This is a genomic window from Amycolatopsis sp. CB00013 (assembly GCF_001905755.1).
In the GTDB taxonomy this organism is placed as follows: domain Bacteria; phylum Actinomycetota; class Actinomycetes; order Mycobacteriales; family Pseudonocardiaceae; genus Amycolatopsis; species Amycolatopsis japonica.
The window spans coordinates 1-57098 of the sequence record NZ_LIWC01000009.1 but is presented as its reverse complement, the minus strand read 5'-3'; the positions used below and the strand labels follow the sequence as shown (position 1 = coordinate 57098).

Here is a 57098-nt window from a genome sequence, read left to right as displayed (position 1 = left end):
GCCCGAGGCGGCGCCCGCCCCGGTCGTCGGCGAACGCGTGGACGCGGCCACCGCGGCCGGCGTCCAGGTCACCGGAGTGGTGCAACGTCAGCTGCACGGGCCGGACGACGTCCCCCTGCTGTGGTCGGCCGCCGACGTGCGACAGCTGTTCCCGTTCATCGGGAACACCGGCACCGAGGGCATGGACGTGCTCCTGCGCGCGTGGCGGACGTGGATGGACGCCGAATCCCCCGGCGAGGACTCGTCCTGCGTGGTCAACTGGCCGAGCCGGGACGCCGAGGCGATCCGCGCGTTCCTCGACCACGGGCTGGTGCCGATGTCCGCACTCGCGGTGCGCACCGGCGGTCATCGTGACGCCCCGGACGCCGAGGGCGTCGCCGTCCGCCGGGCCCGGCGCGACGACTTCGACACCGTGCTCGCGATGGCCGTGTCGACCCACGACTACATCGGCCAGGTCGCCACCCGGCACCGCCCGAACGCCGCCGAACTGCTCGCCCCGGCGCTGGAACGCGCGCTCGACAAGGATCTCCCGCTGCTGTGGCTGGCCGAACGGGACGCCCGCATCGCGGCGTTCGCGCACGGCGCGTGGATCACCTCCTCGCCCGGCTCGGCCGAGGCCGAACTGCTCCCCCACGGCCGCTGGGGCTACGTCAACAACGTCGTCACCCTGCCCGGGCTGCGCGGAAGCGGACTCGGCCGCACACTGATGTCGGTGGTGCACAAGGAGTTCGCCGCCGACGGCGCGGACGGCACCTACCTCTATTACAACCCGACCAACCCGCTTTCCTCGGTGTTCTGGCACCGGCAGGGTTATCGTCCACTGTGGACGTCCTGGGAGGTCCATCCGGCGTCGGCCCTGCGTTAGTCGTCCGGTTTGCGGAGGTTTCGTCACTCTAGTGTGTGACGTGAGCCCCCCAAGGTTGTGCACCTCCCAGGTCAGGGCTAACTTTTGAACTGACCAGTCAGTTTAAAAGTTCCGCGAGTCACCGACCTGGGAGTTCTTCGTGCGGGTTCAAGCCGACAGGGTGTCCGTGACCGGACCCCACGGCACGTTGCTGTCGCCCACTTCGCTCACCGTTTCGGGTGGTGAGCTGGCGATAGTGCACGGCGAGCCGGGAGTCGGCGTCACCGCCTTCGGGCTGGCGCTGGCAGGCAGGCTGAAGCCCGCCACCGGGACGGTGACCGTCGAGGGCGGCGACCCGCACAAGGTCGTGGCGATCGTCGACTCCCCCGGCGTGAGCGAGCCGGACGGCGCGTTGTCGCTGCAGGTCGTCGTCGGGGAGGAACTCGAACTCGCGAAGCGCCCGGCGAACAAGGCCGCCGTCGCGAGCTGGCTGGCCGAGCACGGCGCCGCCGCCTTCGCCACCACCCGCTTCGAGAACATCGAACCGGTGACGCGCACCCGGCTGCTCACCGCGCTCGCCGCGAACCGTGAGGGCGTCGGCGTCCTCGTGCTCGACACCCCGGACCGGCACACCAGCGACGTCGACAGCTGGGCGCGGCTCGCCCGCGAGCACGCCGAGCGCGGCCTCGCCGTCATCGTGCTGACCGCCACCACCCCGGTTTCGGCCCTGCCGGAGAAGCCCGCGCTCTGCGGCGCCCTCGAGCAGCCCGACCCCGTGCGCTGCGCGCCGGTCGAAACCGCTGAGATCGAAGAGACTTCAGGAGACCAGGAATGAATCCCGTCCGGATCGCCGCCAACGAGCTGCGCCGGCTGAGCAGTGGCACCCTGCCGAAGCTCGCCATGGCCGCGCTCGTCCTGGTGCCGCTGCTCTACGCGTCCTTCTACCTCTACGCGAACTACGACCCGTACTCGCGCCTGGACAAGCTGCCCGCCGCCGTCTTCACCTCCGACACCGGCGCGAAGGACTCGGCCGGCGTGGAACGCAACGTCGGCCGTGAGGTCACCGACGAACTGGTCAAATCCGGCACGTTCCAATGGCACGAGGTGTCCCAGGACGAGGCCGCGAAGGGCGTCCGCGACGACAAGTACTCGTTCGCGATCGGCATCCCGCGCGACTTCTCCACGGCGCTGCTGTCGTCGGGCAACTTCCAGCCCCAGCAGGCGACGATCACGCTGACCACCAACGACGCGAACAACTATCTGTCCGGCACCATCGCGAAACAGGTCGCCGAGCAGGTCCGCAAGACGATCGCGGAGAAGGTCGGCAGCGAGGCGGCGGACAAGTTCCTGGTCGGCTTCTCCACGATCTACGGCAAGATCCAGGAGGCCTCGACGGGTGCTTCGCAGCTCGCCGACGGTGCCGGCAAGCTCAAGACCGGACAGCAGCAGCTGGCCGACGGCGCCAACCAGCTCGCGTCAGGCAGCTCCCAGCTGGCGACCGGCCTCGGCACCCTGAAATCCAGTACCGCCCAGCTCCCCGCGCAGACCCAGAAGCTCGCCGACGGCGCCGGTCAGGTCGCCGACGGGAACCAGAAGGTCGCTGACGCCGCCTCGCTCGCGGCGACGGCTTCCGGCGACATCCAGGCCAAACTCGACGGTTACCGCACCCAGCTCGCGCAGGACCTGCGTGCCGCCGAAGTCCCCGAGGCGAAGGTGCAGGAGATCCTGAGCCGTCTCGACACCCTCCGGTCTCCGGTCGACCAGGCGAACACGAAGATCCAGGGCGCGAACAGCCAGCTGATCCAGCTCGCGTCCGGTGCCCGGCAAGTGTCCGACGGCGCGCACCAGCTGGCCTCGGCCACCCCGCAGCTCACCAGCGGCATCGCGCAAGCGGCCGACGCGTCGGCGCAGATCCGCGACGGCGCGGCGAAGCTGAACGACGGCGAGAAGACCGCGGTCAACGGCACGAACCAGCTCGCCGACGGCGCGGTGCAGCTGCGCGACGGGCTCGCGGCCGGGCTCAAGGAGATCCCGAACCCGGACGACCCCACCCGGGCGGCGACCGCCAACACCATCGCGGACCCGGTGGCGGTCAACTCCTCCGGCGTCGCCTCGGCCGGGACCTACGGCGCGGGTCTCGCCCCGTTCTTCATCTCGCTCGCGACCTGGATCGGCGCGTTCGTGCTGTTCCTGTTGCTGCGCCCGCTCTCGACCCGCGCGCTGACCGCCGGCGCGTCACCGTTCAAGGTCGCGCTCGGCGGCTGGCTGTCCTCGGCGCTGCTCGGGATCGCGCAGGTGATCGTGCTGTTCGGCGCGGTGACCTGGCTGGTCGGCATCGACGTCGCGCATCCGCTCGGCGCGATCGGGTTCGCGGTGCTGGTGTCGCTGACCTTCACGTCGGTGGTGCACGCGCTCAACGCGTTCTTCGGCGCCGTCGGGAAGTTCCTCGGCCTGGTGCTGCTGGTGCTCCAGCTGGTGAGCGCGGGCGGCACGTTCCCCTGGCAGACGATCCCGGACGCGTTGTACCCGTTGCACATCGTGCTGCCGATGGGTTACGCGATCGACGGGTTCCGGCACCTGCTCTACAGTGGCGCCTCGATGGAGATCCTCGGTGACATCGGTGTCCTTGTCGCGTATCTCGTCGGCGGGATCCTGGTCTCGACACTGGCGGCGCGGAAACGGCGCACCTGGACGGTTTCGGCGCTGAAACCCGAGCTGGCGTTGTGAGTCCCCGGGGTGAGGCGACGAAGCAGAAGCTGTTCGAAGCGACGCTGCGGCTGTCCGCCAGCCGTGGCCTCGTGGGGCTGACGGTGGACGACATCGCGGCCGAGGCGAAGGTCGCGAAGGGCACCGTCTACTACAACTTCGGCAGCAAGGACGGTCTTGTCGACGCACTGCTGCGCTACGGCGTCGGCGTGCTCGCGGACCGCCTGCGCGCGGCGACCGGCGACGGCGACCCGATGGACGTCATCGAGTCGCAAGTGGACGGTGCGCTGGAGTTCATCGCCGAATACCCCGGTTTCTCGCAGATCCTGGTGAGCGAGATGTGGCGTACGCCCGGCACCTGGCACGAAACGCTGACGCTGCTGCGCGAGGAGATCATTTCGATCGTGCGCGAACAACTCCACCGGCTGGACGCCGCCGGGCGGCTGCCCGACGGCGTCCAGATCCAGACCGCCGCGGCGGGGTTGTTCGGCACGATGCTGGTGGTCGCGCTCGACTGGCAGGTCTTCCAGCCGAAACGGACCAGGGCCGACGTGCGGGAATCGGTGATGGTGTTGATCCGGGGCCTCGGGCGTTAATCGAAGGACGCGTTCCCCTGGGCGATTTCGTCACTGTCGTGCATGGGCTGAAGGCTCCCTTCACCGCATCCGATGCGACGAAAGGAGCCTTCGCCCCCGGCCGGATACGGGGAGCGGCGATAGCCACAGCCGTCACAGTGTCGCGCGTTAAGGGCCCCTTCCCTCGGATCAGCCGAGGAAACTCGACCTTGCCAAGTACATGAAGGCCCCCTTCCTTGCGCCTAGGTACAGGAAGGGGGCCTTCATGTACTTCAGCTTCATGTACGTCAAGTGCCCAACGCGGATCGTGGGTGGCGAAACATCCTTCAGCTGCCTGTCTCCCGGACCCACTTCAGTTTGACCTCGAAGTTCCCCTCCAGTCCCGTTTTCGCGATGACGGCGCCCGCTTGCGCGGTCAGCTTGACGCCGAACTTGAGTTCGACCTCGTCCGGTCCCCTGGTCATCGACCGGAAGGCGTCCAGCGCCGCCGCGGCCGCGTCCTTGACGTTCGCGAGTGCCGCTTCGAAGGACCCCTTGGTGTCCTCGATCAGGTCGTCCCGCCGGGAGACCCGGGCGGTGCCGGGGACCGGGTCGATCTCGACGATCACCGAACCACCGCCTTCGAGCGGGAATCGTGCCAGGTCGTTCACCGATGCTCCTCACTGTCCACAGGGGATTTCGAACCATTCGCCCTGCTGGATGCTTTCTCGGACGTCGTCGAGTTGTTTCAGCAGGATGTCCAGCCGGTCCCGGTTGCTCAGGTATTCCAGAACGGCCCGGTGGAACGCGCCGGTCATCGTCGCGGGCATCAGGTCCGAGGCGTCGAAGCACAGCGCGGACGCCGAAGTGATCGTGTCCGCGACCCTCCGGCTCACCTGATCCGGATAAACGTCGAGCCCGAGCTTCCGGTTGGCGGAAAAGGCGTTCGCGCGCGGGATCGACGGCCAGATCCGCTGTGCCTTCTCCGAAGCGAGGAACTCCATCAGCTTGCGCGCCTGCGGGGTGTCCTGGAACATCCCGGCGAGGTCGGCCGCGACCTCGGAGACGTCGCGGCCGGGGAAGGTGAGGAAGTCGAAATCGCTGCCCGGCTTGGGAAAGGTCCCGTCGGGGCGTTTGAAGTTCTGGTAGCGGCTCATGATGAACGACGCCTGGTGTTCGAGCGCGCAGCCCGGCGGATCGGTGAACATCGCCTTGCCCGCGTCGCCGAAATCGGTCAGCAGCGCGGCCGCGGTACCGCCGCGGATCGCGGTGGGTTCGAGCACGGAACCCCAGTCCAGCCAAGCCTGTTTGACCTCGGGCGAGGTCCACGGCAACCCGCCGGACGCCCACTGCCGGTACTTCTCCGGCCCCGCCGAATGCAGCAGGATGTCTTCGATCCAGTCGGTTCCCGGCCAGCCCGAGGTGGGCGGGGCACCCATCCCGACACACCACGGCGTGCCGCCGGCCGCTGTCAGCCCTGCCGAGTATTCGCGGAGCGCGGCGAACGTCGTCGGGCGGATCCCGGTCATCCGGGCCGGGTCGTACCAGATCAGGCTCTTGAGATCGGCCTTCACCGCGACCGCGTACAGCTTCTCGGTGCCGATTTTCTGCAGGGTGACCCACTGCGAGCTGAAAGACCGCGTCACGGCGGCGGAAAGGTCGTCGTCGAGCGGCAGCAGGTCGCCCGACTTCCGGTATTTCGCCAGCACTCCGGCGTTGGGCAGGACGGCCACATCCGGCGGGGTGCCGCGCTGGACGTCCGAAGCGAGCACCTGGTCGACGGCCCGGGTGCCTTCGTAGAGGTAACCGATCCCGGTGTCGGCCTTGAACGCGTCCAGCACCTGGCGGAAGGCCGTTTCCTCGCCGCCGGTCCAGGACGCGAGGACGACGACCGGTTCGTCCTCCGCCGACGCCGAACAGCCGCCCGCGACCAGTGACAGCGCCGTCAGCACGGCGATCAGGCGCTTCACGGGCGATACCGGTATTCGTCGATCCGGGCGTGCAGCCCGAGCAGGACGAGTCCGCCCGCGAGCAGGGTGCCCGCCGGGATCAGGAACTCCCGTCCGCCGGATTCGGCCGCGGCGGAGGCGTCGGCCGCAACCGCCTTCGCGCCCGCCGTGGCCACCCGGGTGTTGTCCGTCGCCACCGTCGTGGACTGCCGTGCCCGCACGCGGAACTCGTCGACGGTCACTCCGCATCCCTGCCTCTCGTCGCAGTACTCGGTCAGCAGGTCGGCGAGCTGCCGCTGACCGGCGTCGTCGGCCGCCTTGAGCTGCTGAGATCGCGCGGCGGCGACACCGTCGAGCCGCTCCCCGACCGAATCCAGCCGGTCGCGACTGATCAGTGTGAGCACCAGGGCGACGCCGATGGCGGCGATCAGCACGGTCGCCGCGAGCAGCGGGAGGTTCGCCACGCGCCGGAAACGCTTCCGCAGGTACAGCTGGGTGAAGACCAGCAGCACCAGCAGGGCCAGCACCGGCAGCAGCCAGAGCGGGAGCATCGCGAGGCTCATCCCGGTGTCCGACAGCTGCCGGTCCAGCGCCTCACGTTGCCTGCCCTGCAACACTTCCAGCTCTTCCAGGACCCCGCCCGAAGCGTGCAGCAGCCGCGAGGCGTGCCAGAGATCGACCGCGCCCAGCACGGCGGCGTCCGGCTGGCGGAAGTGCACGTCGGCCTGTCCGATGGAGCCCGAGTAAGCCGCGACCTGGCTTTCGATCACCTGCAGCGCGTTGCCGCCCGCTTCACCCGCCTGGTTGAACTCCGCGACCCGCGCGAGGCTCTGGCTCGCCAGCGCCAACTGGTTCGCGTACTCCTGCCCCGGCCCGGCGAGTTTCGCCTCACCGGAGGCGAAACTCGCGATCGCGGCGGCGTCGGCGGCCACCAGCGCGGCCCGCGCGGCGGTCACTTCGAGCACCGCCTGCGCCGTGCGGTCGCGGACGGTCTCCGCCGTGTTCTGGACGTTCTGGAACGCCCACAGCGAGACCACCAGCACCGCGAGGGTGAGCGCCAGCAACGCGGTACGGAGCCGGACCAGCCGCACCCGGGTGGCCGTCACGAAACGACCTCGCCGAACGGTCTTCCGCAGCCGACGCAGAAGTTCGCCCCGGCGGGTGAGAGCGCGGGGCAGGCCGGGCAGGCGACCGGTGTTCCGTCGGGCATCGGCCGATCTTCCTGCGGAAGGGCGATTTCCGAAACCCTCGATGGGATGACGACGTGCAACGCGTGGCTGCGGGTCGCGTCGGGGCGCAGCCGCACCACGCCTTTCTCCGCGTCGAGGATCTCCACGACCCCGGAGAGACGGCTGAGGGTCTCATCGTCGCCCGCGGCGGTGGCCAGGGCGACCGCGCGCCCCCAGTCCCGTTCGGCTCCGGCCCGGTCGCCCGCCGCGTAGGCGTCGCCGCCCGCGGTCAGCGCCTCGCCGAGGTCGGCCTGCGCGGCGTACTTCGAGACCATCGGGTGAATCAGCGTCGGCGGGATCGGATCACGCGTCCACCGCCCCGCGATGGCCAGCGCGTCCTCCTCGACCGCGGCTCCCGGCACCGGGACGAGTTCCGTCCACGCAAGCTGGCGGTCCTGCCCGTGGCTGGGTTCGAGGTCCGGGTCGAGATCCAGGATCAGCTGGTAGTCCCGTGTCTCGTCGCTCGCGAACGAACCGAGCGACAACTCCTGCTCACGGACGCCGACCTCCCGGCACCGGTCGGTGAGGTCGTACTCGTCGGGGAACACCTGCTTGATCGACCGCAGCCTGCTGAACGGCATGGTGCCGATCCGCAGCCGGACCTCGGGCAGCACCTTCGTCATCGCGCTCTCGACCAGCTGCCGGAAGTCGTCGGCCAGTTTGTCGTCCTCGACGACGGAATCGACGTTCCCGCGCAGGACCCGGCCGATCTGGGTGAGTTCGGCGGGCTCCCAGCCGTCGCCGATCCCCCTGGCGTCACAGACGAACCGGCCTTCGCAGCTGTTCAGCACGGTCATCAGATCGGCCCTGGTCTGGGAGTCGTTGCGGCCGTCGGTAAGGAGGATCGCGTGGCGGACGGCGTCGGGCACGCCGTCGAAGAGGTCGCGCGCCTTGGCCAGCCAGGCACCCATCGCGGTACCACCGACGGCCGCGAGATGCTCGACGGCGGCGCGCGCCTCCGCCCTGGTCCGGCCGGAAGCGGTCACCAGGCCGTCCTCGGCCGGGTAGATCATCTTCGCGCGGTCGGTGCCCTGGATGACGGCGAACCGCACGCCGTCGGGGAGGACGTCGATGGCCGCCGCGGCCGCGCGCCGGGCCTCGCCGATCTTGGTGCTGGGAAAGCGCATCGAACTGGAGCAGTCGATCATCAGGACCTCGGCGGCCGTCCTGGCCGCGGACGCTTCACCGCCGCGCGAGACGACCCGGACGATCGCGGTCATCGCCCGGTCCCCCTCGGCCAGGAACTTGTTCTGGTGCACTTCGAGGCCCAGACCCGGCTCCCCGCTCATTTCTCCCCTTTCACACCAAGGTCACCGGTCTCACCGAATTCGCGAGATCGATCAGCACGTCGTGCGCCTCCGGCGAGGGCGCGTGATGGGCGAGCCGCCGGTACGACCTGTCCAGCACGGTGCGGGCACCCGTCTCGTCCGCGCGCAGGATCTCGCCGTCGGTGATCCCGTCCTGCCCGAGCAGCACGCCCGCCAGCCCGGTCTCCCGCACCGCCGTCACGAGCCTGTCGAGTGCGTCGCCGTCGAGGTCCAACGCGGTCAGCCGGACGACGGCGTCGTCGAGTTCCGCGGACGCCGGGAGGTCACCCGTCTCCGGCATCGGCGCGGACAGCACCCGCACGCCCGCGATCCGCGCCGCCTCGTCGTAGCGCGAAAATTCCGGGACCTGGTCGAGAATCCCGACGGCGGCGGCACGGTCGCCTCGTGCCAAGCGGACCCGCGCGAGCCCGAACGCCGCACTGACCTGCGCCCGGTCCCGCACCCACAAGGCGTCGTAGTACCGCTCGGCGGCGGCCGCGCCGTTGAGGTGCTCCTCGCAGAGCCCCAGTGCTAGTTTCGGCGGCTCCTCGCCGGGGATGTCGCGGTACACGGCGGTGAACTTCTCCTTGGCCGCGGCGAAATCGCCCTCGCCGAGCGCGAGCAGACCTCGATGCCACGCCACCCGCCAGTCGTGGGCGGCGCGCTCCCCGAGCAGCCGTTCGGCCTCCGCCACCGCCAGCGTGCCTTCGATGACGGCCCCGAGTTCCAGCTGCGCCCGGCACCGGCGGAATCCGACCTCCGGCGAACCGGTCACCTTGTCGAGTTTCTTCAGCAGCCGCGCCGCGTCGGGCGCGCGGACGGCACGGAGGAAGTTCGCCTGCGGATCGTCCGGATCCTCACGCGGCACCGGCAGCCCGAGGGCGATCTCCACGGCGGACGGCCGCGCGCCGAGCGAGACGGGCGTCCCGCGCGTCCAGTGCTCCAGCGGCGGCGCCTGACCGAGGCCCGCGTCGAGCAGCACCGCCCCTTCGGCGAACAACGTCGATGCGCCGGGCCGGTACTGCTTGTCCCGCAAGGAAAGGATCTCGTCGAGTACGCCGTCGAGCTGGACCAGCATTTCGCGCGCGGTCGCGAATCGCTGTTCGAACGGCGCGGTCGCCCGGTCGAGGACGCGGAGGAACGACTCGATGCCGAACCGGACACCGCGCGCGTCGGTGGTGACCGACCAGCCGTCGCTCGCCTGGAAGAGTTCCCGCAACGTCACGCCGACGGTGTGGATGTCGGACCGGACGGTGAGACCGTGGGTCGCCCGTTCCTTCGGGGTCACCTGATAGTGCTCGGTGCCGACGATCGGGCTTTCGTCGTCGTCGATCTTGCGGATGGCGCCGAAATCGATGAGCTTGATCCGCTTCTCGCCGTGGATCACGTTGTCCGGCTTCATGTCGCAGTACAGCAGGCCTTCGCCGTGCAGGTAGTCGAGCGCGGTCAGGATCTCGCGCCCGTACCCCACGACGTGCTCGACCAGCAGCCGTCCCTCACCGGAGTCCAGCCCGGCCCGGCGGCGGTTCTTGACCTCCCGCAGGGAAAGACCGTCGACGAACTCCATCACGATGTAGCGGAAGTCGTCGTGCTTGACGACGTCGAGGATCCGGACGATGTTCGGATGATCCAGCGCGGTGAGCACCTGGCTCTCGGTCTCCGCGATCCGGACGGCGGCGGTGTTGTTCGTGTTGATCAGGCCCTTGAGCGCGACGTACCGGTCGCCGAGCCCGGAATCCGTTGCCAGATAGACGAATCCGAGCCCGCCGCGGGCGACACAGCCGAGCACGTGGTAGCGGCCGTCGACCACGTCACCCGCCGAGAGCTTGGGCGAGAAGGAGAACGGCGTCCGGCAGACCGGGCAGAACCCTTCGGCGGGCGCCGGCCCGCCACCGACCGAGCGGCCGACCGGGGTGGCCGTGCACCCGTGCTTGCCGCAGAACCGTTCCTCCTCCGGGACATGCGGCTCGGTGAGCAGGCGGCTCGCGACCTCCGGGAGTTCGACGACGGGCAGCGGGGCCCGATCGTCCGTGCCGGCGTGGCCCGCGATCTGCTGGGCACGGGTGGCCACCGTGCTGGTGATCCTCGTCGGCGCCTCACCGGGGCCGGGGATCACCAGGGTCGGTTTCCCCGGTGACTCTTCCGGAGTGCCGGGCGGCAATCCGCAGATCTTGCAGAAGCCGGTCTTGCCCAGCACACCCGGGCAGCCGTCCTGTCCGCAGGCCGTCATCCGTCGATCCGTTTCCGTACGGTGTCCGCGTAGCGCTCGACCGCGGCCGCCGCGGCCGTGAGGTCGCACTGTCCTTCGAAGAGCATCCGCCACGCGGGGGCGTAGGCGGCATCCAGTTCGACGTCTTCGACGAGCCCGCCGTTACGGGCCATCTCCCCGTACGCGTCGAGCCGGGCGCGCAGTTCCGCGCGCCGGGCAAGGTTTTCGCCGAGGAGGCGGCGCAGGTCGCGAGCCCGATCGACGGTCTTGGCCACGGCACGCTCACAGACCGGAAGCTGCCGTTTCACCCAATCCGTGTCACCGTCCCGCTCCGCCGAACGCAATTGCGTCAGCGCGCCGCGCAGCCGCCGCTCCTTCGGGTGAACGTGCGGGGCGTCGGAGAAGCGGGGCGCGTCGCTCGCATTGTCCTTCTCCAGCTTGGCGAGTTCACCCAACCGGGTTTCCAGGAGGGCGAGCCTGCCCTCGATGTCGTCCTCGTCCGCGGGCAGCACGTCCGTGCTCGACCGGACCACGCTCACTCCCGGCGAAGTCGCCTCGCGGAACGCCAGCGCGAGCCGCAGCCCGAGTTCGTGCGCGCGCTGGGCCAGCGGCACGAGCACCTCACCGACGAGCTCGTCGGGTTCGGCGGCCTCGTCGATCCCGTAGACGACGACGGTACGGGCGGAACCGTGCCTGCCGGCGGGCGAATCCGCGGCGACGTCGAGCCGGTCGGAGATGCGGCGGCGCACCTCGTCGGCGGTCTTGCCGATCGCGTCGACGGCGAGCACGACACTGCCCACCGGCGGCACCGTCGGCCCTGTCGCGGTCCGGCCGGCGCCACGTTCGCGATCGGCGAGGACGACGGCGCGCCGCAAGGAGGCGGCGACGGCGGAATCGTCCTGCCCCATGATGATCACCCGGACGTCGGCCCGGCCGTGCCCGCCGAGCCAGCGGGCGAATTCACGCGCGAACCGTGGGTCGAGCGCGGGCGGCTCCGGGTACTGCACGAAAGTCGGGTCGATCGCAGGGCTGCCTTCGGCCCAGCGGCGCAGTTCCGGCAGGTAACCGAGCATGGTCTCGACCGGGATCATCCAGGAGACACGGGCGGCCTCGGTCGCGTACCGGGTCGCGACCATGCCGACGACGTGGCCCGTCTTGTCGGCGATCACCGCGGAACCGCTGAAGCCGTGGGTGATCGGCTCGGCGTCGGGATCGCGGTGCAGCTGGACGCGTTCGAGACCGTGCCCGCCGTCGCCGACGACTGTCGCCAGCGACCACATGCCGTCCGAACCGCACGGGAAGCCGTACGCCCGGACGCGCTGGTCGTCTTCGAGGGCGGTCCGGTGGAGCGGGGCGCCGGAGATCTGTTCCTCGGGTTCACGCAACCGGAGCAGCGCGATGTCCCCGCCGTCGTCGCCGATGGGCGCCGCCTGCGCGACGATCGTGGCGATTCCGGGCTCCACACCGGGAAGCGCCACGAAATCCACCGTGACACCGTCGAGGCCTTCGATCACGTGAGCGCAGGTGAGGAGGTGTTCGCCGTCGAGCATGGTCCCGGCGCCCAGGATCCGCCCACGATGATCGCGCAGCCGCACCCGCCAGCGTCTGCGCTCGGAAGTCACGCGAAAGACCCTACCGATCGTGAGTGGTGATGACGGTCGGAACCGTCATTACCACTCACGAGGCGTAACGCTAATGCGCGGCGTCGTTCCAGGACCGCCCGTACCCGACGGAGACCTCGAGCGGGACCGCCAGCTCGTAGGCCGAACCCATTCCCTGGCGCACCAACGCTTCCAGCTGATCGCGTTCGCCTTCGGCGACCTCGAGAACGAGCTCGTCGTGGACCTGCAGCAGCACGCGGCTCTTCAATTTCGCCTCGGTCAGCGCCTTGTGCACGTTGAGCATGGCGACCTTGATGATGTCGGCCGCGCTGCCCTGGATGGGCGCGTTGAGCGCCATCCGCTCGGCCATTTCCCGGCGCTGCCGGTTGTCGCTGTTGAGGTCGGGCAGATAGCGGCGGCGGCCGAAGATAGTCTCGGTGTAGCCGACCTTCGCCGCGTCGCCCACGACCGAATGGAGGTAATCGCGCACGCCGCCGAAGCGGGAGAAGTACGCCTCCATCTGCTCTTTGGCTTCTTCGGTGGAGATCCGCAACTGCTGCGAAAGGCCGTACGCCGAAAGCCCGTACGCCAGGCCGTACGACATCGCCTTGACCCGGAACCGCAGCTCCGGCGTGATCTCCTCCGGCGGCAGCGAGAACGCGCGCGACGCCACGAAAGTGTGCAGATCCTCGCCGCTGTTGAAGGCCTGGATCAGGCCCTCGTCCTGCGAAAGGTGCGCCATGATCCGCATTTCGATCTGGCTGTAGTCCGCCGTCATCAGCTCGGCGTACCCGTCGCCGACGACGAACGCGTCGCGGATGCGGCGGCCTTCTTCGGTGCGGATCGGGATGTTCTGGAGGTTCGGGTCGACCGACGAGAGCCGTCCGGTGGCGGCGATCGTCTGCAGCAGCGTGGTGTGGATGCGGCCGTCGTCGGCGACCGACTTGATCAGACCCTCGACCGTGGTGCGCAGGCGGGTCGCGTCCCGATGCTCCAGCAGATGCTGCAGGAACGGGTGCTCGGTCTTCTCGAACAGGCTCTGCAGCGCCTCGGCGTCGGTGGTGTAGCCGGTCTTGGTGCGCTTGGTCTTCGGCATGCCGAGCTCGTCGAACAGGATGACCTGCAGCTGCTTCGGCGAACCGAGGTTGACCTGCTTGCCGATGACCGCGTACGCCTCCTCCGCGGCCTGCGTCACCCGGCTGAGGTAATGCGCTTCCAGGTCGGTCAGGTGCTCGATGTCGACCGCGATACCCGCCGCTTCCAGCCCGGTGATCACCTGCAGCAACGGCAGTTCGAGCTCGGCGAGCAGCTGCGCGCCGCCCAGTTCTTCGAGCTCCTTGGTCAGCGCGCCGGCGAGCTCGGCGACCGCGCGGGCCTTGACCAGCTCGGCCTGGATCTCCTTCTGCTCCATGTCCTCGGCGCCGCCGTCGAGCAGCGAAAGCTGCCCGTCCCCGGTGTCGGCCTCGGACCGGAGCTCACGGTGCAGGTACCTCAGGGCGAGGTCGTCGAGTTCGAAGGTGCGCTGGCCGGGACGGACCAGATACGCCGCGAGCACGGTGTCCATGACGAGCCCGGCGAACGTCCAGCCTCGTGCCTTGACGGCGTGCAGGGGGGCCTTGAGCTCGTGACCGATCTTCTGGATCTTCTCGTCGGCGAGCCAGGCCGTGAGCGCCTTGTCGTCCTCGGCGTCCATCGCGGTGACATCGACGTACGCGCCTTCGCCGTCCGCGGCCGCGAAGGTGATGGCCTTCAGGTCCGAGCGGACCGAGGCACCGGTGGTCCGGAACGCCAGGCCGACCGGCTTGTCCGTGCCGGTGTGCGCGGACAGCCATTCGGTGAGGGCGCCCGGCGCGAGCTTCGAACCGCTGACCTCGAAACCCTCCTCGGCCTCGGGCTCGGCGCTCTGCAGGGTGGCGAAGAGCCGGTCTCGCAGGACGCGGAACTCGAGCTCGTCGAACAGCGCGTGGACGGCCTCGCGGTCCCACGGGCGCAGCTCGAGCATCGTCGGGCCGAGCTCCAGCTCGACGTCGCGGATCAGCTCGGTGAGCTGGCGGTTCAGCATCACCGCGCCGAGATGCTCGCGCAGCGCGTCGCCGACCTTGCCCTTGACCTCGTCGACCCGGTCGATCAGCTCGTTGAAGGAGCCGAACTGCCGGATCCACTTCGCGGCCGTCTTCTCCCCCACGCCGGGGATGCTGGGCAGGTTGTCCGAGGGGTCGCCACGCAGCGCGGCGAAGTCCGGGTACTGCGCCGGCGTGAGGCCGTACTTCTCCTCGACCGCCGCCGGGGTGAACCGGGTCATCTCAGACACACCGCGCTTCGGGTACAGCACGGTGACCTGGTCGGTCACCAGCTGGAGCGCGTCACGGTCGCCCGTACAGATGAGGACGTCGAAACCTTCGGCGGTCGCCTGTGTCGTGAGCGTGGCGATGATGTCGTCGGCTTCGTAGTTCTCCTTGGTCAGCGCCGGGATGCCGAGGACCCTGAGCACGTCCTCGACCAGCCCGACCTGGCCCTTGAACTCGTCCGGGGTGCTGCTGCGGTTGGCCTTGTACTCCGCGAACGTCTCCGACCGGAACGTCTTGCGGGAGAGGTCGAACGCCACCGCCAGATGGGTCGGCGCCTCGTCGCGCAGCAGGTTGATGAGCATCGAGGTGAACCCGAAGACCGCGTTCGTCGTCTGCCCGGTCTTCGTCTTGAAGTTCTCCGCGGGCAGCGCGAAGAAGGCGCGATACGCCATCGAATGGCCGTCGATCAGCAGCAGTTTGGGCCGCTCGGCCTGTGCGGTGGCGGGTGTGGCGTTGGCAACGGTCGTGTTCTCACTCGGGCTCACGGGAGCGAGTCTAGGGTGAGGGTCTGACAGTCCTACCTGTCGTGTCGTTTAAGGAGCTCTGCGTGACCGAACAAGCCCTCGAATCCTTCGCCGGGATCGACCCGGCCTTCGCCGGACAGCAGCTCAACGACAAACTCGGGCTCGAGATCAGCGAATTCGGTCCGGAACGCGTCGTGGGCAGCATCCCGGTAGAGGGCAACCTCCAGCCCTACGGCCTCCTCCACGGCGGCGCGAACGCCGTCGTCGCGGAAGCGCTCGGTTCGATGGTCTGCGCGCTCAACGCCGGCACCGACAAGGCGACGATGGGGCTCGAGCTTTCGTGCACGCACCACCGGGCGGTCCGGTCCGGGCGGGTGACCGGTGTCGCGACGCCGGTGCACGTCGGACGCGGGACCGTGACCGCCGAGATCGTGCTGACCGACGACCAGGGGCGCCGGTCGTGCACGGCGCGGCTGACCTGCGTGGTGCGGGAGCGGCCGCCGGGCGCCTGAGCCGTCCCGAAGTACGTGAAGGCCCCCTTCATTGCGCCTAGGTACATGAAGGGGGCCTTCACGTACTTTGACAGACGTGGATCTCGACACTGCCCAGGTGCGCGCGTTCGTCGCGACCGCCGACCACGGCCATTTCGGTCGCGCGGCAGAATCCCTGTTCCTCACCCAGCAAGCGCTGTCGAAGCGGGTCCGGAAGCTCGAGGACGCCCTGTCCGTCCAGCTCTTCCGCCGCACCAACCGGTCCGTCGAGCTCACCGCCGACGGCGACCGTTTCCTCCCGCACGCGCGCGAGCTGATCCGTGCGGCCGACGCCGCCGTCGCCGCGATGGGCCTTCAGGACCGCCCGCCCCGCCTCGACGTCATCGATCCACGTCTCTCCCCGATGTACATGTTGCGCCGCATCGCCCAGCGGGATCCGGCGCTGGCGGTCGAGCGCGTCGCCGGACGGGGGCTGGCCAACGCCCTCGACCCGCTGGTCCGCGGCGAGATCGACCTCGCGTTCGGCCGCGTCGCGGACCTCGGCCGCGAAGTGCCCGCCGAACTCGAACACCGGCTCGTCCGGCTCGAACCGTTGGTCGCCCTTCTCGCGCCGGAACACCCGCTCGCGGACAACGATGTCCTGAAATTGTCCGATCTCCGGCACGAGGGCATCTGGATTCCGCAATTGGGCGGCCCGGTCGAATGGCTTTCTTATTTGCAACGCCTATGCAAAGAATTCGACGTCCCGATCGACGACTCCGGGGTCAGCTACGACCTCCGGCACACACTGGAACAGACGCGCTACGGAAAGCAGCGGGTCACTCTCGCCGGCGCCGACATGGACCTCGCGTCCGACCTCAATCTGCGAGTCCTGCCGTTCGAGCCGTCGCCACTGTTCCCGTGGTCGGTGGTGTGGCGCCGCGGCGAAGGCCCGGCCCTGCGGCGCCTGCTGGCGCTCGCGGGCCGGACCAGCCACGAAGAAGGTTGGTGCGCCTACGATCCCGGCCGATCGTGGCTGCCGGACGACGACCTCAAACAGCTAGGTGCCGGGCGAACCAGCGCGTGAGCTCGGCGTCGACCAGCTTCGCGTATTCGGTCTGCGGAGCGGGTTCGAGGCCAGGGGCCTCGGCGAATTCGTGCGCCATCCCCGGGATCGTGACGAGCTCGGATCGCCGCTCCCCCAGCGCCTTGTGCAGGGCTTCGGCCGGTTCGGTGATCGAGACGTCGTCCTCCTCGCCGATGACGAGCAGGACCGGCGCGATCAGTTCGTCCGCCCGCCGCACGTAGTCGTACTCGTTCGCGACCGCGCGGGACCGGTCGGACCAGGGATAGGTGACGTCGTAGACCCGCTCGTTCGCCGCGATCACCGGCGCCAGCTGGGTCACCGGGTTCACCAGCGCGGCGGCCGCCACGTCGATCTCGGCGTGGGTCAGCATCTGCAGCGCGACCCCGCCGCCCTGCGAACCGCCGACCAGCCCGACCGGACCGTCCTCAATGGACAAGCGGGAGCGCAGTTCCGCCACCGCCGCCGGGAACTCCGCCTCGACCTGCCTGGTGAGCGGTTCGACGACGTTGAGCACGTTGTCCTCGCTCGCCAGCCGGAAGAAGCCCTCGAAACCGCCTTCGGGGAACCGTTTCCCGGTCAGCGGCAACCCGAGGTGCACCCGCCACGCGTGCAGGTCCCGCATCGGCAGCGCCGCCGCCATGGCCGCCTCGCTGAACGGCGCGCCCAGCAGATGCCAGGTCAGCACCAACGGTGCCGGACGCCCACCGTCCGACGGCGGCAACGCCACGAACGGAACTCCTGCTGCCACGCCTTCGATCGCTTCGGTACTCATCGTCATGGGAACAGCTAATCGCGAGGTCAGGGCCGAGATCCAACAGCCGTTCGGACCGCCGTGACAACCATCGGTTGTCATGGCGCCGAAGGAAGAGGGGGCACCGTTGACGCCCTTTGGGGCAGCATTGCTACGACGAACGGCCGCCCTCGAAGGAGCTGAAAAAGCGCAAGATACGCGGCCGAAACACGATCATTACCCACGAGCATGATCGACGTGGTAGCGGTGAATCCCCAGCGTGACCAGCGAAGACTCGCCAACCGGCAACATTCGCCTTTTCGTGCAATTCGTTCTGGTTTCGACCGTCACGATGTGGACACAGAGTGATGGGCGTCTGGGCAGATCATGGCGTAGGGGGATATCTTCCTGCCCTAACCTAGCCCCTGTGTCGGGGGCAACGCCTACCGGCGGCTGGTTGGTCATGGGAGGTAGTCGGTGTCAGGAGTGCGTTTTGGACGGGTTTTCGCCGTCGCGGCGGCTGCGTCGCTGGCGCTGGCGGGCTGTGCCGGCGGCAGCAGCTCGTCCGGCAGCGGTGACAGCAGCACGCTGAAGATCGGGTTCATGGGTGACCTCACCGGTGAGAACTCCGGGATCGTGATCCCGCCCCGCAACGGCGCCAAGCTCGCTATCGACGAGTACAACAAGACGAACCCGGCGACGAAGCTGGAGCTCAAGGAATACGACAGCCAGGGCAAGCCCGAGCAGGCGACGTCGCTGATCGCGACCGCCGTCGGCCAGGACAAGATCACCGCCCTGATCGGCCCGGCCTTCTCCGGTGAGTCGAAGGCCATCGGTGGTCAGCTGGAGCAGAACAAGATCCCGAGTGTCTCGCCCTCGGCGACGGGCCCGGGCCTGGCGGCCAACGGCTGGAAGTACTGGCACCGCGTCGTCGCGAACGACAACGACCAGGGCCCGGCCATCGCCAACTTCCTCATCACGGCGAAGTCGCCGAAGAAGGCCTACGTCATCTCGGACGACCAGGAATACAGCGTCGGCCTCGCGGACGCCTTCGAGAAGACCTTCAAGGAGAAGAACGTCCCGGTCGACCGCGACAAGTTCGCCAAGGACGCGTCGGACTACTCCTCGACCGTGCAGAAGGTCAAGGCCGCGAACCCGGACGTCATCCTCTTCGGTGGCTACTACGCCCAGGGCAGCCGTCTGCTCAAGCAGCTGCGTGACAGCCAGGTTTCCGCCACCTTCGCCACCGGCGACGGTTCGCTCGACGCCCAGCTCGTGAGCGGCGCGGGTGCCGCGGCCGCGGAGAAGGCCGTCATCGGCTGCCCCTGCAACATCAAGGACGCCGGTACGGGCGACGAGTTCGTCACCAAGTACAAGGCCGCGTACAACGTCGACCCGGCGATCTACGCGACCGAGGGCTACGACGCGGCGACCGCCATCATCAACGCGGTCAAGGCGGGCAACACCACCTCGGAGAAGATCAACGAGTTCCTGAAGACGATCGACTTCAAGGGTGTCTCGAAGCAGATCAAGTTCAAGGAGAACGGCGAGCCGCAGACGAACGCGATCTACGTCTACCAGGTCACCGGTGGCGTCATCAAGAACCTCGGCGCCTCGACCGAAGCCAAGCTCAACGGCTGACGGAGCAGGTACGAACACCTAACGGAAGCGGGGGCGCTGTGCGAGCACAGCACCCCCGCTTCCCGCAAATGTGGCGAAAGAATCCGCCCCGTCCCGTAAGGCATCCACGTCATGCTTCAAGATCTGCAAGCCCAGTTCCTCGGTAGCACCATCGGCGGACTGGTCGCCGGAAGCATCTACGCCCTCATCGCCCTCGGCTACACAATGGTCTACGGCGTGCTCCGGCTCATCAACTTCGCACATTCCGAGATCTTCATGATCGGGACGATCACGTCCCTGTTCGTCCTGATCAGCATCGCGGGCGGCACCGCCCCGATCACGCTCGGCGTGTTCGGGATGATCGCCGTACTGCTGCTGATCATCATCGCTTCGGCCGCCGTATCGGGCGGCGCGGCGGTGTTGCTGGAGCAGGTGGCGTATCGGCCACTCCGCAAGAAGGGCGCGACCCGGCTCGCCGCCCTGATCTCCGCCATCGGCGCCTCGCTGTTCCTCCAGGAGCTGTTCGGCCTGGAGATCATCGAATGGATCACGGGCAAATCCGGCCGTGTGCAACAGAACGCGCCGCGGTTCATCCCGCACGAGGAGCTCTTCCACATCGGCAACGGCGTGGTCCGCACGGACCACGTGTTCGTCATCGTCGGCGCCGTGATCATGATGATCGCCCTCGACCAGCTGGTCAGCCGCACCCGCATCGGCCGCGGTATCCGTGCCACGGCACAGGATCCCGAAGCCGCCGTGCTGATGGGTGTCAGCATCGACAAGATCGTGCGCCTCACCTTCCTGCTCGGTGGCGCGATGGCCGGTGTCGCGGCCGCGCTGTACGTCATGGAGTACGAGAACACCGATTACCGCATCGGGTTCCTCCTCGGTATCAAGGCGTTCACCGCCGCCGTGCTCGGCGGTATCGGCAACCTGCGCGGCGCGCTGCTCGGTGGCATCGTGCTCGGCTTGGTGGAGAACTGGAGTTCCATCTTCTTCGGTTCACAATGGAAGGACGTCACCGCCTTCGTGGTGCTGGTGCTGGTCCTGATGTTCCGTCCCACCGGCATCCTCGGTGAATCGCTGCAGCGGGCACGCGCATGAAGGGCAACGAACAAGTGGCTGAAAAGTCCTCAGAGAACGGAAAGCCCGCGCGCGCCGGGTTCCACCCCGTCGACGGTCTGCGGGATTGGTGGGCCGGTGCTCCGCATTGGCAACGTTATGGCGTGTACCTCGCCCTGATCATCGGCGCGCTGATCCTGCCGGCGCCGGCGATCGGTTCGTTCATGTCGCCGGAATCGGACTGGACCACGGTCCTGATCTTCCCGGTCGGGACGTACATCCTGCTGGCGATCGGCCTGAACATCGTCGTCGGCCACGCGGGCATGCTCGACCTCGGTTTCGTCGCGTTCTTCGCGATCGGCGCCTACACCCTCGCCGTGATGGGCACCAAATACGGCTGGAGTTTCTGGGGAAGCCTCGTCCTCGGCATCTTCCTGGCGGCGATGTCCGGGGTGATCCTCGGCGCTCCGACACTCCGGCTACGCGGTGACTATCTGGCCATCGTGACACTCGGGTTCGGTGAGATCGTCCGCATCACCGCGACGAACACCGACGGCATCGGCGGTGCCCGCGGCATCACCAACGTCCCGCACCCGGAGCCGATGTTCGGGACCGAGTTCCTGCTCGACCCGGCGCCGTACTACTACCTGATCGTGGCGGCGATCGTGATCGCGATCGTCTTCTCGGTGCGGTTGCACCGAAGCCGGGTCGGCCGGGCGTGGGCGGCGATCCGCGAAGACGAGGACGCCGCCGAGCTGATGGGTGTCCCGACGTTCAAGTTCAAGCTGCTGGCGTTCGCCATCGGCGCCATGCTCGGCGGAATGGCCGGTGTGGTCTACGCCAGCAAGGCCGTCTTCATCGAACCGAACAACTTCCCGTTCATCCTGTCCGCGACCATCCTCGCGGCCGTGGTGCTCGGTGGTGCGGGCAACCTGCCGGGCGTCATCCTCGGTGCCTTCCTGGTCGCCTGGCTCCCGGAGCGGTTCCGGTTCCTGTCCGAGTACCGCATCCTGATCTTCGGTGGCGTGCTGGTGCTGATGATGGCGCTGCGGCCGGAGGGTCTGCTGCCGTCGCGGCAGCGCAAGGCGGAACTACGAGAAGGAACGGGCGGGATGGGTGCCATGGGCGCCGAAGTCGCGGGTCCGGATTCCGAGGCTTCGGCGGAGGTGACGAAATGAGCGCACTGCTCACATTCGACAACGTGACGATGCGCTTCGGCGGTGTCACGGCCTTGAAGGAAGTCAACCTCACCATCGACCAGGGTGAGATCTTCGCGCTCATCGGCCCGAACGGCGCCGGGAAGACCACGGTCTTCAACGTGATCACCGGTGTCTACAAGCCGACCGAAGGCCAGGTGCGCTTCGGCGACACCCGGGTCGACGGGATGAAGCGGTTCAAGATCAACCAGGCCGGGATCGCCAGGACGTTCCAGAACATCCGGCTGTTCCACAACATGTCGGCACTCGAGAACGTGATGGTCGGTGCGGACTCGCACCACAAGACCGGCGCGATCTCGGCGACGCTGGGCCTGCCCGTCCACCGCAAGGAGGAGAAGCGGGGCCGCGAGCTGGCGAGGGAACTGCTGGACTTCGTCGGCATCGGCCGGGTGGAGCACCACACCGCGAAGAACCTCTCCTACGGCGATCAGCGCCGTCTGGAGATCGCGCGTGCGCTCGCGACCGACCCGAAGCTGCTGCTGCTCGACGAGCCCGCCGCCGGCATGAACCCGGCGGAGAAGAACTCGCTGCAGCAACTGATCCGCAAGATCCGCGACGACGGCCGCACCGTACTGCTCATCGAGCACGACATGGGCCTGGTCATGCAGATCGCCGACCGGCTGGCCGTGCTCGACTTCGGCCAGAAGATCGCAGAAGGGCTCCCCCACGAGGTGCAGAACAACCAGAAGGTGATCGAGGCTTACCTGGGGGTGGCGGAAGATGCTTCTTGAGGTTCAGGACATCAACGTCCACTACGGGAAGATCGCCGCGCTCAAGGGAATGAGCATCGAGGTCGGCGAGGGCGAGATCGTTTCGCTCATCGGGGCCAACGGTGCCGGCAAGACCACGACGCTGAAGACGATCTCGGGGCTGCGTCCGCTGACCAGCGGCCGGATCCTCTTCGACGGCAAGGACATCTCGAAGACGCCCGGCCACAAACGGGTCGAGCTCGGGATCGGCCAGTCACCGGAAGGCCGGGGTGTGTTCCCCGGCATGACGGTGCAGGAGAACCTCCTGATGGGTGCCTACACCCGCAAGGACGACCTGAAGGCCGACCTCGCCGAGGTCTACGAGCTGTTCCCGCGGCTGAACGAACGCAAGACCCAGTTCGGCGGCACGATGTCCGGTGGCGAGCAGCAGATGATCGCCATCGGCCGCGCGCTGATGACCAAGCCCAAGGTGCTGCTGCTCGACGAGCCGTCCATGGGCCTGGCGCCGATGCTGATCGCGCAGATCTTCGACATCATCCGTGAGATCAACAAGCGCGGGACCACGGTCCTGCTGGTGGAGCAGAACGCGCAGCAGGCGCTGAAGCTCTCCGACCGCGCGTACGTGCTGGAGACCGGCGAAGTGGTCAAGAGCGCCCGCGGTGCCGAGCTGCTGGACGACCCGCAGGTGCGGGCCGCCTACCTCGGTGGCGACCTGGGCGTCTGACGCCTTTTCGAGGAGGGCCCCGTCGCTTCCGCGGCGGGGCCCTTTTCATGCCAGCTTGATGTCGGTGCCCGTGAGGTTCTTCATGTCGGTCAGCGTCGGACCGCCGAAAGCCCGCAGCAGCACGGGTTTCGCTTCCTTGGGAAGATCGAAGTAGAGATCGAACTCGACCCGCACGCCGCGTCCCAGCTCGAACTTGTCCGGCTGCCGTTTGATCGTCATCGCCTGGTTGTCGACCGCGATCACCGCGCCGGCATCGGTGATCAGCTGCTGGCGCCGGGTGTCGAAGAGGATGCCGGACAGACCCTTGCCCGTGACCACCAGCCGGAGCCGGACGAACTGTCCCTTCGCCTCGAATTCGGCGTGGCTGCCGGTGAGGCTGGGCAGCCCGGCGGCCAGCCCGATGAGGGAGAACTCGGTCTCCCCGTTGAGCGCGGGCGGCAGGTGCAGCGCGGTCTCGTCCGGCCGGACCTCCCGCGCGGGGAGGTCGTAGACGGGTTTGGCGGGCGGCTGCTCCTGCTCGGCGGAGCACCCGGCGAGCAGGACCAGGAGCGAAGCGGCCAGTGTCAGGCGCTTTCTCATCGGACTACCTCCACGCTCAGGTGAGGCCAGTCGCCGGCCTCCGGCAGTCGCAGGGGGCCGATCTCCTGCCCTGGCAGGAAACGCACCGTCGTGCCGGTCGTACCGTCGTCGGCGATCGGCGACAGGTCGGTGACCGGGACGCCGCGTTCGTAACGCTGGGTCCAGGAACCGTTGCGACGCCGGTTGGTGTGCACGAGCCAGTCGCTCAGCGCGGCCACGACCGACACACCACGGCGCGGATGACCGTCCGGGAGCCGTTGCACCTCGGGAAAATCGAAGAAACGCAGATCCTTGGTCGACATGACCGGCTTCTTCACGAAGCCGCCGTGGCCGTCGGCGCGGGTGTCGGTGCCCCGCCCGTCGTCCGCCACGGAGATCGAGCCGTCGGAATGGACCGTGACGACGGCATGCCCGCCGCCGGTGCTTTCGGCCTCCTCCGCTGCATAGGCGAGCACTTCGAGGACGAGGTGGGGAACGCCCCCAGGAGCGAACTCCCCAGGGTTCCGGCGGATGCGCGCCAGATGGTCGAGATCCACGGAACCGGCCCAGTCGTGCGTGGTGTTGCGCCATTCACTCACCCCGTCGATTCTGCCCGGTCCGGGGCTAATGTGCGGCTGTGGAGTTACGACGTCTTCGATATCTGTGCGCCGTGGTGGAGGAAGGGCATCTGACCCGCGCGGCGGAGCGCCTCGGCATCCGGGCGTCGTCGCTCAGCCAGCAGATCATCGCGTTGGAACGGGAACTGGACGCGACACTGTTCGTCCGCACCCAGGCCGGGATGACACCCACCGCCGCCGCGCTGGCGCTGCTCCCCCACGCCCGGCGGATGCTGGAGGAGGCCGACCTCGGCGCGCGGGCCGTCCGCGACAGCGTGGGCCGGCCGCTCCGCATCGGCGTGACGCCGGGCGCGCCGGCGGCCGTGCTTTCCGCGCTGTACGCGGAGGCGGTGGAGATCGGCGACCTCTCCGCGGCACGGCAGCTCGAACTCCTCCGCCGCGGCGCGCTCGACGCCGGGCTGCTCGCCCTTCCGGAGAACGTGGACGGCTTGCGGGTGGCCGTCGTGAGCGAGCGGCCGCTGGGGGTGCTCGTCGCGGACACCCATCCGCTCGCCCGGCAGGGCTCCGTGGGCTGGGAGGATTTGGCCGGGCTGGACCTCCTTCTGTACGAACGGGACCTTGCCCCGGGGTATCACGACGCGCTGCTCGCGGACTGCGCGGCGGCGGGCTGGCGGCCCGCTCGCGTACGTTCCGGGCCGCCACGGCGATCGCTGTTCGTCGCCGAACTGCGGTACGGCGGCGAAGTCGTCGCCTTGCGCCCCGAGGAGGAAGCGGCCGAAGGTCTGCGGCGGCTGCCGCTGCGGGACGCGCCTGTCGTCCGGCACGCGCTCGTATGGGATCCGGCGCACGAATCCTCGGAGCGGATCGCGGCGCTCGTATGACGGCGCCCACAACGGATTTCGGCGCCGTTCGCCCGACCTCTCCTGTTCGGTGACGGCGGACGGCCGTTCGGATCCGCCTCGTGGACGACGTCCTCGTTTCGCGATTACCTCACGGTGTTCGAGAACGAAGGAGAATCGTCATGCGACAGTGGGGTTTCGTGTATTTGGCCGACGGCTGCGACCCGGCGCGGGATGTGTCCCGTGTGGACAGTGGGGAATGCCTGACGGTGTTGATCGGGGTCGGCCGCGTGGACCAGGTCGTCGCCGCGGCCCGGCGACTGGTCGACGAAGGGGCGCAGCTGATCGAGCTGTGCGGCGCCTTCGGTCCTGTTTGGACGGCACGCGTGATCGAGGCCGTGGGAAGCGAGGTTCCGGTCGGGAGCGTCATGTACGGCGCTGAAGCCACGGAGCAGCTTCACGACCTGTTCGGCTAGCAGTCGTCGATGTGGACGGATTCGACGCAGGCGGCGGCTTCGGCGTGACCCGCCGCCTGGTACAGCAGGTTGTACAGCGTTTCGCGCTGGCCGTTGTCGAGCGCGCCGAGCACCTCGTCCTCGACTCCGGCGAGGGCGAACTCGGCCTTGACGAGCTGCTTGGTACCGACGTCGGTGAGTTCGACGATATGCCGCCGCCGGTCCTCCGGTGAGCGCCTGCGTTCGATGAGGTTCGCGGATTCGAGGTCGTTCAGCAGCCCGACGACGTTCGTGCTGTCCATCTCCAGCGTCTTCGCGAGGTCCTGCTGCGAACAGCCACCGAGGTCCCGCAGCACGGTCAGCGCGACGAGATGCCGGGGGCGCAGGCCGAGCGGGGCCAGGACGGACTCACTGCGCAGCCGGATGCGGCGGGTGACGTGGTCGAGCAGCGCGCCGCAGCGGTGCGGGGGCTGGTTCACGACCGGGAGTTCGGACACTCGTCAAGTGTACGTTCCCACATGATGACCACCACAGCATCAATGGTTTGCGTTACACAAACCATCTATGCAAGATGGTACGTATGACGAACCTGCTGCACATCGACTCCAGCATCACGGGCGAGCACTCGACCAGCCGTCGCCTCACCGCGCGGGCGGCCGCGGCCTGGCGTGCGGCGCATCCGGAAGGCACCGTCACCTATCGCGACCTGGGCGCCGACCCGCTGCCGCATCTTGACGCGGTCACCAACGTCGCCAGGACGGTGCCGCCGGAGCAGCACACCCCGGAGCAGGCCGTGGCCTGGCGGCTCATCAAGGAGCTCGTCGACGAGGTCAAGGCGGCCGACACGATCGTGCTGGGCCTGCCGCTGTACAACTTCGGCCCGCCGAGCACGGTCAAGGCCTGGGTGGACCACCTGATCGCGCCCGGGCTGTCGATCGACATGGAGACCAGGGAAGGCCTCCTGGGCGGACGCGATTTCATCGTCCTCGCCGCCCGCGGCGGCGGATACGGCGCGGGCACGCCCCGCGAGGGCTGGGACCACGCGCAGTCCTGGATTCCCCACGGTCTTTCGCTGACCGGGCTCGAGCCGCGGTTCGTCACCGCCGAGCTGACCATGGCGAAGGTCAACCCGGCGATGGCGGACCTCATCCCGCTGGCCGACGAGAGCCAGGCCGAGGCGGAGCGCGCCATCGACGCCTTGTGGACTCCCGTCGCCGCCTGACTCGTGAGTGGCGAGGACGGTTCTAACCGTCTCGCCACTCACGAGGACTCAGCCGATGCCCGCCGCAAAAAGGTGCATCGCGCTGTTCGACGGCAAGGTCACCGCGACGACCTCCTTGCCCGCGGTCAGCGGCACGGAGTTCGCGAACACCCGGTACGGCGTGGTCGGATACGCGGCCCCGGTGCGGGTGTTCTTGCCCATCACCGTCGCCACCGTCGTCGCGCCGTACTGAGCGGGGTCTGCGCAGCACCAGTTGGGGAAGCCCAGTTCGGCCTGGCTGGTGCTGCCGTCGGCATAGCGGACGACGACCGTGCCCTTCGCCGTGCCGGTACCGGTTCCGGTCAGCACGAGTTTCGCCCCGGTACCGCGCACCGCGATGGTCTGGCCGGACGCGAGGACGTTGTCCTTCTGTCCCGAACCGGTTTGCGGCCACGTCAGCCGCGCACCGAGCGCCGAGAAGCCCGCGCCCGGTTTGAGCCCTGCCTCGGCGAGGCCCTCCGCCCGGAAACTGCTGCCGCCGCCGTCGATGTCCCCCACCGCGACGTGGGCCGCGTCGGTCACGCCGACGTTGCCGTAGGCCGCGGCCAGCGAACCGTGCGGGACGGTGACCGTCACCGAGTCGGTGACCCGGTTCTCCCCGAGCCGCGCCTTGTACGACGCCGACGCGGTGAGCTGGTAGTCATCCGGCTTGATGCCAGCGTCCGGCGTCACCTTCACCGGGACACGCACCGTCGCGCCGGGCATCACCAGTCGCGGGCCCGCAGGCACCTCGGCACGGAAGCCAGTGGCGGGCAACGAGAACGTGACGTCCCGGACCGGCAGCGGCGTGCCGTTGGTGAAGCTCAGCGTGCCCGTCGCGGTCTGCCCGGGACCGGCGACCGCCGGGACGGACAGGGTGACCGAGCCGTCGCGGTCCTCGGGGAAGATCCCGCCGACCGCGCTCGTGCCGAACAACCGGACGTCCTGACGGTCACCGGCGCCGATCTTGCCGGTCTTGACCCGCGCGACCCCGCCGGTGGCCGGATCGAACCACCAGCCCGACGGCGCCGCGTCCAGTTCGGCCTTGCTGCCGTACTGGCGCAGGACCGAATTCCCGGCCAGTACCGTCGCGGGCTTGCTTCCCGTGTGGACGGTCAGCTGATAGTTCCGCGACGCGGGTTTCCCGGCGTAGGAACCGGAACTGGCCCCGATCCCGACCGTCACCGTGCCGAGCCCGGACGTCGGCGCGTCCACGGTGAAGGTCTGCTTCGCCTGGTCGCCGTTCTTGTACGCCCTGGTCACGCCGTCGTCCTCGGTGAGCGTGAACGAACCCTTGCCCTGCGGGTAGACGTCGAGATCGAGCACGCCCTTGTCCCGCGTCTGCCACGACTTCGTGCCCTCGGCCCACATCGGCACCACGGCACCGGCGCGGACGAACAACGGCAGCGTGTCGAGCGGCGCGTCGTAACCGTCCACAGTGGTCGGACCGGTGTAGGTCTTGCCGCTCCAGTAGTCGACCCAGGTGCCCTTCGGCAGGTAGATGCCGTTGCGGACGGTGGAGTTCTCGTACACCGGCGCGACGAGGAAGTCCTTGCCGGACAGGAACTCGTACTTCGCCTGCTCGCCCCACACGTTCGGGTCGTCGGGGTATTCGAGCGCCAGCGGGCGCACCTGGCCGACACCGGACTTGTGCGCCTCCACCGAATGGCTGTAGGTGTAGGGCAGCAGCCGCTCCTTGAGCAGCAGGTACTTGCGGTTGATCGAGGTGTACGGCTCACCGTAGCGCCACGGCTGCTTGTCCGACGCGGCCCAGCCGTCCATCGTCATCGAGACCGGCAGGAAGGCCTTCCACTGCAGGTCGCGGACGTAGGTCTGCGGGCTGCCGCCGAAGATGCCGTCGATGTCGCCGGTGTTGTACGCGATCCCCGACGTCGTGGCACCGGCGTAGGTCGGGATCTGCCACTTGATGTAGTCGTAGGAACCGGCCTGGTCACCGCTCCACAGCACGCCGCAACGCTGCGCGCCGGCCCAGCTGACCGGCGTCCAGACGAAGCCGCGCGCGTCGCTGTTGTCCTCGATGCCCTTGTGCGCGGTGTCGCAGGCGTCGAGCGCGAACTGGTAGCCCGGGCCGACCCACGCGACGTCGAGTTTGCGGACCCGCACCCCTGCCTTGACCTCTTCGACCTGGTTCGGCACGCCGTTCTCGGTCCAGAGACCCAGCTGCATGTTGTTCTTGCGCAGACCTTCGCCCGTCTGCTGGAGGTTTTCGTAGCCACAGCCGTAGCCGTCGTTGACGAGCATCCAGCCGTTGGGCATGCCGTGCTCGGTGTAGCCCTCCGCGATCTTCACCGCGTCCAGCGTGTGGCGCTCCCCGCGGTTGGCGTTGTGCAGGTAGCAGTCGGCGTCACCGTGTTCGAGCCCGTAGAGCGGTGGCAGGAAAGGCTTCCCGACCAGATCGGTGTAGCCGGTGATGACGTCCTTGAGCCCGTCGCCGACGACGTACGTCGCGTCGAAGCGGCGTTCGTCGTGTGTGGTGCGCACCGGCTCGGTGAAGGCGTAGGTGCCTTGCGCGAAGGTGTTGCGCAGCACGCCGTATCCCGCCGTCGAGGCGTAGAACGGCTGCGAATTCGGGGCCCCGCCGTCGTTCCAGTTGTAGTCGGCGAAGATCCGGATGGTCTGGCCCCGGTGGCTGAAACGGCCGTTCTGCTCGCCGCCGCCGACGAACTGCTCGGTCGCGGTCCGCGCCAGGGTCTGCGTGGTCTGTTTGTCGGTCCAGGACAGCGGCGCCGACTCCTCCCAGAGCCGCTTGCGGTCCGCGCCGTCGTACAACGCCAGGCGCAGCGGATGCTTGTACGCCCGCAACGTCGCCTTGGCCGTGGAAACCGCCCAGTAGTCCCCCTTGTCGGCCGTCTTGGGCGTCACCGGGGCACCGGGGCGCGGCAGCACGATCTTGCTCCCGGCGGGATCGGTGAACGTGCCGTCCGGCGCCAGCCAGACCCGGACGGCACCTTCGGCCGGGAAGCCGACCCGCACCGCGGCGCTTCCCGATTTCAGCGTGACGGTGGGGCCTTCGGTCGAGATCCCGGTCAAATCGCCCAGCTTCCCGGACGCCGCCGCGGCCGGGTCGGCGTGGGCGGCGACCGGGGAAAGCCCGAGAAGGGCCACTGCGGCCAAACAACTCAGGGATTGCGCAACTCTGCTCATTCGAGACACCTTTCGCGCATGAATACGCAATAGGGTCTCTGTATAGCGCACGGTTCGCGCAAAGTCATCCGCCGAAGCGGTGCTGCCGACTTTCGTCGGGTCGCGCGAAGATCCTTATGGGGCAACGGGTGTGCGTGCCCCGGATGTCATGAAAGGGCCGTTCAGGACATCTTTTGTCCTGAACGGCCCTTTCATGACACTCGGGACCGGAGAGGTCAGACCGCCTGGACCTCGACGCCCGCGGCCTCGAACGCCCGCAGCACCTTCGGGTCGGCGTTCGAATCGGTCACCAGCGCGTGCACCTGCGGCGTCGCGCAGATCCGCGCGAACGCCCGGCGGCCCAGCTTCGAACCGTCGGCGACGGCGACGACGCGTTCCGCCCGCTCGACCATCAGCCGGTTGATACTCGCCTCGCCCTCGTGGTGGGCGAACGCGCCGGCGTCGGCATCGAACGCGTCGACCCCGAGGAACAGCAGGTCGATCGTCAGTTCGCTGAGCACGCGCGTGGCCAGCGGACCGCTGAGCTCGAACGACTGGGGACGCGCGACACCACCGGTCACCACGATCTTCACATGCGGCCGGACCGCGAGTTCGTGCGCGATGTTCAGCGCGTTGGTGACCACCGTCAGCCCCGGCGAATCACCGCGTCCGGCCAGATCGGACCGGGTGGCCAGCGAGCGCGCGACCCCGGCCGTCGTCGTCCCGCCGTTGAGGCCGACCACCATGCCCTGCGCGACGAGCGCCGCCGCGGCGACGCTGATCCGCTGCTTCTCGGGCACGTGCCGCGCGGTCTTGTAGCGCAATGGCAGGTCGTAGGCGAGGTCGTTGGCCACCGCGCCACCTCGGGTGCGGGTGAGCAACTGTTGCTCCGCCAGGTGATCGAGGTCGCGCCGGATCGTGGCGGCGGAGACGTTCAATTCCTCCGCCACGTCCTCGACGTCGATCTTCTCCCGCTGCCCCAGCAGGTCCAGCAGGGTGCTCAGCCGTTCGTGCCGGGCCATCGGCGCCACTCCTAGCTCGCTGCGGCCTATCGCGCATACCGGTGCGCTGTTGGCCACTGTTTCGAGCAGTATGCTGCATCGCGGTTGTCCGCCGCGAGCGGCACGCCGGTCGAGTGGCCCGGCCGGTCACTTCATCCGGAAGTCGTGCTGTTCCGGCAACGGTTCGTCGGAAACCGCCGCCCAGGTGTCGGACAAAGACGTTTCCCCTTCCCTGATGTTCGCGACCTCGAAACCGCTGTCGTACACGGCCTTGGCCCCGGCGGTGTCGCCGAGGGCGAGCCTGGTCCGGGCGGTCAGGAGCGCGATCCGTCCTTCCACGGGCAGTCCGACCAGCAGCACACTCGCTTCGTCCGGGAGCCCCGCGGCGAGTTGCGCCGCGATGGCCTCGACGACCAGGGGACGCAGTGACGGCGCCAGGGCGACCGCCCGCCGGTACAGCCAGGCGGCCTCGTGCCCGGCCGTGGCGATCGCGAGATTCCGCAACGCCCAAGGGTTCTCGGCCGCCGACACGGACTCGCGCCAGGCGCGGACCGCGTCCGACTGCCGTCCGGCCGCCCAGTGCGCGACGCCGCGGTGATACCAGGTCAGCCAGTTCTTCGGGGCGTACTCCATGAGATCCGCCCAGTACCGGTTCACCAGCGTCGCCGGAGGGACGGCGAGCGGATCGCCGTCCGGCGGCGTCCCGTCGAGCAACGCGAGCCACGGCTCCTGGTCCGGCCCCAGCGATTCGTCCGGGAACGGCGTGCCGGGCAGGCACATGGGCGCGCGCCGGTTCTCCAGCGCACCCCAGCCGGAACCGGTGGCCAGGAAGGATTCCGGAGTGACGTCGGCGATCTTCCGCCACGCGTCGTGGAGCTCGTCCATGGTCTCCGCCGTCGGCAGACCGGCGGCGACGGCTTCGCGAGCCGCCGTCCAGTCGTCACCGTGCACCGCGGCCGGATCGGCGACGACCGGACCATAGGCCTCCAGCCAGTCCCAGCTCTCCCCCGGCGGCAGCCGCAGGTGCTCCAGCTGGGTGCGGGCCAGCCCGGCCTGGATCTCCAGATAGCCTCCGGCCTCCGGTGCCAGCCACTCCTGCCAGCGACGTCCGCCGGTGGATTCGCCCCACAGGAACAGCTTCCGTCCGCGCAACCGGCTGGTGGACAGCTGAGCGAGCCCGGTCCCGTCGGCTTCGACGGCCGCGACCCACGGTCGACCGGTCACCTCGAAGAAGTAGTCCGCCGCGGCCTCGGCGCGCGCCGGATAGGTCAGCTCGCCGGGCACGTCGACCAGGTCGAGCCGTCCCGAATAGCCGTAATGCCACGCCTGCGTCGCGGGCGCCAGCACCCTGGTGCCCTCGTTCTGCGGCACCGCGATGTTCGACCACCAGTACACCGGGACGTCGTAGGGATGCGGGTTGCGCACCCGCACCGCCACGAGCAGCTGCTCCGACCCTTCCGGCAGCCAGAAATCGACCTGGTACGGCAGATCGCGGGTGCGTTCCCACTCCCACAGGCGCAGCACCGGTGTGCCGTCCGGGCCCTCGATCTCCGCGGCGAACATCGGCTCGCAGGTCAGCGTCGTATGCCCGGTGCTGCCGAGGTTCCACTCGACACCGCCGGCGAACCACGCGTCCCGCAGGGCGAGGTTCGCGGGCTGGAACACCGGGTTGCGATAGAGCAGCTCACGTCCGGACGGCTTGTGGACCAGTGAATACAGCCGTCCGCCCAGCGACGGCAGCACGGTGGCGCGGAGTTCGTCGTTCTCCAGCACCACCGCCTGGAGTTCACGCTCGGTGCGCTCGCGGGTGTAGCCGTCCTGCAGCAGGCACGGCAACGTGGTGTCCAGGCGGCCGTAGCCGATGTTCTCCGCCAGGTCCGGCGGCAGCTCGTCCACATTGGACACCTTGGCCACGGCCTCCGGTTTCCGGAGCGGGGGCAACGGGTTCTCCGGCCCCAGCTCGGCGGCCGGGAGCACCAGCCCGGTGCGATACAGGCTGGTCATGCGTCCGGGAGCCTGTCACCGGTCGCGGCGTCGAACAGGTGCACCGCACCCGGTTGCGGGGTCAGGGAGATCGGCTCGCCACGCTGCCACGGGGCCATCCCGGGAGTGCGGACGGTCAGCACGCGATCGCCGTCACGGCAGTAGAGGTACTGGTCGCTGCCCAGTTCCTCGACGACCTCGACGATGGCCTCGAAACCGCCGTCGCCGATCGTCCAGCCCTCGGGCCGGACGCCGACGACGATGCCGGGACCGGTCAGCGCCGAACGTTGCGCCGGGGTCAGCGGAAGCCGCGTCCCACCGGCGACGGCACCATCACTGTCCACAGTGGTCTCCAGCAGGTTCATCGCGGGCGAGCCGATGAACCCGGCGACGAACACGTTGACCGGCTTGGCGAACAACCCGACCGGCGTGTCGCACTGCTGAAGGATCCCGTCCTTCAGCACGGCGACCCGGTCCCCCATGGTCATCGCCTCGACCTGGTCGTGCGTGACGTAGAGCGTGGTGATGCCCAGCCGCCGCTGCAGGGACGCGATCTGGGTGCGCGTCTGCACGCGGAGCTTGGCGTCCAAGTTGGACAGTGGCTCGTCCATCAGGAACACACTGGGCTCGCGCACGATCGCCCGCCCCATCGCGACCCGCTGCCGCTGACCGCCGGACAGCTTCGCGGGTTTGCGGTCCAGGTACTCGGTCAGGTCGAGCACGGCCGCGGCCTCGGCCACCTTGCGCTCGCGTTCGGCCTTGGGCATCTTGGCCAGCTTCAGGTGGAAGCCGATGTTCTCCCCCACCGTCATATGCGGGTAGAGCGCGTAGTTCTGGAACACCATGGCGATGTCCCGGTCCTTCGGCGGCAGTTCGGTGACGTCGCGGTCGCCGATGTGGATGGAGCCGTCGTCGACGCCTTCCAGCCCGGCGAGCATCCGCAGCGTGGTCGACTTCCCGCAGCCGGACGGGCCGACCAGCACCAGGAACTCGCCGTCGGCGACCTCGAGGTCGAGGCCGTCGACCGCGGGACGGTCCACCCCGGCGTAGAACCGGGTGGTGTCGGAGAAGGTCACGGTGGCCATCAGGTCCTACTTTCCGGCGCCGAGGGTCAGGCCGGTGATGATCCGGCGGGCGAGCACGAGGTAGAGCACGAGCATCGGGAGCACGACGATCGCCACACCGGCGATCAGGCCGCCGTACTCCGACTGGTAGCTCGCCGCCCCGTAGAAGGTGAAGAGCGCGCGCGACAGCGTGAAATGCGCCTGGTCCTTGAGGAACACGATCGCCAGCAGCGTCTCGTTCCACAGCCCGATGGCGTTCAGCGTCAGCGCGGTGATCATGCCGCCCCGGGTGAGCGGCAGCATGACCGAGAAGAACGTGCGCATCGGCGACGCGCCGTCGAGCGCGGCCGCCTCCTCCAGTTCGTCCGGCAGCGACCGGAAGAACCCGGTCATCAGGAACACCGTGAACGGGATCGACAGCGCCACGTACAGCACGAACAGGCCGTATTCGTTGTCCAGGTGCACTTTGCTGAGCACCACGAACAGCGGGATGATCACGGTCTGGAACGGCACGCCCATCCCGATCGCGACGACGTTCGTCATCGGCCCCGCCCCGCGGACGCCGAGCCTGGTCAGGGCGTACGCGCAGGGCGCCGAGACGGCGACCGTGACGACCGTCGCCAGCCCGACCAGGACCACGGTGGTCAGCACGGCCTCGCCGAAACCGGCGTTGTTCCAGGCGTAGATGAAGTTCCGGAACGGCTTGCCGACCTTGAACCATTGATACGGCAGGTCGAACGGCTTGGTGAAGATCTCCACCGGTGTCTTGAACGACGCCGTGAGCAGCCAGTACAGCACCAGGATGTTGCCTGCGGTGAACAGCCACACGATCGTGGAACCCAGGACCCGCAACGGGCTGAACCGTTTGGAGCCGGGGGCCGGACGTGGTTTGCGTGGCGGCTTGCGCACCGGTTTCGCCGCTCGCCGCGCGGGCGCCTCGACGTCGGTGACGGACATTTCGTCTCCCTCAGAACTGGATCGCGTCACGGCGCATCAACCGGCGGAGCAGGACGACGAGCACGGACACCAGCACGATCATCGCCACCGCGCAGGCACAGGCGGCGCCGAAGTCCGGGGTGCCGTTCGAGCCGAAGGTCCGGTCGAACACGTAGATCCCGAGCGTCCACGCCTCGTTGGGCGGGGCATAGGTGCCCGGGCCGGCCAACACGAACACCAGCTCGAAGATCTTGAGCGCGTTGATCGTCCACAGCACCCCCGCGACACCGACGACGTCCCAGGTCATCGGCAGCGTGATGTTCTTGAACTTCTGCCACGGCGACGCGCCGCCCAGCTCCGCGTCCTCGTAGAGGTACGGCGGGATGCGGTCGACCGCGGCCATCAGGATGGTGATGTAGAAACCCGAACTGGCCCAGATCAGCGAAGCCGTCACCACACCGGTCACATTGGACGGTGCGAGGAATTTCGCCGCGTCCGCGCCGAGGCTTTCCAGCACGTAGTTCGCCAGTCCCTGTTTCCCCGGCTGGTACTTGAAGACGAAGCCGAGGAACATGCCGAGCGCCACCGGCGCCACGATGTTCGGGAAGAACAGGATGGCGCGGACGATCTTGCCGCCCTTCATGTCCCGCAGCACCATGGTGAACAGGAACGCCAGCGCGAACGTGCCGATGCCGCCGAGGAACACGTAGATCAGCGTGTTGCGGAAGGCGTACTGGAACGAATCGCTCGCCCACATCTGCGTGTAGTTGGTGACGCCGTTGGGTTCCGGCGTGTCCCCCGCCCCGGCCCAGCTGGTGAAGCTCAGCACGACGGTCGCGATCGTCGGCAGGACCAGGAAGGCCAGGTACAACACCAGCGCCGGCGCGGCGAACGGCCAGAACAGCCGTTTCTTGCGACTCAGGTGCGCACCGGCCTTCACGGCCCGCGCCGGCGGTTTCGCCGGAGTCGTGACTGTCGCCATCAGCCCTGGTTCTTCCAGAATTCGGCACCCTTGGCGGCGAGCTGGTCCACGAACTGCTGCGGGGTGATCTGGCCCTTCAGCAGCGCGATGTCGGCGGGGTCGAAGACGTCGGTCTGCCATTTGCCGCCGGCGATGCCGTCGATCCCGTCGTACTGCAGGACGTGCTCCTTCTTCGGGTCGTCCAGCGCGGCCTTGACCTGCTTCAGGTCGTCCGGCACGGCGAGGTCCGCCCGCGGCACGAGGTTGTCGGCCACCACGGGGATCCCCGCGAGCAAGTCCTTGTTGAGGAAGTAGGCGATGAACGCCTTGGCCGCTTCGGCGTGCTTGGCCTTCTTGGTCACCGAGAACCCGATCGACATCTGCTCGACGGTGTCGTGCGTGGCGCCTTCGGGCATCGGGAACTGGAAGGAGCCGTAGTTGATCTTCGTCCCGGCGCCCTGCTTGTCCAGGTACTCGCGGGTCTCGCTCGGTGCCCAGCTGCCGACGTAGAGGAACCGGGAGTCGCCGTCGGCCCAGCGCTGCTGCACCTGCGGGAACTTCGCCGCGTCCCAGCCGTCGATGAAGTACTTGGGCAGCTTCGCGGTTTCGGTGGCGGCCTTGAGGAAACCGGGGTCGGTCTTCCACGCCTGGCCGGTCTTGTCGGTCGCGGCCTTGTACAGCCCGCCCGCGCCGACGTACCGCTCGGCGAGCTGGGTGTAGAAGTACATGTTGTAGAACGGGATGTCGCCGTCGAGGCTGATCGCGGCCTTGCCGTCGGACTTCGCCTTGTCGAACAGGCCGATCAGCTCGTCCATCGTCTTCGGCTGCTGGATGTCGCCGGCGGTGTCCTTGTTGAACCACCAGGCGCTCGACTGGATCGTGTACGGGACCATGAAGTTGTGGCCCTCGCGGTCCTTGTTCTGCGGGAAGTCGTACGAGCTGGGCGAAAGCACGTCCTTGACGGTCTTGTCGCCCTCACCGACCTTCATCGCGAACACGTCGTCGACGCTCTGCGTGCCGCCCGGCGTCATGACCGCCGCGCCGACCTTGCTGACGTCCTGGTCGAACAGGTCCGGCACGGCGTCGGTGTTCAGCGCGGGCACCAGGTTCTGGGTGTAGGCCTTGCGGCCCAGCCACTGCACGTCGACCTTGACGCCGGTCTTCTCCTGGAAGCATTTGAAGGCCTTCTGGAGGACCTTGCCCTGCGGCTCGTCGGCCGTCCACATGGACCAGTACGTGAATTCCTTGTCCGTCGCGGGTTTCACCCCCGCCTCCGGACAGGGCGCGTTGAGGAACTGATCGACGCCCGGGAGCGCGTTCTCGCCGGTGCCACCGGCCGTCTCCCCGCCGCCGCATCCCGCGAGCAGGAGCGCCGCCCCTGCCGTCGCTGACATCACTGTCGTGAGCCTGCCTACCCGCATCCGCCACCACCTGGATCGAAGATCACACAAGTTCTGCTTGTTCTTGCGCAGTTTTGTGAGGTTTCACGCACATGTCAACACTCAATCGCGCAAAGTCTGCTCAATCGTCACCTTGACCGGTTCAACATGATCAAGCTTGAGCACTCCCAGCAGCCGCCGCACCTCGACGGCGACCGCGGCGCGCCCGGCACCGAGGTATTTCCGCGGATCGACACGCTCAGGATGCGCGCGCCAATCCTCCGCCGCGGCCGCGGTGAACACCTTGTTGAGCTGGGTGGCGATATTGATCTTCGTCATCCCGGCTCGGACGGCTTCGGCCAGCCCTGCGTCGGGCACGCCGGACGATCCGTGCAGCACCAACGGCACCGGCACCTTTTCCCGCAGCCGCGCGATCAGCTCGAAGTCCAGCGCGGCGTCACGGGTCAGCATGGCGTGCGAGCTGCCCACCGCCACCGCCAGCGCGTCGATCCCGGTGGACGCGACGAACTCCGCCGCCTCGTCGGGATCGGTGCGCGCGCCGGGTGCGTGGACGCCGTCCTTGCCGCCGACCTCGCCGAGTTCGGCCTCCACCCACACCCCGTGGTCGTGGCAGTACGCGGCGACTTCCCGCGTGGCGCGCACGTTGTCCGTGTAGTCCAGTTTGGACGCGTCGAACATGACGGAGCCGAAGCCGAGCGCGACCGCCTCACGGACCAGATCGGCCGATTCCGCATGGTCGAGATGGACCGCGACCGGCGTTGCAGCCGCTCTGGCCGCCGCGAGAGCGGCTGTACCGACCGGCGCCAGCGAGCCGTGGTACTTCACGGCGTTCTGGCTCAGCTGCACGATCACCGGTGCTTGCGCCGCGGCGGCGCCGTCGATGATCGCGGTGATGTGTTCGAGCTGGATCGCGTTGAACGCGCCGCAGCCGTGCCGGGCCGCCGCGGCGGCTCCGACGATCTCCCCGGTTCCCACCAGAGGCATGACAGACTCCTAGTCCGGGCGGGCGCGCACGGCGACCAGCCCCTGTTCGGCTCGGTAGTGCGCGAGGTCGACGTCCCCGGCGAGCGGGCCGAGCACGGCCGCCCCGGACAACGCGACGGCGCGGCGCAGGATGTCCTGCCAGGATTCGGCGCGGCTCAGCCCCAGTGCCAGCGCGGCGACGACGGCGTCACCGGCGCCGGTGGTGTTGCCAGTGAGCACAGTGGACGGTGCCGCGTGCCAGGTGCCGGAGCCGGTCACCGCCAGCAGTCCTTCGGCACCCAGCGACACGACGACCGCGCCGGCCCCGGCCTTGCGCAGTTCGGCCGCGGCGGCCACCGGATCCCGCAGCCCGGTGACCTCGCGCAGTTCGTCGGCGTTCGGTTTGACGACGGACGGTTTCCCGGCGAGCCCGGCGAGCAGCGCTTCCCCGGAAGTGTCCAAGATGGATGGTGCGTCGCCGAACAGCCCGGCGTATCCCCCGGCTCCGGGAGGAAGGCTGCCCGAGCACACGAGCACGTCGGGCTTACGGGCCCGGACGGCCGCGGCAAACGTTTGCCACTCGTTTCCGGTGAGCCGCGGCCCTGGCTCGTTCAGCAGCGTGACCGATCCGTCGTCCGCGAGAACCGTGACGGTGCGCCGGGTCTCGGCGCCGATCGGAACGGCCGTTGCCGGGATTCCCGCCGCCGCGAGATCGCCCACGACGGCGGCGCCCGTCGCACCGCCCGCCGTGAACAGCGCGCGGACGTCGGCGCCGAGCGTGTGCAGCACCCGCGCGACGTTGACGCCCTTGCCTCCCGCCCGGTGCCGTACCTCCCGCACCCGGTGCACGTCACCGGCCCGCAGACCGTCCACTGTGTACGTGACGTCCAACGCGGTGTTCGGCGTGACGGTGACGATCACGGCTGCCTCAGGTCAGGACGACGGAACGAGTAAGACTGCGGGGGTTGTCCGGGTCGAGCCCCTTGCGGGCGGCGATCGCCCCGGCGACACGCTGCGCGCGGACCAAGTCCGCCAGCGGGTCCAGGCCGCTCTCGACGAACAGGCCGCCCGCACGGGCGACGTCGTCGGCCAGCCCCTCCGGCGCCTGCCCGAACATCCAGGTCACGCGGCCGGGTTCGCTGATGCTGATCGGCCCGTGCCGGTAGTCCCACGCCGGGTACGACTCCGTCCACAGCAGGCACGCCTCGCGGAACTTGAGCGCGGCCTCGTTCGCGATGCCGACGGACCAGCCGGTGCCGAGGAAGCTGAACTGCTCGGCGCCGATGAGCACGTCGGGCAGCGGTTCGGCGAGCACGCGCTCGGCCTGGTCGGCGACCGCGGTCAGGTCCTCGCCGAGGTGCGCGCGCAGCATCGCCAGCGCCGTCGTGGCGAAGCGGGTCTGCACGACCGAGCGCTCGTCGACGACGGACAGGTCGACGATCGTGTCCGCGGCGGCCTCGATCTCGCGGGGCACGCCGGTGATCGCGATGGTCGGCGTCCGGCCCCGCAGCTTCGCCAGAAGGGCGTGGACCTCGGTCGTCGTACCCGACCTGGTCAGCGCCACCACGTGGTCGTAACCGCGGCCGTCCGGGAACTCCGACGCGGCGAAGGCGTCGGTCTCGCCGAGCCCGGCGGACTCGCGAAGGACGGCGTACGCCTGGCCGATGAACCACGACGTGCCGCAGCCGACGATCGCGACCCGCGCGCCCGGCGGCGGCAGCAGCTCACTGTTCGCCGAGGCCAGCGCCGCCGCGTCCCGCCAGCGGCCGGGCTGGCTCGCGATCTCCGCCGCCATGAAGGTCCCGCTCATGAACTCCCCATCCGTGCCAGTTGTGCGCAATAGCTGTCACGTTAGGTGCAGTTTTGTGCAACGTCAATGCTCTGTTAGCGCACTTTCACGCATTTGATGCGTTCAGATGTGCGTGCTGGACGAGGCCTCGGCATGAGTGACCGGCGTCACCCTGAAAGCTGTCACAACCTCTCCGTCCGGCTCGTCATGTAGGCAGCAATCGACCGAGAGGGAAGATCATGGAACCGCGCGTCAACCTGTTCGAGAACGAAGTCATCCTCAAGTACGCCAAGCGTCTCGGCGCCGCGAACCGCCCGATCGAGGAGTCCTCGCTGCCGCACGCGACGCAGGAGCTGGTGAAGCTGCGCGCCAGCCAGATCAACGGCTGCGGCTTCTGCACCGACATGCACAGCAAGGACGCCGCGCACGCCGGCGAGACCTCGGTTCGGCTCAACCTGGTCGCCGCCTGGCGGGAGGCGAACGTGTTCACCGAGCCCGAGCGCGCGGCCCTCGCGCTCGCCGAGGAGGGCACCCGCATCGCCGACGCGCACCACGGCGTCAGCGACGACACCTGGGCGCAGGTGCGCAAGCACTACGACGACGAGCAGATCGGCGCCCTGATCGCGCTGGTCGCCACGATCAACGCGTACAACCGGCTCAACGTCATCGCCCGGACCCCGGCAGGCGACTACCAGCCCGGCATGTTCGACTGATCCTCGCGTTCATCGACAACAGCATCGCTTCGCCGGACAACGATCGAGGTGCGACGGGCTGCTAAACCTGCGGATACCAGCGATCCGGAGGTTCAGCCCGTGCAACTCGACGTCCGCTTCTTCCCCGTGACCGGCACCCATCGGCTCAGCACCGACCTCGTCGGGCTGCGCGCGAACTTCCACTACGGCTCGGGGAACGTGCTGGAGCAGCATTACGCGGACAGGACGACGATGATCTGGACCGGTGTCTCCGGCGATTTCGCCGGTGTCCGCCAGAAGGAATCGACACTGCGTGTCTTCGAAACCGGCCCGGCGCAGTATTTCGTCACCTGGTACGAATCCGGAACCGTCGCGACGGCCGCGCACGGCGAGATCTTCGACGGCGGTTATCCCATCGCGGTGATGGCCGACTTCGGCAAGTCGGTGGCCACGGCCGCTTATACGAATCCGCGCGAGGACGGCGGGCAGTACTTTCTCGTGGATCAGGCGACGATCGAGATCCTGGACAAGCCGCACGGATGGCCTTCCTTTCCCGAACCGCGGTCGTGAGTGGCGTTTCGGGTTAGAACCCGAAACGCCACTCACGACCAGGCGCTGCCGAACAAGCGCCGCGCGCGCAAAGGCAAAGCCCAAGCCCCCTTCCGCTCCCATACTGGCCGTCCAGCGGAGATGAGGAGCAGCGCATGAGCCGAGACGACACGTCGCTCGCCAAGAACGTCCTGGGCGTGCCAGGCATCGTCTTCCTCGTGCTCGCCGCGGTCGCGCCGCTGACCGGGATGATCGTGATCGCGGCCATCGGCATCGCGGTCGGGAACGGCGGCGGCATGGTCGCGGCGTTCCTGCTGGCGACGGTCGTCCTGCTGCTGTTCGCGGTCGGCTACGCGCAGATGTCGCGGGTCCTCACGAGCGCGGGCGGCTTTTACGCCTTCGTGGTCAAGGGATTGGGCCGGACACCGGGTCTCGTCGCCGGGTTCATCGCGATGCTCGGCTACAACTGTTTCGTCGCGGGAGCGATCGGGACGAGCGGATTCTTCACCTCCACGGCGATCGACGACGTCTTCGGCCTGAAACTCGATTGGCTGTTCTGGAGCGCACTTTCGGTCGCGCTGGTCCTCCTGCTCAGCCGTCGCGGGATCGCGGTCAGCGCGAAGGTGCTGGGCGCCTCGCTGATCCTCGAAGTGTCGATCCTGCTGATCATGGACTTCAGCGTGCTGTTCCGGCACGGCTTCTCGTTCGCCGCGTTCAGCCCGTCCGTGATGTTCCAAGGTGCCGGCGGGCTGGCGTTGTTGTTCGCCGCCAACGCTTTCATCGGTTTCGAGGCGACGGCGCTGTTCGGCGAGGAGGCCAGGGACCCCAAGCGGACGATCCCGCGGGCGACCTACATCGCCATCGGGTTCATCGGGGTGTTCGCCGCGTTCACGACCTGGGCCGTGGTCAGCGCGATCGGCGCCGAGCAGGCGCAGGACGTGGCCGCCGCGCATCTGTCGAGCGGGGATCTCGTGCTTTCGGTCGCCCAGGAGTATCTCGGCGGCCCGTTGACGAAGGTCATGTTGCTGCTTCTGGTGGTCAGCCTGTTCGCGGCGCTGCTGGCATTGCACAATTCGGCCACCCGCTATCTGTACGCGCTGGGCCGGGTCGGCGTGCTGCCGCGTGTGCTCGGCAAGACCAGCCCGCGCAACGGAGCGCCGCGCTACGCCTCGATCGTCCAGTTGCTCTTCGGGTCGGTGGTGGCGCTGGCGTTCCGCCTCGCCGGGCTCGACCCGGTCGCCGATCTCACCGCGAGCATGACCGGTTTCGGCACCCTCGGCATCCTCACCCTGCAGCTGTTCGCGGCCGTGGCGATCCTGGTCTACTTCCGCCGGACGCGGGACCGCCGGGTCGTGAAGACGCTGATCGCGCCCGGGCTTGGCGCGGTGGGCCTCGGGCTCATCGTGACGCTGGCGATCGTCAACTTCCCGACGCTCGCCGGGTCGAGCAACGGCGTCGTCCCGCTCCTGCCGTGGCTGCTCCTGGTGGTCGCGCTGGCCGGGCTCGCGCTCGCCGGCTGGCTGCGCCGGTTCCGTCCTTCGGTTTACGACGCGCTGGAGACCGACCTGGAACGCGAACCGTCAAACGTTGTTGGTCAGTGAGAGGTTGAACGAATAGCGCGAGGCGCGGTAGACGTGCCATCCGTATTCCACGACCTTGCCGGACTCGTCGTAGGTGGTGCGGCGCATGGTGAGCAGCGCCGCGCCCGGCTTCTCGTCGAGCAGTTCGGCGTCCTCCTCGGTCGCCTGCCGGGCGCCGACGTTCTGCTGGGCGGCGTGCAGCCGGACACCCGCCGAGCGCAGTAGCTGGTAGAGCCCCTTGTCCCGCAGTTCCTCGTCCGACGGATCGATGAGGCCGTCGGGCAGGTAGTTGTTCATGATCGCCAGCGGTTCGCCGCCGGTCGAGCGCACCCGCTTCAGCCGCCGGACGTGGGTCAGGCCCGGCGTTTCGAGCTGCTCGATCGCCTCGTCGCCCGCTGGCTCGACCTGGTTCACGAGGACGACGGATTCCGGCTTGTCCCCCAGCTCACTGAGGTCGTCGAAGAGGCTGCTCAAGCGCAGCGGCCGGGCGACCTTGGTGCGGACGACCTGCGTGCCGACACCCCGTTTGCGGACGAGCAGGCCCTGGTTGACCAGTGACTGGATCGCCTGACGGATGGTCGGCCGCGACAGGTGCAGCCGCGCCGCCAGGTCCAGCTCGTTGTCCAGCCGGGCGCCGTTGGGCAGCCTGCCGTCTTCGATGGCGGCGCCGATCTGCCGGGCGACCTGGGAGTACAGCGGTTCCGGGCCGTTCGGATCCACGACGATCTCGCCGGGCACCCAGGATTTCATGCGCGGAGCCTACCGCGCTCGACCACTATGACCTTATGTCCATATGTCTTGACAAAGTCTCCGAACGCTTGCGATGGTCGAAGGACCACGCGAGCCGGGAGGTACGAACGTGTCGGACACAGTGCGCCGGATAGCCGCCGCGAGGGTGCGGGATCCGGGAGCGATCGCCGTGGCCGCCGCCACCCGCGTCCGCGCGAAATCGCCGTTCAACGACAAGGGCCGCACGATGATCATCGCCGCGGACCATCCGGCTCGCGGCGCGAACGGCGTCGGCTCCGAACCGCTCGCGATGGCCGACCGCGGCGAACTGCTCGACCGCCTCGGCCTGGCGCTGGAACGCCCCGGGGTCACCGGCGTGCTGGCGACGCCGGACATCATCGACGATCTGCTGCTCCTCGGCGTGCTCGACGGCAAGACCGTCATCGGCTCGATGAACCGCACCGGACTGGCGGGATCGAGTTTCGAGATCGACGACCGGTTCGCCTGCTACGACGCCGAAACGATCGAACGGATGCGTTTCGACGGCGGCAAGACGCTCACCAGGATCTGCCTGACCGATCCGGCGACGCCGAGCGTTCTCGAGAACACCGCGAAGGCGGTCAACGACCTGGCCGACCGCAAGCTGATCGCGATGGTCGAGCCGTTCCTCTCGGACTGGGTCGACGGTCGTCTCCGCAACGACCTCTCCCCCGACGCCGTGATCCGCTCGATCACCATCGCCTCCGCCCTCGGCCGCACGTCGGCTTACACCTGGCTGAAGCTCCCGGTGGTGAAGGACATGGAGCGCGTGCTGGCCGCCTCGACCTTGCCCGCCGTCCTGCTCGGCGGAGAGGTCAAGGACCCCGACGCCGCGTTCGCCGCCTGGCAGCGGGCGCTCGCGCTGCCGACCGTGCAGGGCCTCGTGGTCGGACGATCCCTGCTCTACCCGCACGACGGCGACGTCGCCAAGGCCGTCGACACGGCCGTCGGACTGCTGTGAACACCTGTGGAGGACAACGCGTGAAGACCATCGACCACTGGATCAACGGCGCCGCGACCACGGCGGGCTCCATCCGCACGGCCCCGGTGTACGACCCGGCCGTCGGGCACGCACGGGCGGAGGTGCTGCTCGCGGAACCGTCCGATGTGGACACCGCGGTGGCCGCCGCGGCCAAGGCGTTCGAGGCGTGGGGCGATTCCTCGCTGTCGCAGCGGACGAAGGTGATGTTCGCCTTCCGCGAGCTGCTGGTGAAGCACGAGGACGAACTCGCCAGGATCATCTCCGCCGAACACGGCAAGGTGATCGACGACGCGCGCGGCGAGATCGTCCGCGGCCGCGAGATCGTCGAATACGCCTGCGGGATCGCCGACGCGCTGAAAGGCGGCTTCTCCGACCAGGTCTCGCGGGACGTGGACGTGCACGACTTCCGGCAGCCGCTCGGCGTCGTCGCCGGGATCACGCCGTTCAACTTCCCGATCATGGTGCCGTTGTGGATGCACCCGATCGCCATCGCGGCGGGCAACACGTTCGTCCTCAAGCCGAGCGAGCGGGTCCCGTCCGCGTCCCGGCTGGTCGCCGAACTGTATGCCGAGGCGGGGCTGCCCGACGGCGTGTTCAACGTGGTCAACGGGGACAAGGTCGCGGTCGACGCGATCCTGGAGCACCCCGGCATCGACGCCGTGTCGTTCGTCGGGTCGACCCCGATCGCCAAGTACGTCCACGAACGCGCGACGGCCACCGGCAAACGCGTGCAGGCGCTGGGCGGGGCCAAGAACCACGCCGTCGTCCTGCCCGACGCCGATCTGGAGTACGCCGCGAACCACCTCACGGCGGCCGCGTTCGGTTCGGCAGGGCAGCGTTGCATGGCGATCTCCATCGGTGTCGCCGTGGGGTCGGCCGGGGACGGGCTGATCGAGATCCTCGAGCGCAAGGCCGCCGAGATCAAGGTCGGGCCCGGCCACGAGGCGGGCAACGACATGGGACCGGTGGTCACGGAGGCCGCGCGGCGGCGGGTGATCGACTCCGTCGCCCTCGGGGCGGAGCAGGGCGCGACCGTGGTCGTCGACGGGCGGGAGCTGCGGGTCGCCGGGCACGAGGACGGGTTCTTCGTCGGACCGTCCCTTTTGGACCACGTGACCACCGAGATGGCCGCCTACCGCGACGAGATCTTCGGGCCGGTGCTCGGGATCGTCCGGGTGTCCACACTGGACGAAGCGATCGCGCTGATCAACGCGAACCCGTACGGCAACGGGACCGCGGTCTTCACCGGCAGCGGCGAGGCGGCGCGGCGGTTCCAGCGGGAGGTGAAGGTCGGGATGATCGGGGTGAACGTGCCCATCCCGGTGCCGATGTCGTACTACTCCTTCGGCGGGTGGAAGGACTCCCTCATCGGGGACAGCCCGATCCACGGGCCGGCCGGGGTGCGGTTCTACACGCGGGCGAAGGTCGTCACCACGCGGTGGCCGCACTCCACCGCCGGTTTCCACTTCCCGACGTCCAGCTGAACGCCCGCGTTTCGTCCTCTGATTGCTGTAGTTGCACACGCAAGGACCGCAACTAGAGGACGAAACGCGAGAGGGGTCAGCCCACCTCGTGCCGTTGCCGTTTCCCGACGATCCGCCAGCCGACCGCCAGCACCACGACCAGCACCGGGATCGAGTAGAAGGCGATCTTCTCGGCGCCGTCGGAGAAGCCCATCAAGACCACCACCAACGCGAGGAAGCCGAGCGTCGCCCAGCCGCTGTAGGGCGCCCACGGCATCCGGTAGGACGGCCGTTCCAGCTCACCGCGCAGCGCCGCCTGGCGCAGCCGCAGCTGGCAGAAGATCAGCGTCGCCCAGGTGGTGATCACGCCGAGCGAGGCGATGGCGATCGCGATGTCGAAGGCGTCCTTCGGCACCAGGTAGTTGAGCACCACACCCAGCACGTAGGCGCCGGACGTGAAGAGGATGCCGCCGTAGGGCACATGGCGACTGCTCATCCGGCCGACGAACTTCGGCGCCTCGCCCTTGTCCGCGAGCGCCCGCAGGATGCGGCCGGTCGAATAGAGCCCGGAGTTGCAGCTCGACAACGCGGCGGTGAGCACGACGGCGTTCATCACGTCACCGATCCCCGGGATCCCGAGGCGGGTGAACACGGTGACGAACGGGCTCTCGCCGCCGTTGTAGAACGGCCACGGCAGGAGCATCGCCAGCAGCAGCACGGAACCCACGTAGAACACGCCGATCCGCCAGACGACACCGTTGATCGCCTTCGGCAGCACCTTGCGGGCGTCCTTGGTCTCGCCGGCGGCGATGCCGACGACCTCGATCGCCGAGTACGCGAAGATGACCGCCTGCAGGGTCATCAGCGCGATGCCGACACCGGCCGGGAAGAATCCACTGTGGGCGGTCAGGTTGTGCACGCCCGCGGTGGTTCCGCCGATGTCGGCGCTGGTGAGCACCAGCCCGAGGGCGGTGACCAGGAAGACGACGATGGCCAGCACCTTGACCACCGAGAACCAGAATTCCAGCTCGCCGAACAGTTTCACCGAAAGCAGGTTCACCGCCAGCAGGACGCCGAGCGCGACCAGCGCGGTGATCCACTGCGGCACGTCGGGCAGCCATTTGTGCACGTAGATCGCCACCGCGGTGATCTCCGCGATACCGGTCATGGCCCAGTTCACCCAGTACATCCAGCCGGAGGCGAAACCCGCCCACGGCCCGATGAACTTGCGGGCGTAGGTGACGAAACTGCCGGAGGACGGCTCGTGGAGCACGAGCTCACCGAGGGCGCGCATCACGAAGTACGCGGCGATACCGCAGAGCGCGTACGACAGGACCAGCGACGGCCCGACCTGGTGGAGCTTGCCACCGGCACCGAGGAACAGCCCGACGCCGATCGCGCCGCCGATGGCGATCATCTGCACTTGGCGGTTGCCCAGTGCTTTTGAATAGCTTTCACCTTTTTCGGTGAGCAGCGAGGAATCCATGGTTGCCAGACGCTAGAGCGTGTGCGGCACGTCACCAACATTGCTAAGGAAGACTTAAGGTGTGCGGGACGTCACTCTGGCGGTTTAACGGGAATTTCCTTTTTCGATTTGACAAATTCACCCGCGAACCCCGATCGTCGCGCGCGAAGGAGCGCTTCTACGCTACGGCCGTGGACCTCGCAGCGCTGCTGGACCGGATCGCCGACGACGTCGCGCCGGAGATCGGCCGCGGCTCCGTCGCGGACTACATCCCCGCCCTGGCCAGGGTCGAACCCGGCCGGTTCGGCATGGCGGTGGCCGAAGTGGACGGTGGGCTCCACGGGGTCGGCGACTGGCGAGTGCCGTTCTCCATCCAGAGCATGTCGAAGGTCTTCACCTTGGCGCTCGCGCTCTCCCACGGCGACGGCGTGTGGGAACGGGTGGGCCGCGAGCCGTCCGGAAACCCGTTCAACTCGCTGGTCCAGCTCGAGAACGAGGACGGAATCCCCCGCAATCCGTTCATCAACGCCGGTGCCCTCGTGGTGACCGACGAATTGGCGCACCACGGCGACGCGGCGGAAACCCTGCTTCGGTTCCTCCAGGAGGAAAGCGGGCGCGCCGGCATCGGGATCGACGCCGAGGTCGCCGCGTCGGAGGCCGCGCACGCCGATCGCAATCGCGCCCTCGCGTATTTCATGGCGTCGTACCGGAACATGCGTCATCCGGTGCCCGCCGTCCTCGACCAGTACGTGCGCCAGTGCTCGATCGCGATGAGCTGTGGCGACGTCGCGCGGGCGGCGGTGTTCCTCGCCCGCCACGGCGTGCGCAACGACGGCAGCCGCCTGCTCGAACAGAGCGCCGCCAAGCGGGTCAACGCGGTGATGCTGACCTGCGGCACCTACGACGCGGCCGGCGAATTCGCCTACCGTGTCGGGCTTCCGGGCAAGAGCGGGGTCGGCGGCGGCATCGTCGCGATCGTCCCCGGCCGGTGCGCGATCTGCGTCTGGAGCCCCGGCCTGGACCCGCGCGGCAACTCCGTCGCGGGTGTCGCGGCGCTGGACCGGTTCACCACCCTGACCGGCTGGTCGATCTTCTGAGCGGTTTGGATCCGCGCCGACGGGGAAGCCGCCGGTGTGCAGACGTTTCTCCCGTGCGCTGATTTCCGGGCCTCCGCTTCCGTCCTCGACCAGCGGAGGCTCGGGAAACAGCGGGTCGAGACCATCCAGGTACTGCGCGCGCTGACGGTGCCGGGATACGGCTGGCGGCATCACCCGGCCGCGGCGATGTGGGCGGGCTACGAGGAGGCGCTCGTCCGATACGGCTTCGACATCTGCGACGTCTGGTGCGAGACCGGCCGTCAGGACACCTGCCGCGAAACACTGCGGCTCGACCTGCTCCGCGCCACCGGACTCGACGAGGTCCGCACCCAGGACCGGCTCGCCGACGCGAAGGAACTGCCGCCCTGGCTCGGCGACGCGGATTTCCACCGCAGCCATCGGTCCGCGCTCGTCCGCAAGGAGCCGGGGCACTACCGCGCGAGTTTCCCGGACGTGCCCGACGACCTGCCCTACGTCTGGCCGGCGTCGGACCGTCCACGACGAGAAGGAGTGCGATGAGCAAGCGATTCCGCAAAGGCGACAAGGTCCGTTGGAACAGCCACGGCGGGCAGGCCGAAGGCGAAGTCCTGGAGGAGATCACTTCCGACACCGAAGCGGGCGGCCGCACCGTTCGCGCGTCCGAGGAGGAACCGCAGTACCTCGTCCGCAGCGACAAGAGCGGTGGCGAAGCGGTCCACAAGCCCGAGGCACTGGAGAAGCTGTGAGCGGAGTCAGCCGCTCGAAGGCCGCCCCATCTCGTGTCCCGGCCGTCCCTCGGTCCGCCGCCGGCGTTTGATCCGTTCTTCGTGCAGGTGCCGCCGCCCGCCGGTCAGGGCACCGGTGACGTCGCGCGCCATGTCGCGGTACGCCGCGTAGTAGCCCTCGTCGTACTCCTCGATCAGCTGGAATGTCCACCGCTCCGGCAGCACGTTGAGCCCGACAAGTTCGGTCTGGATCCGCTCCGCCCACTCGGCGTGCCCGGCCTTCCGGAGGGCTTCGACGGCCTCGCCGAGCGCGAAGTCGGCGGTTCCGGTGAGGTGGTGGAAGGCGTACAGGTGGCCACGCGCCTGTTCGACCGTTTCGAGGGCGAAGGTCAGCTTCCCGACGGCGTCGACGGTCGCCTCGTCGGGTTCTGAAGATAAGTCCGGCATGCCGGGGAAATGCCCCCGCGCCGTCACTTTCACACCCCGTCGGCCGCGATCCGCGCGAAGGAGCGGATCAGCGGGTTCTCCCGTTCGGTCACCCACGCGACGACCAGCGGGCTCGGTGGCATGTCGGCCAGCGGTACCCAGGTGAGGCCGTCCGGCAGGGCGTGCCCGAGCGGTGCGATCCCCGCCGATCCGTTCCACAGGACGGCTTGGAGGCATTCGCCGACCGTGCGCACCACCGGTCCGGACGGCCGCTCGCCCACTGGCGCCGCCCCGTTCCAGTACTCGCGCCACAGTGGATCCGTGCCCTCCGGCAGCTGGAACCACGGCCGATCGGCGACGTCGGCCAGCCGCAGTGTCGCGCGATCGGCGAGCGGGTCGCCGGTGCGCAGTACCAGCCCGACCGGATCCGAACGCAGGACTCGCACGGTGAGGCCGGTTTCGTCGAACGGCGAGCGGGTCAGCGCGACGTCGGCCAGCCCGGCGCGCAGGCCGGTGGTGGGGTCGGTGAAATCCGCCTCACGGAAGCGGATCGAGACTTCGGGATGCCGACGCCGGAACGCCGCGGCCAGGCGGGTGCCCGCCTCCCCCGCGCCGTCGGCCAGGGTGCCGACGGTGAGCGTCGCGGGGCCCGCCGTCTCGATCACCCGGGCGCGGGCGCGTTCGGCCTGGTCCAGCAGGGTGCGGGCCTCGGCGTACAGGGTGGTCCCGGCCGCGGTGGGCTCGACGCCGGCGGCCGACCGAAGCAGCAGGACCACCCCCAGGTCGTTCTCCAGCTGCCGGATGGCCCGGCTCAGCGGCGGCTGGGTCATGTGCAGCCGCGCGGCGGCCCGGCCGAAGTGCCGCTCCTCGGCGACGGCCACGAAGTAGCGCAACAAACGAAGCTCCATCACCAGCGATGATACCCATCAGGTATCGGCACATGGAGATCGGTCTTGGACGGCGCCCGAAGGCCGGCACGACAGTGGGGTCATGCCCTTCGAACCACTCACCCACGAACCCGCCGTCGACCCCGCCCAGGCCAGGGAGATCGCCCGCGACGTCGTGGTGATCCCGAATCTCGGCGTCGACCTCGTCCCCAACATCGGCGTCATCGGCGGCTCGCATTCGGTGCTCGTCGTCGACACGGGACTCGGTCCTCGCAGCGCCGAGAAGGTGCTCGCCTTCGCGGCCGAACACGCCCGCGGCCGCAGGCTGTACCTGACCACGACGCATTTCCACCCCGAGCACGCTTTCGGCGCACAGGTCTTCGCGGACGAGGCGACCTATCTCGTCAACAGCGCCCAAGCCGCGGACCTGGTCCACAAAGGACCGGGCTACCTCGAGATGTTCCGCGACCTCGGCACCCCGGTCGCACGGGCGCTGGACGGCGTCGACCTCGTCACCCCCGACGTGGTCTACGACGAGGAGTACGACCTCGACCTCGGCGGGCGGGTCGTGCGCCTGGCGGCCACCGGACGCGCCCACAGCAAGGGCGATCAGGTGGTGACCGTGCCGGACGCGGGCGTGCTGTTCACCGGGGACCTGGTCGAGACCGGCCAGTTCTCGATCTTCCCGTGGTTCCCGCCGTACGACACCGATGTCTCGGGACCGCGCTGGATCGAAGTGCTGGGACGGCTGGCCGCCGCCGGACCGGACCTCGTCGTCCCTGGCCACGGCGACGTCTCCGGACGCCGGATCCTGACCGACGTCCGCGAGTACCTCGAACTGCTGCGCGACGAAACGTGGAAGCGGCGCGACTCGGCGCTCCCCGAAGAGTCCATCGCCGCGGAGGTCGAAGCGCTGATGATCGAACGCCACCCCGAGTGGGAGGGCCGGGAGTGGATCACGAAGGGCGTCGGTTGCTTCTGCGCCGACCACTCAGGCCATGAGGCAGCAGGCACCGGTGAAGCAGCCGAAGGCGCCTCCGCTTGACGCGTTCTTCCAGTTGTCGAAGCGGTCGATCACGAGTTCGACCTCGGCCTGCCCGGCCACGGTGACATCGATGGCGGAGTCGGCGAAGAAGCTGCGGATATCGTCGGCAACGGTGCTCTTCATGGAAGATCTCCCTCGAACCTGCGGTGTTGGATACCGAAATCGTGCAGGTTCGGGCCCCGGTGTCGACAGTGCGAAGCGCCACGGACGACGTGTGGCTTTCGACTGCTCCACTCGCGTCAACCGGCTGACGCGAGTGGAGCAGCCGGTCACTTGAAGATCGCGATGGGATGGACGACGAGTTCCCCGGTTTCGGGGTCCCAGTCCTCGACCTTGCCGAGGCAGCGCGCCCGGAACGCGCCGGTGGGCGCGGAGTCCCGCAGATCGCTGGTCACGCAGGTGAACCGGATCCGCCTGCTCCGCTCCGGATCGTCCGGATTCCCGTACGGCGCCACGAAAACCGTCTCGGTGTCGGTCTGGGAGCGTTTACGGAACAGGCCCTTCACGGAGATGAACGCCTCGACGCCGCGCAACCTGGTTTTGACCTGCCGGGTGCTCTCGGGACCGTCGGCCCAGCCGAGTTCCTTCACCAGAGCCCGGTTGTGGGCCAGTTCCTGCTTCGTCAAATCGACGTAGATGATGTCGTGGTGCTTCTCCAGCACCTTCGTCACGATGCCGATCACCGTGATCGGTTCGGCCTTGCGGATGTACCGCCGGAACTCCTCGTCGGTGTCGGTGCGCTCCGATTCTCCTTTCAGTGGGCCGAATCCGCCCGAACCCCAGAACCGCCAGCCCCGGCTCTTCCGTTTCTCGACCTCCTGCTCCAGCGCCTCGTTGTAGCGATGCAACTGGTAGAGGCCCATCACGGATTTCGTGTGCAGGTAGAAGCCGATTCCCCGGATCATGCCCTGATCGCCGTCGGACCGCGCACGGCGCCAGTGCTTCACGAAAACGACGATCGCGACGAGGAAGGCGATCACGGTCAGCACCCAGACCGCGAGCCACAGTCCCCAGACGTCCCACCACAGATTATCGGCAGCCACGGATCTCCTTGAAGGCGTCGAGCAGCGATGTCGTGTTCGCGTCGACCATCCGGCCACCGGTGGCCACGGCCGCGCGCTCCAACTCGGCGGGGTTCGCCTCGCCGAACCGGATGGTGTACGTGTGCACGCCCGGATCCCTTGGCGCGCGCAGGAATTCTTCGATACCGGGTCCGGTGTTGCTCTCCCCGTCGGTCATCAGCACGATCGAGACGTCTCCGCCGGGCTCGGCGCCACGATGGATACCCGCCTTCGTGTACGCCTCGCCGAGCGCGGACCAGACCGCGGTGTTGCCGTCGAACTCGTCGGCCGCGATGAAGGCCCGCAGCGCGTCGAGATCACTGGGCCCTTCGATGGTGAACTCCTTGTCCCCCAGTATCTTCCCGCCGAACCGGAGGACCGTGAGGCGCTCGCCGCGGTAGAAGCGGTCGAAGCCTCCGTCCGGACCACCGCTCAGCCCGGCGAAGGTCGCGCGGAGCGCGGCGATCCGCGGCCCCTTCATCGAACCGGAGAAGTCCAGCACGAAGATCACACGCCCCGGCGCGCGGGAAGCGGACGCCGCGTAGTCGTCGAGGAGTTTGTCCACGACGGCCTGTTCGTCCGGGAAGTACAGCGAGTTCCCGATCGAGGCCGGCAGCCTCGGATCGAGCCCCACCTCGCCGGTGATCGGACGGCGAAGGGTCCGCTCCATCAGTTTCTTCTGCGTCGCCGGGCTTCTGAGCCAGGAGACGACCTTGTCGTACGCCTCCCGTTCGGCCGGGTCCAGCAGCAGGACCGGGTAGTCGGACTGGACGATGCCGTCACGCGGATACACCAGTTCCAACGGGGTCTTGAGCCTGCCGCTCGCGTTCAGGGAGAGCAAGGTGGACTCGTACCCGATGATCGCGTCCACGTCCTGGCGCTCGGCGAACCGATCGGCCACGGCGGCCGAAGTGTCCGCCGTCAGCGTGTGCCCGGTGCGGAAGCCCTGGAGTTTGTCGCATTTCACGTCCTGGAGGCGCAGCGCGGCGCCGGTGCCCGCGGCGGCCGTCGCCACCCCGACGAGTGAGGTGAGCCCGCTGGTCGATTTGGCCGGATCCGCCATCGCGAACCGGAAGCCACCGCCGGCCGCCGCGTCCGCCAGATCCGCCCACGAGAGCTTGCCGTCCGGTTTGCCTCGGCGCAGTTCCGCCGCCTTCGCCGGGGTGATCCCGACGATGACCGGCGACACCATGGTCTTGGTCGCGAGCGGCCGTTCCCCCTTGTCCCCCGACTGCCGGTGTTTGAGCTGGAAATACCGGTCGGTGGAAAGCCAGGCGAGATCGTGCGTGGCCTTTCCCGGGGTGAGGGAGGCGGCGGCGTCGATCGTTCCCCGGAAATCCATTTCCAGTTCGATTCCCGTTTCCGCGCGAAGGTCGTCGAGAATCGGCCCGAGATCGGCCAGCTCCGAACTGGCCAGCACGCGCAGCTTCACCTTCTGTCCGCCGCTCGTACAGGCGGCGACCACCAGGAGCAGGCAGCACAGGATCGCGAGGAGCCGCTTCACGGGCAGTCCCCCACCGTTTTGATCATCTCTTCCAGCACCGGGTTGTCCGGCAACGGCGTGGTGCTGTCGTCGGCGGCGATCTCCGGCGCGGGCAGCCCCTGTTCGCGGAGGAACTCGTACAGCCGCGCGCTTTTCGTGCTGCCCGCGGGGGTCGCGACGCCGAAGCCGAGCTCCATCGCGCGGCGCTGCAGCTCCGGATCGAACGTGATCAGCTCGCCGAGCCGTTCCGCTTCCGGTTTGAGCGCCAGGAACTGGGGTTTCGTCAGGATGTCGTCCTTCGGGTACAGCAGGACCCGGTCGTGGTCCGGTCGCCCGCTCTGTGCCTTGGCCCGCAACTGCATGGCGAGATACTGATGTTCGTAGATGACGACGATCGGCTTGTCCCCCTCGGCCAGATTCGCGTACGACTCCGACAGATCCGCCGACGGGAAACCTTGTGCCGCCACGAGCGGTTTGACCCGGTTGGCCAGTTCCTTCGCGGCCGTGAGGTTCGGCGGCCCCGCGGGAGCCCCGGCCGGACGCGGATCGACGACCGGGACCTGACGGCCGTTCTCCAGGAACGCCAGCAGGATCAGGTACGTCGCGCCCGAGTTGGAGTCGCAGATGTTCGAGGTCTGGGCGAGCACCCTGTTCCCGTTTTCCGCGCCGAAGCGCCTGATGCCGAGCGAGTCCCAGGTCTGTCCCTTTCGCAGGGTTTCGATGAACTTCTCGGTGTCCAGCGTGTAGTACAGCGGCTCCTGTTCGCCCGCTGGTTTCGTGGCGATCTGGTTGCTCGCCAGCGTTTCCGCGTAGCGGCGATACGTGGCGAGGACGATCGGGCTGGTGAACGGCTGCCGCGCGCTGCCCGTCCATTGGTCGGCCCTCGACCGCCGGACGAGACTCGCGGCGGGCTCGCCCGACATGAACACGAAGTCGTACTGGCTGAGGTCGTGGGTGGCGACGTCCCGCGAGCCCGCCCTGGTCACGTGGACGCGGATGTGGTGGCGCATCAGGATTTCCTGGATCTTCGCGTCCTCGAAGAGATCCGATTTGGAGCCCATCTTGCCGCGCAGGACGAGCGTCTGCTGGAACGGCACCACGATCGTCCCGCTCATGAGCAGGGCGATCAGGCCGGTGACGGCCAGGGCCAGCGCGGGCCCGAAAGTGCGGAGAAAGCGACGGCGCAGAAAGAACGCCGAGGGTTTCGGTCGGATGGTGAGCTGGGGTTCTTCACGAAGCGAGCTATCGGTGGTCACCGATTTCCTCCCCGAATGTCCGGCAAGCCCATTTTACCGGGGAGCACCGACGGAAAAGCACGTCTCGATCCGGCTTCGGGACCACCCTCACCAGGCCCGGAGGCCGGACGGTTAGGCTCTTCGGTGGCGAAAACCGCCATGCACCACGACGCCGGGAGATCTGAACCGCCATGCTGGACCGAGCAGTCATCGACGCCCTCTTCCCCGCCGACCTGCCCGAGCCCGAGCACTGGGAACAGCGTTACCCCGCCCGCGAGCTGCCCGAGGGCGCCCTGGTCACCCGGTTCGGCCCCTCGCCGACCGGGTTCGTCCACATCGGCGGGGTCTACGTCGCCACCATCGACCAGGACGTCGCCCGCCGCAGCGGCGGCCGCTACCTCGTCCGGGTCGAGGACACCGACCGCTCCCGCGAGGTCGAAGGCGCCATCGAGCAGTTCGAGCGCGGTTTCGCCTACTTCGACCTCGCCGCCGACGAGGACATCCACCGCGGTGGCGACTACGGCCCGTACCAGCAGTCCGAGCGCGAGCAGATCTACCTGACCTACGTCCGCCACCTGCTCCGCTCCGGCCGCGCGTACCTCGACTTCGCCACGAAGGACGAGCTGGCGGCGATCACCGCCCGGCAGCAGGCGACGAAGCTGCCGACCGGCTACTACGGCTCGTGGGCCATCTGGCGCGACGCCGACCCCGCCGACGTCCAGGCCAAGCTCGACGCAGGCGACCCGTACGTCGTGCGGTTCCGCGCGCCGGACGACACCGGCGCCCGCGCCCGGTTCACCGACGCCATCCGCGGCCCGCTGGAGGCCGAGGCCAACCGCAACGACGTCGTCATCCTCAAGAGCTCCGACCAGAGCCCCCGGCTGCCGACCTACCACTTCGCGCACGCCGTCGACGATCACCTCATGCGGGTCAACCTGGTCATCCGCGGCGACGAGTGGATCTCGTCGGTGCCGGTGCACCAGCAGCTGTTCGACGCGCTCGGCTTCGAGCCGATCACGTACGCGCACATCGCGCCGCTGATGAAGCAGGAAGGCGGCAGCAAGCGCAAGCTGTCGAAGCGCAAGGACCCGGAAGCGAGCGTCGACTTCTACATCGAGTCCGGCTACCCGACCAAGGCCGTCCTGTACTACCTGCGCGGCCTGGCCAACGGCCGTCTCGCCGAGATGCCGCTCGACCAGGCGCTGGCCGAGCCGATCAACCTCGACGAATGCGGGGTCGCCGGCCCGTTGGTCGATCTGGTCAAACTCGACGACATCTCGGCCGACCACATCGCCACGCTGACCGGCGCCGAGATCCTCGAGGAGGTCCGGGGCTGGGCGGAGCGGTTCGACCCCGAGCTGCGGACCGTCCTCGACGCCGAGCCGGACCTCGCGCTCCGTGCGCTCGCCGTCGAACGTGACGGCGCCGAGAACCCGCGCAAGGACCTGAAGAAGTGGAGCGAGTTCCGCGCCGTCTACGGCTTCTTCTTCCCGCAGCTGCACGCCGCCGTCGCGAGCCCCGACGACGAGCGGATCACCGCGCTCGGCGTCGACCGCGCGGTCGTCCAGGCCGTGGCGCGGGACTTCGTCGAGAACTACCAGCAGCTCGACGACGGCCAGGAGTGGTTCCAGCAGATCCGCGACGTGGCCGCGAAGCACGGCTTCGCGAAGAACGCCAAGGAGTTCAAGAAGAACCCCGAAGGCTTCCCGGGCTCCATCCGCGAGGCCTCGCAGATCATCCGGATCGCGATCACGGGCTCGACCCGGAGCCCGGACCTGCACTCGATCACCCAGGCGCTGGGACGCGAGGAGACGCTGGGCCGGTTCGCCGGCCTCGTTGCCGAGTGACCGTTGGCCGCAGGTCCGTGAAGACATCCCTGGGTTTTGTGTGTCAAGCGGCGATGGTGTTGTGGTGGGCCC

Annotated in this window: 53 protein-coding genes (1 of these 53 running past the window's edge); 24 read left to right on the top strand and 29 right to left on the bottom strand. The window is 68.6% G+C overall.

Features of this window, described 5'->3' with window-relative positions:
* The 4 genes from AMK34_RS41595 to AMK34_RS41580 form a co-directional block, all read left to right on the top strand.
* Nucleotides 1-865, top strand: partial view of a GNAT family N-acetyltransferase gene (locus AMK34_RS41595; protein WP_073849223.1) — the 3' portion only. It extends 65 nt beyond the left edge of the window; the window shows 865 of its 930 coding nt (coding positions 66-930); the start codon falls outside the window, past its left edge; it ends in the stop codon at nt 863-865.
* Between the two features lie 139 nt (nt 866-1004).
* Nucleotides 1005-1679 (top strand): ATP-binding cassette domain-containing protein, encoded by a 675-nt coding sequence (locus AMK34_RS41590; protein WP_073849222.1) that lies wholly within the window; start codon nt 1005-1007, stop codon nt 1677-1679.
* On the top strand, nt 1676-3571 hold the full coding sequence (locus AMK34_RS41585; RefSeq protein ID WP_038511313.1) for a YhgE/Pip domain-containing protein: 1896 nt from the start codon (nt 1676-1678) through the stop codon (nt 3569-3571). Before AMK34_RS41590 ends, AMK34_RS41585 begins: the two co-directional genes overlap by 4 nt.
* Nucleotides 3568-4146, top strand: a complete 579-nt coding sequence (locus tag AMK34_RS41580; RefSeq protein WP_037345486.1) for a TetR/AcrR family transcriptional regulator — start codon at nt 3568-3570, stop codon at nt 4144-4146. Before AMK34_RS41585 ends, AMK34_RS41580 begins: the two co-directional genes overlap by 4 nt.
* 305 nt (nt 4147-4451) lie before the next feature.
* On the opposite strand, the gene AMK34_RS41575 is transcribed toward AMK34_RS41580, so the two are convergent.
* From AMK34_RS41575 to polA, 7 genes are all read right to left on the bottom strand, one after another.
* On the bottom strand, nt 4452-4775 hold the full coding sequence (locus tag AMK34_RS41575) for a CU044_2847 family protein (RefSeq protein WP_038511310.1): 324 nt from the start codon (nt 4773-4775) through the stop codon (nt 4452-4454).
* 9 nt (nt 4776-4784) lie between these two features.
* Nucleotides 4785-6074: an ABC transporter substrate-binding protein gene (locus AMK34_RS41570; protein WP_073849221.1), complete on the bottom strand. Its 1290-nt coding sequence runs from the start codon at nt 6072-6074 to the stop codon at nt 4785-4787.
* The gene (locus AMK34_RS41565) at nt 6071-7159 is read right to left on the bottom strand and encodes a hypothetical protein (RefSeq protein WP_038511303.1); all 1089 of its coding nucleotides are present in this window, start codon (nt 7157-7159) and stop codon (nt 6071-6073) included. Before AMK34_RS41565 ends, AMK34_RS41570 begins: the two co-directional genes overlap by 4 nt.
* A complete protein-coding gene (locus AMK34_RS41560) occupies nt 7156-8571 on the bottom strand; it encodes a VWA domain-containing protein (protein WP_038511302.1) in 1416 nt (471 codons plus the stop codon). The genes AMK34_RS41565 and AMK34_RS41560 overlap by 4 nt, the downstream gene beginning before the upstream one ends.
* Nucleotides 8572-8581: 10 nt before the next feature.
* The gene (locus AMK34_RS41555; protein ID WP_073849220.1) at nt 8582-10819 is read right to left on the bottom strand and encodes a serine/threonine-protein kinase; all 2238 of its coding nucleotides are present in this window, start codon (nt 10817-10819) and stop codon (nt 8582-8584) included.
* Nucleotides 10816-12420, bottom strand: a complete 1605-nt coding sequence (locus AMK34_RS41550) for a S1 family peptidase (RefSeq protein ID WP_073849219.1) — start codon at nt 12418-12420, stop codon at nt 10816-10818. The genes AMK34_RS41555 and AMK34_RS41550 overlap by 4 nt, the downstream gene beginning before the upstream one ends.
* Nucleotides 12421-12490: 70 nt before the next feature.
* Nucleotides 12491-15232, bottom strand: coding sequence for a DNA polymerase I (polA, locus tag AMK34_RS41545; RefSeq protein ID WP_073849218.1), 2742 nt, complete (start codon nt 15230-15232; stop codon nt 12491-12493).
* Between the two features lie 62 nt (nt 15233-15294).
* On the opposite strand from polA, the gene AMK34_RS41540 reads away from it, so the two are divergent.
* Together AMK34_RS41540 and AMK34_RS41535 are read left to right on the top strand one after the other, a co-directional pair.
* Nucleotides 15295-15723, top strand: coding sequence for a PaaI family thioesterase (locus tag AMK34_RS41540; RefSeq protein ID WP_038511292.1), 429 nt, complete (start codon nt 15295-15297; stop codon nt 15721-15723).
* Between the two features lie 76 nt (nt 15724-15799).
* On the top strand, nt 15800-16768 hold the full coding sequence (locus tag AMK34_RS41535; protein WP_073849217.1) for a LysR family transcriptional regulator: 969 nt from the start codon (nt 15800-15802) through the stop codon (nt 16766-16768).
* Here AMK34_RS41535 and AMK34_RS41530 read toward each other — a convergent pair.
* Nucleotides 16734-17546: a prolyl oligopeptidase family serine peptidase gene (locus tag AMK34_RS41530; RefSeq protein WP_073849216.1), complete on the bottom strand. Its 813-nt coding sequence runs from the start codon at nt 17544-17546 to the stop codon at nt 16734-16736. The two genes, AMK34_RS41535 and AMK34_RS41530, sit on opposite strands and share 35 nt — an antisense overlap.
* Nucleotides 17547-17984: 438 nt before the next feature.
* On the opposite strand from AMK34_RS41530, the gene AMK34_RS41525 reads away from it, so the two are divergent.
* The 5 genes from AMK34_RS41525 to AMK34_RS41505 all read left to right on the top strand — a co-directional run bounded on the left by AMK34_RS41525 (nt 17985) and on the right by AMK34_RS41505 (nt 22831).
* Nucleotides 17985-19139 carry a branched-chain amino acid ABC transporter substrate-binding protein gene (locus tag AMK34_RS41525; RefSeq protein ID WP_038511285.1) on the top strand — a complete coding sequence of 385 codons (1155 nt, stop codon included), beginning with the start codon at nt 17985-17987 and terminating at the stop codon, nt 19137-19139.
* Nucleotides 19140-19250: 111 nt separating this feature from the next.
* Nucleotides 19251-20222, top strand: coding sequence for a branched-chain amino acid ABC transporter permease (locus AMK34_RS41520; protein WP_038511283.1), 972 nt, complete (start codon nt 19251-19253; stop codon nt 20220-20222).
* Nucleotides 20219-21358 (top strand): branched-chain amino acid ABC transporter permease, encoded by a 1140-nt coding sequence (locus AMK34_RS41515; RefSeq protein WP_038511280.1) that lies wholly within the window; start codon nt 20219-20221, stop codon nt 21356-21358. The genes AMK34_RS41520 and AMK34_RS41515 overlap by 4 nt, the downstream gene beginning before the upstream one ends.
* Complete coding sequence (locus tag AMK34_RS41510) at nt 21355-22128, top strand: ABC transporter ATP-binding protein (RefSeq protein ID WP_038511278.1); 774 nt, start codon at nt 21355-21357, stop codon at nt 22126-22128. Before AMK34_RS41515 ends, AMK34_RS41510 begins: the two co-directional genes overlap by 4 nt.
* Nucleotides 22118-22831, top strand: coding sequence for an ABC transporter ATP-binding protein (locus AMK34_RS41505; protein WP_038511275.1), 714 nt, complete (start codon nt 22118-22120; stop codon nt 22829-22831). Before AMK34_RS41510 ends, AMK34_RS41505 begins: the two co-directional genes overlap by 11 nt.
* 45 nt (nt 22832-22876) lie before the next feature.
* Here the strand turns inward: AMK34_RS41505 and AMK34_RS41500 are convergent, their stop codons facing one another.
* Both AMK34_RS41500 and AMK34_RS41495 read right to left on the bottom strand, forming a co-directional pair.
* Nucleotides 22877-23410 carry a hypothetical protein gene (locus AMK34_RS41500; protein ID WP_073849215.1) on the bottom strand — a complete coding sequence of 178 codons (534 nt, stop codon included), beginning with the start codon at nt 23408-23410 and terminating at the stop codon, nt 22877-22879.
* The gene (locus AMK34_RS41495; protein WP_241832973.1) at nt 23407-23988 is read right to left on the bottom strand and encodes an ATP-binding protein; all 582 of its coding nucleotides are present in this window, start codon (nt 23986-23988) and stop codon (nt 23407-23409) included. Before AMK34_RS41495 ends, AMK34_RS41500 begins: the two co-directional genes overlap by 4 nt.
* A 38-nt stretch (nt 23989-24026) precedes the next feature.
* Between AMK34_RS41495 and AMK34_RS41490 the strand changes: the two genes are divergently transcribed.
* Together AMK34_RS41490 and AMK34_RS41485 are read left to right on the top strand one after the other, a co-directional pair.
* A complete protein-coding gene (locus tag AMK34_RS41490) occupies nt 24027-24848 on the top strand; it encodes a LysR family transcriptional regulator (protein ID WP_073849213.1) in 822 nt (273 codons plus the stop codon).
* A gap of 140 nt (nt 24849-24988) precedes the next feature.
* Complete coding sequence (locus AMK34_RS41485; RefSeq protein WP_038511268.1) at nt 24989-25282, top strand: DUF6506 family protein; 294 nt, start codon at nt 24989-24991, stop codon at nt 25280-25282.
* On the opposite strand, the gene AMK34_RS41480 is transcribed toward AMK34_RS41485, so the two are convergent.
* On the bottom strand, nt 25279-25758 hold the full coding sequence (locus AMK34_RS41480) for a MarR family winged helix-turn-helix transcriptional regulator (RefSeq protein ID WP_073849212.1): 480 nt from the start codon (nt 25756-25758) through the stop codon (nt 25279-25281). The two genes, AMK34_RS41485 and AMK34_RS41480, sit on opposite strands and share 4 nt — an antisense overlap.
* Before the next feature lie 83 nt (nt 25759-25841).
* On the opposite strand from AMK34_RS41480, the gene AMK34_RS41475 reads away from it, so the two are divergent.
* Entirely contained in the window at nt 25842-26483 is a 642-nt protein-coding gene (locus AMK34_RS41475; protein WP_073849211.1) for an FMN-dependent NADH-azoreductase, read from the top strand.
* Between the two features lie 48 nt (nt 26484-26531).
* On the opposite strand, the gene AMK34_RS41470 is transcribed toward AMK34_RS41475, so the two are convergent.
* The 10 genes from AMK34_RS41470 to AMK34_RS41425 form a co-directional block, all read right to left on the bottom strand.
* Nucleotides 26532-29666 (bottom strand): TIM-barrel domain-containing protein, encoded by a 3135-nt coding sequence (locus AMK34_RS41470; RefSeq protein ID WP_241832972.1) that lies wholly within the window; start codon nt 29664-29666, stop codon nt 26532-26534.
* A gap of 215 nt (nt 29667-29881) precedes the next feature.
* Nucleotides 29882-30667: a DeoR/GlpR family DNA-binding transcription regulator gene (locus AMK34_RS41465; RefSeq protein WP_016335505.1), complete on the bottom strand. Its 786-nt coding sequence runs from the start codon at nt 30665-30667 to the stop codon at nt 29882-29884.
* Between the two features lie 126 nt (nt 30668-30793).
* Entirely contained in the window at nt 30794-32650 is a 1857-nt protein-coding gene (locus AMK34_RS41460; RefSeq protein ID WP_073849209.1) for a DUF5107 domain-containing protein, read from the bottom strand.
* Entirely contained in the window at nt 32647-33714 is a 1068-nt protein-coding gene (locus AMK34_RS41455; protein ID WP_073849208.1) for an ABC transporter ATP-binding protein, read from the bottom strand. The genes AMK34_RS41460 and AMK34_RS41455 overlap by 4 nt, the downstream gene beginning before the upstream one ends.
* 6 nt (nt 33715-33720) lie before the next feature.
* Complete coding sequence (locus tag AMK34_RS41450; RefSeq protein ID WP_038511254.1) at nt 33721-34650, bottom strand: carbohydrate ABC transporter permease; 930 nt, start codon at nt 34648-34650, stop codon at nt 33721-33723.
* Nucleotides 34651-34660: 10 nt separating this feature from the next.
* Complete coding sequence (locus tag AMK34_RS41445) at nt 34661-35611, bottom strand: carbohydrate ABC transporter permease (protein WP_037345437.1); 951 nt, start codon at nt 35609-35611, stop codon at nt 34661-34663.
* Nucleotides 35611-37011, bottom strand: coding sequence for an ABC transporter substrate-binding protein (locus tag AMK34_RS41440; RefSeq protein ID WP_038511248.1), 1401 nt, complete (start codon nt 37009-37011; stop codon nt 35611-35613). The genes AMK34_RS41445 and AMK34_RS41440 overlap by 1 nt, the downstream gene beginning before the upstream one ends.
* Before the next feature lie 81 nt (nt 37012-37092).
* A complete protein-coding gene (locus AMK34_RS41435) occupies nt 37093-37974 on the bottom strand; it encodes a class II fructose-bisphosphate aldolase (RefSeq protein ID WP_073849207.1) in 882 nt (293 codons plus the stop codon).
* 9 nt (nt 37975-37983) lie between these two features.
* A complete protein-coding gene (locus AMK34_RS41430) occupies nt 37984-38874 on the bottom strand; it encodes a 1-phosphofructokinase family hexose kinase (RefSeq protein WP_073849206.1) in 891 nt (296 codons plus the stop codon).
* A 7-nt stretch (nt 38875-38881) separates the two neighbouring features.
* Nucleotides 38882-39763, bottom strand: coding sequence for an SIS domain-containing protein (locus AMK34_RS41425; RefSeq protein ID WP_073849205.1), 882 nt, complete (start codon nt 39761-39763; stop codon nt 38882-38884).
* Nucleotides 39764-39981: 218 nt separating this feature from the next.
* Between AMK34_RS41425 and AMK34_RS41420 the strand changes: the two genes are divergently transcribed.
* The 3 genes from AMK34_RS41420 to AMK34_RS41410 all read left to right on the top strand — a co-directional run bounded on the left by AMK34_RS41420 (nt 39982) and on the right by AMK34_RS41410 (nt 42584).
* Nucleotides 39982-40455, top strand: coding sequence for a carboxymuconolactone decarboxylase family protein (locus AMK34_RS41420; RefSeq protein ID WP_038511237.1), 474 nt, complete (start codon nt 39982-39984; stop codon nt 40453-40455).
* A 99-nt stretch (nt 40456-40554) separates the two neighbouring features.
* Nucleotides 40555-41004 (top strand): MoaF C-terminal domain-containing protein, encoded by a 450-nt coding sequence (locus tag AMK34_RS41415; protein ID WP_038511234.1) that lies wholly within the window; start codon nt 40555-40557, stop codon nt 41002-41004.
* Between the two features lie 134 nt (nt 41005-41138).
* A complete protein-coding gene (locus AMK34_RS41410) occupies nt 41139-42584 on the top strand; it encodes an APC family permease (protein ID WP_038511232.1) in 1446 nt (481 codons plus the stop codon).
* Here the strand turns inward: AMK34_RS41410 and AMK34_RS41405 are convergent.
* Nucleotides 42564-43313, bottom strand: coding sequence for a GntR family transcriptional regulator (locus tag AMK34_RS41405; protein WP_073849204.1), 750 nt, complete (start codon nt 43311-43313; stop codon nt 42564-42566). The two genes, AMK34_RS41410 and AMK34_RS41405, sit on opposite strands and share 21 nt — an antisense overlap.
* Before the next feature lie 109 nt (nt 43314-43422).
* On the opposite strand from AMK34_RS41405, the gene AMK34_RS41400 reads away from it, so the two are divergent.
* Both AMK34_RS41400 and AMK34_RS41395 read left to right on the top strand, forming a co-directional pair.
* Nucleotides 43423-44292 (top strand): Cgl0159 family (beta/alpha)8-fold protein, encoded by an 870-nt coding sequence (locus AMK34_RS41400; RefSeq protein ID WP_038511227.1) that lies wholly within the window; start codon nt 43423-43425, stop codon nt 44290-44292.
* 20 nt (nt 44293-44312) lie between these two features.
* Nucleotides 44313-45797 carry a CoA-acylating methylmalonate-semialdehyde dehydrogenase gene (locus AMK34_RS41395; protein WP_073849203.1) on the top strand — a complete coding sequence of 495 codons (1485 nt, stop codon included), beginning with the start codon at nt 44313-44315 and terminating at the stop codon, nt 45795-45797.
* A 76-nt stretch (nt 45798-45873) separates the two neighbouring features.
* Here the strand turns inward: AMK34_RS41395 and AMK34_RS41390 are convergent, their stop codons facing one another.
* Complete coding sequence (locus AMK34_RS41390) at nt 45874-47262, bottom strand: amino acid permease (RefSeq protein ID WP_073849202.1); 1389 nt, start codon at nt 47260-47262, stop codon at nt 45874-45876.
* A 170-nt stretch (nt 47263-47432) separates the two neighbouring features.
* Here AMK34_RS41390 and AMK34_RS41385 point away from each other — a divergent pair, with 170 nt between their 5' ends.
* From AMK34_RS41385 to AMK34_RS41375, 3 genes are read left to right on the top strand one after another with little or no spacing between them, the layout of a single operon-like run.
* Nucleotides 47433-48338, top strand: coding sequence for a glutaminase (locus tag AMK34_RS41385; protein ID WP_073849201.1), 906 nt, complete (start codon nt 47433-47435; stop codon nt 48336-48338).
* Nucleotides 48339-48374: 36 nt separating this feature from the next.
* Nucleotides 48375-48857 carry an MSMEG_6728 family protein gene (locus tag AMK34_RS41380; protein ID WP_073849200.1) on the top strand — a complete coding sequence of 161 codons (483 nt, stop codon included), beginning with the start codon at nt 48375-48377 and terminating at the stop codon, nt 48855-48857.
* Nucleotides 48854-49063, top strand: a complete 210-nt coding sequence (locus AMK34_RS41375) for a DUF2945 domain-containing protein (RefSeq protein WP_073849199.1) — start codon at nt 48854-48856, stop codon at nt 49061-49063. Before AMK34_RS41380 ends, AMK34_RS41375 begins: the two co-directional genes overlap by 4 nt.
* Nucleotides 49064-49069: 6 nt before the next feature.
* Here AMK34_RS41375 and AMK34_RS41370 read toward each other — a convergent pair whose 3' ends face one another.
* Both AMK34_RS41370 and AMK34_RS41365 read right to left on the bottom strand, forming a co-directional pair.
* Nucleotides 49070-49489, bottom strand: a complete 420-nt coding sequence (locus AMK34_RS41370) for a hypothetical protein (RefSeq protein ID WP_073849198.1) — start codon at nt 49487-49489, stop codon at nt 49070-49072.
* A 29-nt stretch (nt 49490-49518) separates the two neighbouring features.
* Entirely contained in the window at nt 49519-50376 is an 858-nt protein-coding gene (locus tag AMK34_RS41365; RefSeq protein ID WP_073849197.1) for a LysR substrate-binding domain-containing protein, read from the bottom strand.
* 82 nt (nt 50377-50458) lie between these two features.
* Here AMK34_RS41365 and AMK34_RS41360 point away from each other — a divergent pair, with 82 nt between their 5' ends.
* Nucleotides 50459-51400 carry an MBL fold metallo-hydrolase gene (locus AMK34_RS41360; protein WP_073849196.1) on the top strand — a complete coding sequence of 314 codons (942 nt, stop codon included), beginning with the start codon at nt 50459-50461 and terminating at the stop codon, nt 51398-51400.
* Here AMK34_RS41360 and AMK34_RS43350 read toward each other — a convergent pair.
* The 4 genes from AMK34_RS43350 to AMK34_RS41345 all read right to left on the bottom strand — a co-directional run bounded on the left by AMK34_RS43350 (nt 51347) and on the right by AMK34_RS41345 (nt 55200).
* Complete coding sequence (locus AMK34_RS43350) at nt 51347-51523, bottom strand: hypothetical protein (protein WP_167551710.1); 177 nt, start codon at nt 51521-51523, stop codon at nt 51347-51349. The genes AMK34_RS41360 and AMK34_RS43350 overlap by 54 nt on opposite strands.
* A 146-nt stretch (nt 51524-51669) precedes the next feature.
* The gene (locus AMK34_RS41355; RefSeq protein WP_038511210.1) at nt 51670-52443 is read right to left on the bottom strand and encodes a hypothetical protein; all 774 of its coding nucleotides are present in this window, start codon (nt 52441-52443) and stop codon (nt 51670-51672) included.
* Nucleotides 52430-53965: a vWA domain-containing protein gene (locus AMK34_RS41350; RefSeq protein ID WP_073849195.1), complete on the bottom strand. Its 1536-nt coding sequence runs from the start codon at nt 53963-53965 to the stop codon at nt 52430-52432. Before AMK34_RS41350 ends, AMK34_RS41355 begins: the two co-directional genes overlap by 14 nt.
* Nucleotides 53962-55200, bottom strand: coding sequence for a hypothetical protein (locus tag AMK34_RS41345; protein WP_073849194.1), 1239 nt, complete (start codon nt 55198-55200; stop codon nt 53962-53964). The genes AMK34_RS41350 and AMK34_RS41345 overlap by 4 nt, the downstream gene beginning before the upstream one ends.
* Before the next feature lie 170 nt (nt 55201-55370).
* Here AMK34_RS41345 and AMK34_RS41340 point away from each other — a divergent pair, with 170 nt between their 5' ends.
* Complete coding sequence (locus AMK34_RS41340; protein ID WP_073849193.1) at nt 55371-57026, top strand: glutamate--tRNA ligase; 1656 nt, start codon at nt 55371-55373, stop codon at nt 57024-57026.
* Nucleotides 57027-57098 lie beyond the last annotated feature (72 nt).

Bases quoted from the DNA above. Each gene is read 5' to 3' on its own strand.
- AMK34_RS41470 (WP_241832972.1), bottom strand. From the start codon at position 29,666: ATGAGCAGAGTTGCGCAATCCCTGAGTTGTTTGGCCGCAGTGGCCCTT.
- AMK34_RS41440 (WP_038511248.1), bottom strand. From the start codon at position 37,011: ATGCGGGTAGGCAGGCTCACGACAGTGATGTCAGCGACGGCAGGGGCG.
- AMK34_RS41420 (WP_038511237.1), top strand. From the start codon at position 39,982: ATGGAACCGCGCGTCAACCTGTTCGAGAACGAAGTCATCCTCAAGTAC.
- AMK34_RS41390 (WP_073849202.1), bottom strand. From the start codon at position 47,262: ATGGATTCCTCGCTGCTCACCGAAAAAGGTGAAAGCTATTCAAAAGCA.
- AMK34_RS41475 (WP_073849211.1), top strand. From the start codon at position 25,842: ATGACGAACCTGCTGCACATCGACTCCAGCATCACGGGCGAGCACTCG.
- AMK34_RS41585 (WP_038511313.1), top strand. From the start codon at position 1,676: ATGAATCCCGTCCGGATCGCCGCCAACGAGCTGCGCCGGCTGAGCAGT.
- AMK34_RS41510 (WP_038511278.1), top strand. From the start codon at position 21,355: ATGAGCGCACTGCTCACATTCGACAACGTGACGATGCGCTTCGGCGGT.
- AMK34_RS41365 (WP_073849197.1), bottom strand. From the start codon at position 50,376: ATGGAGCTTCGTTTGTTGCGCTACTTCGTGGCCGTCGCCGAGGAGCGG.
- AMK34_RS41425 (WP_073849205.1), bottom strand. From the start codon at position 39,763: ATGAGCGGGACCTTCATGGCGGCGGAGATCGCGAGCCAGCCCGGCCGC.
- AMK34_RS41555 (WP_073849220.1), bottom strand. From the start codon at position 10,819: ATGACGGCCTGCGGACAGGACGGCTGCCCGGGTGTGCTGGGCAAGACC.
- AMK34_RS41360 (WP_073849196.1), top strand. From the start codon at position 50,459: ATGCCCTTCGAACCACTCACCCACGAACCCGCCGTCGACCCCGCCCAG.
- AMK34_RS41340 (WP_073849193.1), top strand. From the start codon at position 55,371: ATGCTGGACCGAGCAGTCATCGACGCCCTCTTCCCCGCCGACCTGCCC.
- AMK34_RS41520 (WP_038511283.1), top strand. From the start codon at position 19,251: ATGCTTCAAGATCTGCAAGCCCAGTTCCTCGGTAGCACCATCGGCGGA.
- AMK34_RS41410 (WP_038511232.1), top strand. From the start codon at position 41,139: ATGAGCCGAGACGACACGTCGCTCGCCAAGAACGTCCTGGGCGTGCCA.
- AMK34_RS41515 (WP_038511280.1), top strand. From the start codon at position 20,219: ATGAAGGGCAACGAACAAGTGGCTGAAAAGTCCTCAGAGAACGGAAAG.
- AMK34_RS41455 (WP_073849208.1), bottom strand. From the start codon at position 33,714: ATGGCCACCGTGACCTTCTCCGACACCACCCGGTTCTACGCCGGGGTG.
- AMK34_RS41370 (WP_073849198.1), bottom strand. From the start codon at position 49,489: ATGCCGGACTTATCTTCAGAACCCGACGAGGCGACCGTCGACGCCGTC.
- AMK34_RS41530 (WP_073849216.1), bottom strand. From the start codon at position 17,546: ATGACGATGAGTACCGAAGCGATCGAAGGCGTGGCAGCAGGAGTTCCG.
- AMK34_RS41405 (WP_073849204.1), bottom strand. From the start codon at position 43,313: ATGAAATCCTGGGTGCCCGGCGAGATCGTCGTGGATCCGAACGGCCCG.
- AMK34_RS41560 (WP_038511302.1), bottom strand. From the start codon at position 8,571: ATGAGCGGGGAGCCGGGTCTGGGCCTCGAAGTGCACCAGAACAAGTTC.
- AMK34_RS43350 (WP_167551710.1), bottom strand. From the start codon at position 51,523: ATGAAGAGCACCGTTGCCGACGATATCCGCAGCTTCTTCGCCGACTCC.
- AMK34_RS41500 (WP_073849215.1), bottom strand. From the start codon at position 23,410: ATGAGAAAGCGCCTGACACTGGCCGCTTCGCTCCTGGTCCTGCTCGCC.
- AMK34_RS41460 (WP_073849209.1), bottom strand. From the start codon at position 32,650: ATGACCAGCCTGTATCGCACCGGGCTGGTGCTCCCGGCCGCCGAGCTG.
- AMK34_RS41375 (WP_073849199.1), top strand. From the start codon at position 48,854: ATGAGCAAGCGATTCCGCAAAGGCGACAAGGTCCGTTGGAACAGCCAC.
- AMK34_RS41450 (WP_038511254.1), bottom strand. From the start codon at position 34,650: ATGTCCGTCACCGACGTCGAGGCGCCCGCGCGGCGAGCGGCGAAACCG.
- AMK34_RS41445 (WP_037345437.1), bottom strand. From the start codon at position 35,611: ATGGCGACAGTCACGACTCCGGCGAAACCGCCGGCGCGGGCCGTGAAG.
- AMK34_RS41465 (WP_016335505.1), bottom strand. From the start codon at position 30,667: ATGGCCCGGCACGAACGGCTGAGCACCCTGCTGGACCTGCTGGGGCAG.
- AMK34_RS41505 (WP_038511275.1), top strand. From the start codon at position 22,118: ATGCTTCTTGAGGTTCAGGACATCAACGTCCACTACGGGAAGATCGCC.
- AMK34_RS41435 (WP_073849207.1), bottom strand. From the start codon at position 37,974: ATGCCTCTGGTGGGAACCGGGGAGATCGTCGGAGCCGCCGCGGCGGCC.
- AMK34_RS41485 (WP_038511268.1), top strand. From the start codon at position 24,989: ATGCGACAGTGGGGTTTCGTGTATTTGGCCGACGGCTGCGACCCGGCG.